This window comes from Corallococcus sp. bb12-1 (assembly GCF_026626765.1).
GTDB classification, from domain to species: domain Bacteria; phylum Myxococcota; class Myxococcia; order Myxococcales; family Myxococcaceae; genus Corallococcus; species Corallococcus terminator.
In genome coordinates this window covers 514,879-572,549 of sequence record NZ_JAPNJZ010000027.1, presented here as the reverse complement: position 1 = coordinate 572,549, position 57,671 = coordinate 514,879, and the positions used below count along the sequence as shown (strand labels likewise).

43 protein-coding genes (2 of these 43 only partly in view) are annotated in these 57,671 nt (G+C 69.7%); 27 read left to right on the top strand and 16 right to left on the bottom strand.

All coding sequences use genetic code 11. The annotated features are described in order from the left end of the window. The 6 genes from OV208_RS33415 to OV208_RS33390 all read left to right on the top strand — a co-directional run. Positions 1-380: the 3' portion of an RluA family pseudouridine synthase gene (locus OV208_RS33415; protein WP_267577974.1), read on the top strand. It extends 541 nt beyond the left edge of the window; only the last 380 of its 921 coding nucleotides appear in the window; its start codon lies beyond the left edge, outside the window; its stop codon occupies positions 378-380. A 257-nt stretch (positions 381-637) separates the two neighbouring features. Continuing rightward, positions 638-1,852, top strand: coding sequence for an MxcI protein (locus OV208_RS33410; RefSeq protein ID WP_267577973.1), 1,215 nt, complete (start codon positions 638-640; stop codon positions 1,850-1,852). Positions 1,853-1,966: 114 nt separating this feature from the next. Next, a complete protein-coding gene (locus tag OV208_RS33405; RefSeq protein ID WP_267577972.1) occupies positions 1,967-2,587 on the top strand; it encodes an MXAN_6652 family MXYO-CTERM-anchored protein in 621 nt (206 codons plus the stop codon). A gap of 465 nt (positions 2,588-3,052) precedes the next feature. After that, the gene (locus tag OV208_RS33400) at positions 3,053-3,922 is read left to right on the top strand and encodes a hypothetical protein (protein WP_267577971.1); all 870 of its coding nucleotides are present in this window, start codon (positions 3,053-3,055) and stop codon (positions 3,920-3,922) included. A 32-nt stretch (positions 3,923-3,954) separates the two neighbouring features. Next, positions 3,955-4,818: a hypothetical protein gene (locus tag OV208_RS33395; protein WP_267577970.1), complete on the top strand. Its 864-nt coding sequence runs from the start codon at positions 3,955-3,957 to the stop codon at positions 4,816-4,818. 39 nt (positions 4,819-4,857) lie between these two features. Beyond that, complete coding sequence (locus OV208_RS33390; RefSeq protein ID WP_267577969.1) at positions 4,858-6,051, top strand: Kelch repeat-containing protein; 1,194 nt, start codon at positions 4,858-4,860, stop codon at positions 6,049-6,051. A 23-nt stretch (positions 6,052-6,074) separates the two neighbouring features. Here the strand turns inward: OV208_RS33390 and OV208_RS33385 are convergent, their stop codons facing one another. After that, complete coding sequence (locus OV208_RS33385; RefSeq protein ID WP_267577968.1) at positions 6,075-7,844, bottom strand: right-handed parallel beta-helix repeat-containing protein; 1,770 nt, start codon at positions 7,842-7,844, stop codon at positions 6,075-6,077. A 120-nt stretch (positions 7,845-7,964) separates the two neighbouring features. Between OV208_RS33385 and OV208_RS33380 the strand changes: the two genes are divergently transcribed. The 3 genes from OV208_RS33380 (at position 7,965) to OV208_RS33370 (ending at position 11,147) form a co-directional block, all read left to right on the top strand. Next, complete coding sequence (locus OV208_RS33380; protein ID WP_267577967.1) at positions 7,965-8,654, top strand: hypothetical protein; 690 nt, start codon at positions 7,965-7,967, stop codon at positions 8,652-8,654. 45 nt (positions 8,655-8,699) lie between these two features. Next, positions 8,700-10,376, top strand: a complete 1,677-nt coding sequence (locus OV208_RS33375) for an amidase (protein ID WP_267577966.1) — start codon at positions 8,700-8,702, stop codon at positions 10,374-10,376. A gap of 147 nt (positions 10,377-10,523) precedes the next feature. Beyond that, positions 10,524-11,147 (top strand): hypothetical protein, encoded by a 624-nt coding sequence (locus tag OV208_RS33370; RefSeq protein ID WP_267577965.1) that lies wholly within the window; start codon positions 10,524-10,526, stop codon positions 11,145-11,147. Between the two features lie 53 nt (positions 11,148-11,200). On the opposite strand, the gene OV208_RS33365 is transcribed toward OV208_RS33370, so the two are convergent. Next, positions 11,201-16,138, bottom strand: a complete 4,938-nt coding sequence (locus tag OV208_RS33365) for a hypothetical protein (protein ID WP_267577964.1) — start codon at positions 16,136-16,138, stop codon at positions 11,201-11,203. A gap of 271 nt (positions 16,139-16,409) precedes the next feature. Beyond that, positions 16,410-17,333: a hypothetical protein gene (locus tag OV208_RS33360; RefSeq protein ID WP_267577963.1), complete on the bottom strand. Its 924-nt coding sequence runs from the start codon at positions 17,331-17,333 to the stop codon at positions 16,410-16,412. A gap of 179 nt (positions 17,334-17,512) precedes the next feature. On the opposite strand from OV208_RS33360, the gene OV208_RS33355 reads away from it, so the two are divergent. The 5 genes from OV208_RS33355 to OV208_RS33335 all read left to right on the top strand — a co-directional run bounded on the left by OV208_RS33355 (position 17,513) and on the right by OV208_RS33335 (position 23,653). Further along, entirely contained in the window at positions 17,513-18,364 is an 852-nt protein-coding gene (locus OV208_RS33355; protein ID WP_267577962.1) for an FAD-dependent oxidoreductase, read from the top strand. A 415-nt stretch (positions 18,365-18,779) separates the two neighbouring features. Beyond that, complete coding sequence (locus OV208_RS33350) at positions 18,780-20,489, top strand: chemotaxis protein CheA (protein WP_267577961.1); 1,710 nt, start codon at positions 18,780-18,782, stop codon at positions 20,487-20,489. 2 nt (positions 20,490-20,491) lie between these two features. Continuing rightward, the gene (locus OV208_RS33345) at positions 20,492-22,189 is read left to right on the top strand and encodes a methyl-accepting chemotaxis protein (protein WP_267577960.1); all 1,698 of its coding nucleotides are present in this window, start codon (positions 20,492-20,494) and stop codon (positions 22,187-22,189) included. Positions 22,190-22,203: 14 nt separating this feature from the next. Next, positions 22,204-22,755, top strand: coding sequence for a chemotaxis protein CheW (locus OV208_RS33340; protein ID WP_267577959.1), 552 nt, complete (start codon positions 22,204-22,206; stop codon positions 22,753-22,755). A gap of 4 nt (positions 22,756-22,759) precedes the next feature. Next, entirely contained in the window at positions 22,760-23,653 is an 894-nt protein-coding gene (locus OV208_RS33335) for a CheR family methyltransferase (RefSeq protein WP_267577958.1), read from the top strand. Positions 23,654-23,659: 6 nt separating this feature from the next. Here OV208_RS33335 and OV208_RS33330 read toward each other — a convergent pair whose 3' ends face one another. Then, the gene (locus OV208_RS33330; RefSeq protein ID WP_267577957.1) at positions 23,660-25,444 is read right to left on the bottom strand and encodes a hydroxysqualene dehydroxylase; all 1,785 of its coding nucleotides are present in this window, start codon (positions 25,442-25,444) and stop codon (positions 23,660-23,662) included. A gap of 205 nt (positions 25,445-25,649) precedes the next feature. Further along, a complete protein-coding gene (locus tag OV208_RS33325) occupies positions 25,650-27,053 on the bottom strand; it encodes a hypothetical protein (RefSeq protein WP_267577956.1) in 1,404 nt (467 codons plus the stop codon). Between the two features lie 298 nt (positions 27,054-27,351). Between OV208_RS33325 and OV208_RS33320 the strand changes: the two genes are divergently transcribed. Further along, positions 27,352-28,269: a hypothetical protein gene (locus OV208_RS33320; protein WP_267577955.1), complete on the top strand. Its 918-nt coding sequence runs from the start codon at positions 27,352-27,354 to the stop codon at positions 28,267-28,269. Here the strand turns inward: OV208_RS33320 and OV208_RS33315 are convergent. Then, a complete protein-coding gene (locus tag OV208_RS33315; protein WP_267577954.1) occupies positions 28,250-28,750 on the bottom strand; it encodes a ChaN family lipoprotein in 501 nt (166 codons plus the stop codon). The two genes, OV208_RS33320 and OV208_RS33315, sit on opposite strands and share 20 nt — an antisense overlap. On the opposite strand from OV208_RS33315, the gene OV208_RS33310 reads away from it, so the two are divergent. Next, a complete protein-coding gene (locus OV208_RS33310; RefSeq protein ID WP_267577953.1) occupies positions 28,740-28,925 on the top strand; it encodes a hypothetical protein in 186 nt (61 codons plus the stop codon). The two genes, OV208_RS33315 and OV208_RS33310, sit on opposite strands and share 11 nt — an antisense overlap. Positions 28,926-28,961: 36 nt before the next feature. Here OV208_RS33310 and OV208_RS33305 read toward each other — a convergent pair whose 3' ends face one another. The 5 genes from OV208_RS33305 to OV208_RS33285 all read right to left on the bottom strand — a co-directional run bounded on the left by OV208_RS33305 (position 28,962) and on the right by OV208_RS33285 (position 36,421). Further along, on the bottom strand, positions 28,962-30,926 hold the full coding sequence (locus tag OV208_RS33305; RefSeq protein ID WP_267577952.1) for a HEAT repeat domain-containing protein: 1,965 nt from the start codon (positions 30,924-30,926) through the stop codon (positions 28,962-28,964). Positions 30,927-31,039: 113 nt separating this feature from the next. Further along, positions 31,040-32,401, bottom strand: coding sequence for a hypothetical protein (locus tag OV208_RS33300; protein WP_267577951.1), 1,362 nt, complete (start codon positions 32,399-32,401; stop codon positions 31,040-31,042). Positions 32,402-32,659: 258 nt separating this feature from the next. Further along, positions 32,660-33,664 carry a ChaN family lipoprotein gene (locus OV208_RS33295; protein WP_267577950.1) on the bottom strand — a complete coding sequence of 335 codons (1,005 nt, stop codon included), beginning with the start codon at positions 33,662-33,664 and terminating at the stop codon, positions 32,660-32,662. A 149-nt stretch (positions 33,665-33,813) separates the two neighbouring features. Then, on the bottom strand, positions 33,814-34,311 hold the full coding sequence (locus OV208_RS33290; protein WP_267577949.1) for a hypothetical protein: 498 nt from the start codon (positions 34,309-34,311) through the stop codon (positions 33,814-33,816). Between the two features lie 82 nt (positions 34,312-34,393). Continuing rightward, complete coding sequence (locus OV208_RS33285; RefSeq protein WP_267577948.1) at positions 34,394-36,421, bottom strand: YgiQ family radical SAM protein; 2,028 nt, start codon at positions 36,419-36,421, stop codon at positions 34,394-34,396. Positions 36,422-36,774: 353 nt separating this feature from the next. On the opposite strand from OV208_RS33285, the gene OV208_RS33280 reads away from it, so the two are divergent. Both OV208_RS33280 and OV208_RS33275 read left to right on the top strand, forming a co-directional pair. Then, positions 36,775-37,908, top strand: a complete 1,134-nt coding sequence (locus OV208_RS33280) for a hypothetical protein (RefSeq protein ID WP_267577947.1) — start codon at positions 36,775-36,777, stop codon at positions 37,906-37,908. A 285-nt stretch (positions 37,909-38,193) separates the two neighbouring features. Continuing rightward, positions 38,194-41,982 carry an AAA family ATPase gene (locus OV208_RS33275; protein ID WP_420715069.1) on the top strand — a complete coding sequence of 1,263 codons (3,789 nt, stop codon included), beginning with the start codon at positions 38,194-38,196 and terminating at the stop codon, positions 41,980-41,982. A gap of 19 nt (positions 41,983-42,001) precedes the next feature. Here OV208_RS33275 and OV208_RS33270 read toward each other — a convergent pair whose 3' ends face one another. Further along, positions 42,002-42,367: a hypothetical protein gene (locus OV208_RS33270; protein WP_267577946.1), complete on the bottom strand. Its 366-nt coding sequence runs from the start codon at positions 42,365-42,367 to the stop codon at positions 42,002-42,004. Between the two features lie 243 nt (positions 42,368-42,610). Between OV208_RS33270 and OV208_RS33265 the strand changes: the two genes are divergently transcribed. Together OV208_RS33265 and OV208_RS33260 are read left to right on the top strand one after the other, a co-directional pair. Continuing rightward, complete coding sequence (locus OV208_RS33265) at positions 42,611-43,396, top strand: alpha/beta fold hydrolase (RefSeq protein WP_267577945.1); 786 nt, start codon at positions 42,611-42,613, stop codon at positions 43,394-43,396. 109 nt (positions 43,397-43,505) lie between these two features. Next, positions 43,506-44,378 (top strand): DUF459 domain-containing protein, encoded by an 873-nt coding sequence (locus OV208_RS33260; RefSeq protein ID WP_267577944.1) that lies wholly within the window; start codon positions 43,506-43,508, stop codon positions 44,376-44,378. A gap of 19 nt (positions 44,379-44,397) precedes the next feature. Here OV208_RS33260 and OV208_RS33255 read toward each other — a convergent pair whose 3' ends face one another. Together OV208_RS33255 and OV208_RS33250 are read right to left on the bottom strand one after the other, a co-directional pair. Continuing rightward, positions 44,398-45,255 (bottom strand): general secretion pathway protein GspE, encoded by an 858-nt coding sequence (locus OV208_RS33255; protein WP_267577943.1) that lies wholly within the window; start codon positions 45,253-45,255, stop codon positions 44,398-44,400. Positions 45,256-45,371: 116 nt separating this feature from the next. Beyond that, on the bottom strand, positions 45,372-45,740 hold the full coding sequence (locus OV208_RS33250) for a Spx/MgsR family RNA polymerase-binding regulatory protein (RefSeq protein ID WP_267577942.1): 369 nt from the start codon (positions 45,738-45,740) through the stop codon (positions 45,372-45,374). Between the two features lie 77 nt (positions 45,741-45,817). Here OV208_RS33250 and OV208_RS33245 point away from each other — a divergent pair, with 77 nt between their 5' ends. The 5 genes from OV208_RS33245 to OV208_RS33225 all read left to right on the top strand — a co-directional run bounded on the left by OV208_RS33245 (position 45,818) and on the right by OV208_RS33225 (position 52,145). Then, the gene (locus OV208_RS33245) at positions 45,818-47,224 is read left to right on the top strand and encodes a right-handed parallel beta-helix repeat-containing protein (RefSeq protein WP_267577941.1); all 1,407 of its coding nucleotides are present in this window, start codon (positions 45,818-45,820) and stop codon (positions 47,222-47,224) included. A gap of 144 nt (positions 47,225-47,368) precedes the next feature. After that, positions 47,369-48,406, top strand: a complete 1,038-nt coding sequence (locus OV208_RS33240; RefSeq protein WP_267577940.1) for a lysylphosphatidylglycerol synthase transmembrane domain-containing protein — start codon at positions 47,369-47,371, stop codon at positions 48,404-48,406. A 119-nt stretch (positions 48,407-48,525) separates the two neighbouring features. Further along, positions 48,526-48,936 carry an SET domain-containing protein gene (locus OV208_RS33235; RefSeq protein WP_267577939.1) on the top strand — a complete coding sequence of 137 codons (411 nt, stop codon included), beginning with the start codon at positions 48,526-48,528 and terminating at the stop codon, positions 48,934-48,936. 195 nt (positions 48,937-49,131) lie between these two features. Next, complete coding sequence (locus tag OV208_RS33230) at positions 49,132-50,748, top strand: DUF1592 domain-containing protein (RefSeq protein ID WP_267577938.1); 1,617 nt, start codon at positions 49,132-49,134, stop codon at positions 50,746-50,748. An 11-nt stretch (positions 50,749-50,759) separates the two neighbouring features. Beyond that, entirely contained in the window at positions 50,760-52,145 is a 1,386-nt protein-coding gene (locus OV208_RS33225; RefSeq protein WP_267577937.1) for a DUF1552 domain-containing protein, read from the top strand. Positions 52,146-52,269: 124 nt separating this feature from the next. Here OV208_RS33225 and OV208_RS33220 read toward each other — a convergent pair whose 3' ends face one another. After that, positions 52,270-53,556 (bottom strand): hypothetical protein, encoded by a 1,287-nt coding sequence (locus tag OV208_RS33220; protein WP_420715068.1) that lies wholly within the window; start codon positions 53,554-53,556, stop codon positions 52,270-52,272. 293 nt (positions 53,557-53,849) lie between these two features. Here OV208_RS33220 and OV208_RS33215 point away from each other — a divergent pair, with 293 nt between their 5' ends. Further along, positions 53,850-54,536, top strand: a complete 687-nt coding sequence (locus OV208_RS33215) for a hypothetical protein (RefSeq protein ID WP_267577935.1) — start codon at positions 53,850-53,852, stop codon at positions 54,534-54,536. Here OV208_RS33215 and OV208_RS33210 read toward each other — a convergent pair. After that, positions 54,527-56,665: an ATP-binding domain-containing protein gene (locus tag OV208_RS33210; RefSeq protein WP_267577934.1), complete on the bottom strand. Its 2,139-nt coding sequence runs from the start codon at positions 56,663-56,665 to the stop codon at positions 54,527-54,529. The two genes, OV208_RS33215 and OV208_RS33210, sit on opposite strands and share 10 nt — an antisense overlap. A 365-nt stretch (positions 56,666-57,030) precedes the next feature. On the opposite strand from OV208_RS33210, the gene OV208_RS33205 reads away from it, so the two are divergent. Continuing rightward, positions 57,031-57,671: the 5' portion of a hypothetical protein gene (locus tag OV208_RS33205; RefSeq protein ID WP_267577933.1), read on the top strand. The gene runs 184 nt beyond the window's last position; the window shows 641 of its 825 coding nt (coding positions 1-641); its start codon is at positions 57,031-57,033; its stop codon lies off the right edge, out of view.

Here is a 57,671-nt window from a genome sequence, read left to right as displayed (position 1 = left end):
GCCGGCTGGAGGGTCCGTATGCGCGCGACCCGAAGGACCCGCGCCGCTTCACCACCCGCGTGCCCTCCGCGCGCCGGGCGGCCCTGAGCTTCACCGTGCGCGAGCGGTTCCGGGACGGGGCCCTGCTGGACATCGACCTGGACACGGGCCGCACGCATCAGATCCGCGTGCAGCTGTCCGAAGCGGGCTTCCCCGTGCTGGGGGATGCCGTCTACGGCACGCAAGCCGCGCGCACGCACCCGGCCGCGCTCGCGGTGGGACGGCAGGCCCTGCACGCGTGGCGCCTGGAGGTGCCCACCTCCGCGACCGGAAGACTCATCCAGGTGGAGTCCCCGCTGCCCGACGACTTCCTGCGCGGGCTGGCGCTGCTGCGCGGTTGAGGGCGAAGCCTCCCCACCGGGGCGGGCTTGCTCAACCCCAGGACAGCCACCCGCCACGCGGGCTCCCGTCTCGTCCCGAAAATAAGATTTTTCTTATCATCCGGGCTGATCCGCCTATCTCTTGACATCTGGCATTGATGGATTTAGTACGTCCTGAAAATGAGAATGAGTATCATTTTCATTGTCGGATGTCTGTCTACAGACGTCCGGGCTGGATGACACGCCCTCCTTCCCCCGAAGCAGAAAGGCCATTTCCGATGAAGCATCCTGTTGCCTTCCCTTCCTTGCGACGCTCCGCCGCCATGCTGGCCCTGGCCCTGTTGACGGGTTGTGGTGACTCGGAGGAGCCGGGCACCGACGACAACGGGTCGCTGTATGCCATCACCACGCAGTTGCTCGTCGCGGACCCGGTGGAGAGCTACGTCGTCGTGACGACCCAGGCGGAGCAGACGGCTTCGCTGTCGTTGGACAACGCCATCAAGGTGTCGGGTCGGGCGCTGGGCGTGGGCATCCCCAAGTCCGGTTCGCTCTACGTGGTGAGTGATGAGAGCCCGGTGGTGACGCGCTACCGGCTCAACAGCGCCGGGAGCCTGGAGGCGGCGGGCACGGTGAGCTTCGCGAGCCAGGATGTGACGTCGCTCGGCGAGTACCAGGCCAACTTCCAGTTTGTCTCCGAGACGAAGGCGTACTTCTTCGACGGAGCGACTGCGCAGGTCGTCATCTGGAATCCCACGGCGATGACCGTGACGGGCACCATTCCGCTGAAGACGCTGGAAATCCCAGACACCGTGCTGGCCTTCTCGGGCGCGGTCGTGCACGTGGGCTCGCAGATCATCATGCCCGTGGGCTGGCGCCCGGTGTCGGGCGTGGGCATCACGAAGAAGGCGGGCGTGGTCTCCATCGACACGGCGACGGACACGGCCACCATCGCGACGGATGACCGGTGCGGCTACACGCACGACGCCGCGCTCGGCCTGGACGGCAAGGTGTACATCGCGACGGAGGCGTATGGCGCCGCGGTGTTCCGCGTGGTCGCGGACTCGCCGGAGCCGTGCCTGCTCAAGTTCGATCCCCAGACGCGTGCCTTTGATACGACCTTCTACCGTTCGCTCTCGGACCTGGTGGGCGGCGGCACCGCGGGCGCGCTCATCCCGGGAGCACCGGGAACGGCGTACGTGCGCGTGCTGGATGAGACCATCGCCCCGGTGGCCGAAGGCACGCATCCCCGCACGATGGCGAGCGGGACGGGTTGGCAGTGGTGGGAGCTGAAGCTGGACACGCTGACCGCGACGCGCAAGGCGGAGTTCGCCTCCACCTCCGGCAGCGTCTTCCTCTTCGAGTCAGAGAACCAGACGCTCTACACCGAGTTCGGCGCGGGCGCCGCGTCCACGACGTTCCGCGTGCTGGGTGAGGGTGGCAAGCCCACGGTGACCACGCAGGGGTTGTCCTTCTCCTTCGTCCAGCTGCGCTAGCACTGTCTCATTCACCGTAGCAATCCGGGCCCCCGGGCCCGATGGGCGAAAGCCTGTCGGGTTGGGGGCCCGGCGCGTAGGCCCCACCTGGTTTCACCTCCCCCTGGAGATTCGATGCGTCATCTGTTCCGTATCGCGGGCGTGTTCGCTGTTTCGTCGCTGTGGTCCACTTCGGCCTTCGCCACCAGCACGGGCATCACCGGCCAGTCCGGCAAGGACGGCGTGATGTGCAGCACGTGTCACAAGGGTGGGGAGGTTCCCACCGTGGTGTTGGAGGGCCCCACCACGCTGGAGCCGGGCGCCACCGGCCAGTACACCTTCATCATCCGGGGTGGAGCGGCGAAGACGGGTGGGGCGGACATCGCGGTGGACAGCGCGGGCGCGAAGCTCCAGGCCGGCACCGGGATGAAGCCGCTGGGTGCGGAGTTGGTCCATTCCGCGCCGCAGGCCTTCACGGGAACCGAGCTGCGCTTCAACTTCTCGCTCGTCGCGCCTTCGACGGATGTCACGCTCAAGCTCTTCGGGGCGGGCAACTCCTCCAACGCGGACCAGAAGAGTGACGGGGACCGGGCGGCGGCCACGACGCTGAGCGTGACGGTGGGCAAGGGCACGCCCGTCGTCGTGGATCCGAACCCGGAAGAGAACGAAAGCGGAGGCTGCTCGGCCGCGGGCAGCGCGCCCGTGTGGGGCTTGGCGCTGGCGGGGCTGGCCCTGCTGCGCCGCCGTCGGAGCTGAGGTTTCCCCATGCGGTGATGCTGTGAACGGTGCCGGCGTCGCCACCCTGACGACCGGCGCCGTGCTTGCGGTGGCGGAGGTTCAACCCGACACGGGCTCCAGCGCCGTGTCGAAGTTGGATGTTTGAATTCGAAGTCGAACAGGGGGGCCTCCTCAAACACAGTGCGGAGCCTGTCACGAGAGAAGCCGTGCCTCCCGGGCAACAAGAGCAACACTTCCTGTGGCCCCGCCAGCAACAGACGCCCGATGCCAGGGTGCACGCGCCAGCGTGTTTCAACCCCTTGCTTCCGAGTGCGGAGTGACTGCCACCGCCTCCAGTCGATTGCGCCCTTCCGCGCCGGAAACACGTTGGTACGGCTCGTGAAGTGAGCGGGACCACCCACGGGTCGCGGCGGTACTCGCGCGGCGTGGGAGGGGACGCCCCGGGGATGGGGCTTCCGACACTTCTGGAATGGAGGCAGGACCATGCAAAGCCGCAAATGGCGAGTCATCTCCCACGCAGGCGCCGCCGTCGTGACGCTCGGCCTGATGTCGGGCTCCGTGGCCGTGGGAGCCGATGCCCGGCCCGGTTCGGAGCAGGGCTCGGACATCCCGCCCAGCCGAGTCATCGCGGGCCGCAAGCTGCACCAGCCGCCGGAGTTGAGCGGGACGGGGACGGACGCTCGGAAGAGCGTGCAGGCGTTCGTCACCTGGGCCGGTCAATCCGTGGTGGAGGAGCAGAACGACGCGCGCAAGGTGCTGCGCACCGCTGCTGGGAACCCGGACGTCATCCAGGCGTTCACCGAGGAGATCCTGGAGTCGCACAAGTCCGGTGACTCCAGCCGCGCGCTGGTCGCGCTGGGCCTGCTCGGCGAGATGCGCACCTACGACGGCGCGAAGTTCCTCGCGGAGTTCGTGCGCATGCCGCTGCCCACGAAGGGCACCGTCATCGAAGGGGAACTCCAGGAAGAGGCCCAGCAGGCGCGCCTGCAGGCCAAGGCCGTCGCTGGCATCGCGTACCTGCGAGATGAGGAGTTCGACCGGGAGGTGCTCTACCAGGTGGGCGCGCACCCCTCCGTCATCGTCCGCGCGGAGGCCATCAGCGCCTTCCTGTGGAACCGGGGCGATTCGCTGGAGGCGCGCAAGACGGTGGAGCCGTTCGTCCGCCGCGAGGAGCTGCTGCTCCTGGAGCGCGTCCGGCGCGTCAGCGGCGAGAACGCGGAGACGTTCAACCGCAAGCTCAACGCCTACCTGAAGGCCCACCCGGAAGTGCAGGCGCCCAAGCCCGAGCCGAAGGAGCCCCGTCCGCCCGAGGAGAAGCCCTACACCTTCGACGTCACCCCTCCGAAGTTCTGACCTGACCTCACGACCGAGGAGCGAGAACGCCCATGAATTTCAAGCAAGGCATTGCCCTGATGTCGTCCCTTCTTGCCTTTGGCCTGGGAGCCGAGGCCGGTGCCGTCTGTGTCCAGACGGGTGCGAGCCAGGCGGACCGGGACCTCTGGAACACCCACGGCTGCTGGCAGGACTTCTTCCTGTGGCAGTACCAGGCCTATGGCCTGAAGTCCGGGGACTGGAGCAACCGTGGCTGGAGTGAAGCCTGCAACGTGTCGCTCGAATTCCCCAAGCACTGGAACGCGTCCTACCTGCTGACGTACGGCATGTTGGACAACTTCGCCCAGTCGTTCCACGGCACCGAGGACTACCGGGGCACGGCGGAGGCGCGCAGCAGCAACTTCCACGACAGCCTCTACCACGGCATCACCGACCGCACGGATGTCTTTGGCACCTTCACCCCCCGGTTCTGGCCGTGGGATACGGACAAGGTGGAGACCGCGTGCCCGCTCTACAACCCGAACGGCAGCAACTCCAACCCGGCCTCCCGCGCGGGTGACTACATGCACGAGGGCTGGCACGCCAACTTCGACAAGTACAACATCAACAATGGCAATACCGGTGGTCACCGGCCCGGGCCCCAGGGCTCCTGCACCATCAACGGCTGCGACTACTTCTACTTCCATGGCATCAGCAAGTATGCCTTTGGCGCCATGTGGGAGAACAACGGGACGGCCAGCCGCTTCCACTCGCCCAACCAGGTGCAGGTGGAGTTCCTCTGCGACGTGTCGGACCAGTCGCAGTGGTGGATTCCGTTGAGTGTGCGGCAGACGGCCGCGGCGGATGCCAACAGCCGCGCCGTGTCGCGCTTCATCAACGGCCCGGGGTATAGCTGCGGCAGCCCCCGTCCCTGGTAGACGCGAGGAACCCCGATGGCGCATTCGGAGCGTGAAGCCATGACGTCGTTTCGGATGCGCCTGTCCCCGGCCCTGTGTCTGCTCGCGCTGGTCTGCTGTTCCAGTCCCCAGCAGGGCGGGGCGGGGGAGCAGGGCACCTGGGAGTCCCTGAAGGCGGGGGCTGGCCCTGGCGCCGGCCTCCAACTGGCGACCGCCTTCGACGGGCAGGGGGTCCTGCTCTGGGGTGGGCTGGGGGGCTGTACCGTCAACGGGGTCTGCGGGGATGGGGCCCGGTTCGACGTGGCGGCCCGGAGTTGGAGCCCGCTGTCGTCGCTGAAGGCTCCCGCCGCGCGCACGTTGCACACGGCGGTGTGGACCGGCCAGCGGATGCTCGTCTGGGGCGGCGTGGGCTGTGGCGAGCGGCCCCAGCTTCCCTGCGGGGATGGGGCGGCCTACGCGCCGGACACGGACACCTGGAGCGCGCTTCCCACCCAGGGCGCGCCCTCCGCGCGCGGCTGGCACACGGCGGCGTGGACGGGGCAGGGGATGCTGGTGTGGGGCGGAGAGGAGCCCCAGCAGGCCCGCGTGCTGGGGGATGGGGCCCGGTATGACGTGGAGACCGGGACGTGGACGCCCCTGTCCGGCACCGGAGCACCTGTGGCACGTCGCTATCACTCCGCGGTGTGGACGGGGCAGGAGTGGCTTGTCTGGGGCGGCAGTGGCGGTGCGGCTGTAGATGTGGCGTTGCGGGATGGCGCGGCGTACTCGCCCGCGACGGACACCTGGCGGCCGCTGGCTTCGGCGGGGGCTCCCGAGGCCCGCTGGGCGCACACGGCGGTGTGGACCGGCACGGAGATGCTTGTCTTTGGCGGGCTGGGCTGCGGCGGCGACGGGCCGCGCTACTGCGAAGGCGGGGCCCGGTATGATCCCCGGCGTGATGCGTGGTCGCCCCTGTCGACGAAGGGGGCTCCCTCGCCCCGCACCGGGCATGTCGCGGTATGGACCGGGACGCGGATGCTCGTCTGGGGTGGCGCCGCCGCGAAGTGCGGCAACGGTGGCTCGGGCGCCTGCGCGGACGGCGCGGTGTATGACCCCGCCAGCGACACCTGGACGCCGCTGCGCACCGAGGGCGCGCCCTCCGCGCGGTCGGGGCACGCGGGCGTGTGGACGGGTCAATCCCTGTTCATCTGGGGCGGCCTGGGAGGCGCCGGGGCGGAGGTCGCCTTGTCGGATGGCGCCCTGCTGGTGCCCTGAGCGTGGCGCCGCCCATTTGATTCCTAACGCGGACCGTAGACAGGCAGGTCCGCGCCTGCCTCAAAGGCTCCCAGGTCCGGCGCCTGACCGGCGAAGCCCTCGTTGATGTTCGGCAGAGGCTGGCCCGCGTTCACCGCCGCCGAATCCGCGCGGATCCGCAGGTCGGGCTTCGCGTAGAGCGTCAGTGGCGCGGCGGGATACGCCACGGTGTTCGCGAACACCGTGAGGTCCACCTGCACGGCGTGCTGTTCGCTCGTGCCAGTGCGCAGGGTCTGGAGGTTGCTGAACGTGGTGGCGCCCAGGCGGCCCGTGACGGTGTCCGTTGTGGAGCCCACGCCGTCATGGTCGAGGCTGGAGCTTGCGACGTCCAGGTCGGGGACATGCAACACCCGTCCGGTGCCGCTGCTGTACCCGTTGAAGGTGCCTCCGGGTCCTCCCAGGAAGAGGTTGTTGCGCGCGTAGAGGTTCGCCACCGGGCGCCCGGCATAGATTCCGAACGCGTCGCCGTGCTTCACCACCGTGTTGTGCAGGAGCACGTCCCCGGTGCTGCCCCGGTAGAGTTTGAAGGCCACGTGCACCGCGTTGTAGATGGCGTTGCGGACGAAGTACGTGGGCCCGCCCAGCCCCGGCTGCGATGACACCGCGATGAAGTTGTTCGTCAGCCGGTTGCGGACGATGCGGCAGTTGTGGAAGCAGAAGTCCGCTTCGATGCCGTCATCCGCGTTGCCGGTCAGGTCATTGTTCAGGATGTCGATGCTGAACTGATCCACGGCTTCATCGTCCTCCAGGAGGGAGATGCCATCCCGGAACCCCGTCACGCGGTTGTGCAGGATGACGTGCCCCGGACCGTTGACCGCGATGCCCTCACCCAGGTTGTCCCCGCTGGCTCCGAGCGACGCCTCCACCCACTGCGTCAGGCCCGTCACCACATTGTCCGCGATGTATGCATTCTCCGCGCGGGTGAAGGTCACGATGCCGTCGCCGCCGTAGGTGCTGCTGGCGTTGATGGTGCAACGCTGGATGACCATGTGCTTCGAGCCGTTGAACCGGATGCGCCCGTTGACGGTGAGCCCCTCCAGGTGGACGTAGGCCTGGGCGAAGAGGTTGATGGCACCATTGATCACCACCCCGGCGGTCCCCCTCAGGACGATGGGCTTTCCTTCGGTGCCGCTGCGGGACCAATCAAAGCCAACATAGGTCCCCGCGCCCAGTTGGAGGATGTCCCCGGGCTGCGCGCTCGCGGCGACGCTGGCGAACGTGGCGGGCGTCACCGCCTTGATGGGAGCGCTTGCCATGGGGACGGGCAACGGACGCGTGGTGGCGTTCGTGGTGCGCGTGGTCGTCCCGCCGTCGGGGTCCGTGAGCGTCAGCTCCAACTCGTAGGTCGTTCCCGGCTGGAGGTCGAACACGCTGCCGGAATGACGGTTCGTCCAACTGAAGCCCTCGTTGCTGCCCGCGGCCACGCGGCGCAGCGGGAGAGCCTCGCGCCAGACGTTGGTGCCCCCGACCCGATAGCGGACCGTCACCACGCCATTGGCGTTGGCATCCCCGCTGAACGCCCACTCCACGGTCAGGTGGTGCAGCGTCGGGAAGGGCAGGCTCGTCGCGCCGGCCACCGTGGCATCGGGTCCGCCGCCTCCTCCCGCGTCGCCGCCTCCTCCCGCGTCGCTGCTTCCGCCATCGGTGACGTTGCCTCCATCCACCGGGTCCACGTCGTCCGGGGGATCGTCAGAGCAGGCCGCCGACGTCAGCAATCCAAGAACACAGGCCCAACGCGAGAATGAAGAGGTCATGGGGGTTTCCTTCAGCCAACCTTGGTCCGGCGCGGTACATGAGGGCAACGACCTGGGCGATTGTCCATGAACTCCCCAGATGGCTGACCGCGAGCTGTGATTTCGTGTTGAATGCGCCTCGTGCCCCCAAACCGACTCGACGCCCTGGGTGAAGCGACGACCCTCCTGGAGGTCCGAACACGCCTGGGGTCGCATCCGCGTGCGTCGGAACTCGATGTCTTCGAGCAGTCCCCCGGTGCCGTGCGGCTCCTCGACGCGGGCCTCGACGCTCCGGAAGGACTCGAAACAGGGGACGGTCCCTACGTCGTCCTCATTGAGGGCCCGCTCAGGACGACAGGCCACCTGCACCTGTGGACGGACGACTATCTGCCCGGCCTCGTGGTCGTCCGGGGCGACCTGGAAGCGCGGACCCTCTCGTTCGGTAACGGGGCGCGGGTCTTCGTCGAAGGCTCGGTGCGCGTCGAAGGGGAGCTCTTCGGCCAGTATGGGGACCGCAACGCCACCCTCGTGGCCTCGGGCGAAATCCGGGCGAGGGCGACCTTCCTGGCGACGACCGCCGGGATGTACGCCGAGGGCGGTGTCCAATCCCTGGTCTATGCACCGCTGGGCATTTGGGAATCACTCGCGCCAGACATCGAGAACGAAGGGGTCGGGGATGGAGTCCACAGCTTCAACCCGTCGGTGCTGGATGCCTATGGTGACCTTGACTTCCGCCGGGCCATCGTGGCCGCGCGTGAAGGGCGGCCCCTGTTCCTGCCCGGCGTCGAAGAGCGCTTTCCATCCCGACTGACACACCGCGCGACCCGGTAGCGCTCATCCCGTCCTGGCCCGTCCGTCTCGCGGTAGGCTGCGCCCATGTCCTATCAACGCCCCCCGGTGAAGGCCCCGCGTCTGTCAGGCGTGGCCCTCAAGGCCTTCGTCAACACCCTGGAGCGCGGCGGCGTCGGGCCCGCGCTGGTGGAGAAGTTGTTGCGGGACAGTGGCATCGACGCCTGGCGTGAGCTGTCCGCCGGAGATGCTCCGCCCATCCAATATCCGCTGCCTCCCGGTGCCCCGCCCACGGAATCGCAGACGTCGGAAGAACAGGCCGCGCGCGCTGTCGCCGCGTCCTCCCTGGAGCCGAAGCGGGAGACGGTCGCGGCCTTCGTGCGGGCCTACCGTGACGGCGGGACGGACCCTGTCACCGTCGTTCGAAAGCTCCACGAGGCCATCGAGCGCCTGGACGGCGGCGCGGACCGCCTGGGCCTCTTCATCGCGCGCAAGCCGGACGAGGTGCTGCGGGCCGCGGAGGCTGCGGCGGAGCGGCTGCGCGCGGGCCGGCCCTTGAGCGTGCTCGACGGCGTGCCCGTCGTCCTGAAGGACGAGGTGGACCTGGCCGGCTTCCCCACGACGCTGGGCACGACGTTCCGCAACGAGGTGGTGCCCGCCGACTCGACGGTGGCCGCGCGCCTGAAGGCCGCGGGTGCCCTCATCCTGGGCAAGGCCAACATGAATGAGATTGGCATCAACCCCATCGGGTTGAACCCTCACCACGGCGCCGCGCGCAACCCATGGAACCGGGGCCACATCACTGGCGGAAGCTCCAGCGCCTCGGGCGCCGTCGTGGCGGCGGGCCTGTGTCCGCTGAGCATTGGCGCCGACGGCGGCGGCTCCATCCGGATCCCCGCCGCGCTCTGCGGCATCGTCGGCCTCAAGGCCACGTGGGGCCGCATCCCGGAGACGGGCGTGCCCCCGCTGTGCTGGAACGTGGCGCACGTCGGGCCCATGGGCCTCACCGTCGACGACGTGGCGGCGATGTATGCGATTCTCTCCGGGCCGGACGGGCAGGACGTCGTCGCGCGGCAGCAACCCGCGCACCACCTGTCGGGCTACGAGGACGGCGCGCTGAAGGGCATCCGCCTGGGGCTCTGCACGCCCTACTTCGAGGATGCCGACCCGGACGTGGTGGCCCGGTGCCGGGAGTCGGTGCGGGCGCTCACCGACGCGGGGGCCACGGTGGTGGAGATTCCACCGCCCGACCTCAACACGATCCTCTGGACGCACAGCTGCATCATCCTGAGTGAGATGACGGAAGCGATGCTTCCCCAGTTGAAGGCGCGCGCGTCGGTGTTCGGCCTCGACTCGCGCACCAACCTGGCGCTCGGGCGTCGCTTCCGGGCCACCGACTTCGTCCATGCGCTGCGGCACCGGCACCGGATGACCCGCGAGCTGCTGTCCCTCATGGCGGGCGTGGATGTCATCATCACCCCGACGACGGCCACCACCGCTCCTGCGATTCCGGAATCCACGCTTCCCGACGGCGAGTCGAACCTGCCGGTGGTGGACGCGCTCATGCGCTTCATCCGCCTGGCGAACCTCACGGGTTGCCCCGCCCTGTCGGTGCCGGCGGGCTTCGACCGCGCGGGCCTTCCGGTGGGCGTGCACCTCATGGGGCGGCCGTTTGAAGAGCACCTGCTGTTGCGCCTGGGGCGCGTGGTGGAGCGCGCGGCGGAGCGACGCACGCCCGCGGTCCATGTGCGCGTCCTGAGCTGACGGCGCGGGCCCTCCCTGAACGTCGGGCCCTCCACACCCTGGGCTGGGCGTGGTGTCGCGGCCGAGCGGAAGCGCCCGCGCGGGGACCGCATTTGTTACCCTCGTCTTCGTCCCGCCAGGGTGGCGCGGACAGGAGGTGACACCGGGATGGATTCAACCGACGCGCGCATGGAGCGGCTGGAAGCCCGCATCCGGCGGTTGCAGGGACTCTCCTTCTCCGCGCTCGCCCTGGCCGTCCTCGGCCTGGGCGCCGCGGCCCTCCGAAGCCCGGCGCCCCAGGCCGGAGAAGTCGTCGCTTCCCGGTGGGTGCTCCAGGATGCGCAGGGCCGCACCCGCGCCACGCTGGACACCGACAAGGATGGCGCCGCGTCCCTGGTCCTTCGCGACAGCGCGGGCCGGCCCCGGGCGCTGCTGGGCGTGGGCTCGGATGACTCGCCCCGCCTCCGCTTCTCCACGGCGCAGGGTGAGTCGCTGGCCGAACTCATGGTGTTCTCGGACGAGGCCCCCCGCCTGTCATTGTCCAAGCCCGGCGGCGTGGACCTGTTCTCCGTGGGGCTCCAGGTGGATGGTTCGTCGCGGCTGGAGCTGGCGGATGAGCATGGGCGGCCCCGCGCCATCCTGGGCGCGGACGAGCACGGCATGCCCGGCTTGCGGCTGGTGGATCGCCGGGGGCAGACACGGGCGTCCCTGCGCGTGGGCAGCTCGGACGTGGGGAGCCTGGTGCTGGAAGGCAGCGACGGCGAGGTGTTCCGCGCCCCAGTCGTGCAGTGAGCTGGAGCTGAGCGGCGGGTGCCTGCCCTGTTTCGCACCCGCCCGCCTCGTCCTCAATCCCAGCCACGAAGCTGGACGCGCACGCGCCGCAGCAGGAACTCCCATTCCTGGCGCTTGATGGTCGCCATCACCCGGCCGCCCACGATGGTGAGCCCGGTGAGCGTCATCACCAGGAAGCCGATGCGGTGGTCACGCAGCCCCGCGTCGAGCAGGTTGGCCACCACGTCCAGCGTGAGGAACAGCGTGCCCAGCGCCAGATAGGCGCGGATCTGCAGGGCCATTCCCAGCGCCACGCCCAGCAGGCACACGGCGCCGAAGACGAGCGCATACGTCCCATCCTCCGACTCGCCCATCCGCATCGCCAGCTTCGCCGCCGCCGGCACGTACAGCAGCAGTCCCCCGAGGATGCGCACCGCGTTGCGGGCCGCCTGGGGCAGGCTGGACGTGAAGAGCTGTCCCATCATCAGGAACAGCAGGCCGAGCGGGGCCAGGTACACCTCCAGGCCCTCCAGGCCGAAGGCGAGCGCGGCGATGAGCAGCGCCAGATTGCAGGCGGCCGCCGCGAACGCGCCGAACATCCGGCTGCGCTCCACCGCGCCGAGCGCCGCGTACAGCAGGCCGGAGCCGCCCGCGAGCAGGGCCACCTCGCCCGTCGCGTCCCCGGGCAGCACCAGCGCCATGCCAATGGGCAGCAGCGCCGCGAACCGCCGCGTCGCGCGCTCCACGGGGTGCACGCCCGCCCTGCGCGCCAGCACCGTCACGCCCACCAGCACGAAGCCCAGGCACAGCGCGAAGAGCGCATCGTGTTCGGCTCGCAGGCCCTGCGCGTACAGGCCGCGCACCAGCGCGTAGACGCCCACCACCGACACCTGCACGAAGTACACGTGGCGTCCCGTGTGCTCGCGCCACGCGCAGTGCAGGGACACTCCGACCGCCAGCCCGATGGCCGCGAGCGCCAGGGGCAGCGCCTCCTCCGGCGCCCGGCCCTTCACGGCGACGATGGCGAGCAGCACCCCGGTCGCCACGAGCCAGAGGTCGCGCCCCCAGCCCATTCCGCTCGCGACGTCGCCCCTGCGCCGCGCCGTGGCGCGCTGAGCGATGTGCAGCGCGAGGGCACTGCCCGCGGCGGCCAGGGCCAGCGCCGCTCCGGAGACCGTGAAGAGGCTCCGGTAGCCCGGCACCCGACCGGATCCGCTCGCCTCCATCACGAGGCCGGTCATCAGCGCGCAGAGGACCGCGCTGCCCATCAGCACCGTCGCGGCGCTGGCGACGAAGCCCGCGAGCGCGCCCCGCCATTGGAACGCCGCCACCATCGCCGTCACGGCGATGAGCGCGAGCGTCACGGCGTAGGCCGGGGAGCCCATCCACGTCCCACCCAGGCCCAGGAGCATCCGCCACAGGAGGCCGGGGACGGCCAGCGTCGGCCACGTCTCTCCCGTCACGGCCAGCGCGTACGCCGTCGCCGCCAGGAGGTAGGGCAGCGCGGACAACTGCGTGCGCAGCCGCGTCTGGCTTGCGTCAACGCCCCTCCGCCGCGCGACCCACGGACCGAGCGTCACCACCGCGAGCCCCAGCAGCGCGAGCGTGGGACCGGGCCACGCCTCGAAGAAGGAGGCCCGGTGGGCCTGGGCATGGACGAGCAGGAGGAGGCCGAGGCCCAGGACGACGCGCCCTGCCTTGCGGGCACCGCCGCTGAACAGCACGGCCCCCGTGGCGAAGGCGAGCCCCGCGGACGGGAGGCCGGGCTGGAAGAACGCCGCCGCCGCCACGAGCGCCACGGCCGTGAGGGACCATTGGCGCAGGACCTGGAGGAAGGGCTCGGGGAGGTCCTGGGCGGTGGGCCAGAGGAGGCGACGCACGAAGGCGCGCGCCGCGCCCATGCCCGCCACCGCGATGGCGGCCCCGGCGTAGACGAGCCCGGCGGCGGCGATGCCCGCGAACGCGCGCTGCCAGGAGAAGAAGAGCGTGTCCCCGGGGGCAAGCCAGGTCGCGGGCTGGAGCCAGTCCAACTCATAGGGCCCCATGAGCTGCACGGGATGGGCGAGCACCCATTGTCCGTCGGGCGGTCGCAGCGCCATCAGCGGCGAGCCGAGCAGGCCCTTCTGCGCGGCCCAGAGCGCGGCGCCGGGCAGCCCCAACAGGAGGCCCAGGTGGGCCAGGGGCCGTGAACGGAAGGACGCCGCGAGCAACAGCCACAGCAACGCCGGGCCCAGCACCAGCAGCGGAGGCACCACGCCGAGCGCGAAGGACGGATCCGGCATCCCCACCACCAGGGCGGAGCGCATCAGGACGATGGCCAGCGCGGCCACGCCCACGTGGGGCACCGCATGGTAGAGCGGCCCGTGCCGGGGGTTCTCCAGGCGCCGTCCGAGCCACGGACCGAAGCGCCGCGTCGCCAGCGCGAGCAGCCACAGGGCGATGCCGATGAGCGGTATGCGCCAGGCACTCACGTCGGGCGAAAGCGGGCGGCCCGCGCGGTTGATGACCGCGGTGAGCGCGATGAAGGCTCCGCCCGTGGCGAGCGTCACCACCGAGCCGCGCAAGGCCAGCGCCACGAAGCCGCGCGACACGAACGCCAGGAGCGCGACGGCCGTGAGCAGCCCTCCCGCGAGCAGGAAATCGGGTCGCTCGGCGCTGACGGGCGCGGGGATCCAGTTCAGGAGGGTGAGGGTCGCGAAGGCGACCTGCACGAGCGCCGCCGCCGCGAAGCCATCCGTGAAGAGCGGCCATCCCCGCGCTCGAAACGGCAGGGGGATGACGTCCACCAGCCGGCGGCCCTTCGGCACCGGGCCTTCACCCGCGACCGGGCCGCGCCCGCGCAGGGCCGCGAGGAGCGCGAAGCCGCATGCCAGCGCCGAGGCCACGAGGGCGGCGCGTGGCGAGGTGAAGTCGGAGACCGTGCCCAGGCCCTGCGTCACCGTGACCGCGAGCCCCATGGCCGCGATGAAGGACACCAGCCGGCTGCCCTCCCTGCGCACGCGCAGCAGCAACACCGCCGTGGCCAGCGCCGTGGGCGCGCAGGCGAGCAGCGTACCGGCCGGGCCCACGAACGCCGCGAGTGCCTCCGGCAGGGCAGGGGTGACGCCCAGGGCCAGCACCACCCCCAGCGCGGCCGCTCCCAGCGAGACATCCTCCAGGGGCTTGAGCGAATCGCTCCGGCCGGTGCTCCGCGCCCACGCGTCCTGCGCGAGGCCCGCGAGGCTGTAGAGCCCCGCCGCGAGCGCGAAGACGGCGAGGTTCGCCGTGTTCGACGCGAGCCACGGCGTCCCCTCGACGAGCGCGACCCCTCCGAAGAGCGCGGCCACGCCCCCCAGATAGTGGAGCCCTCGCCATCTCCAGCCTCCCGCGACATGTGCCGCGACCGCGATGAGCAGGCCCGTCAGCGCCTTCGGCCAGGGGTTGCTCGGCCCGCTGTCCCACGACAGCACCGCGACGGCGGGCATCGTCGCCAGGGCCACGACGACGCCCCAGGCGAGCAGCCGGATGCGCAGGCCACTGGCCACGGTGGTGCGCGCCACGAGCAACAGCGCCGAGGCCACGGCCGCGACCCCGAAGCACCACCATGTGGACTCCAGGGGGGCCTGCGTGCGCGCGAGCAGGGCCCCCGCGAGCATCGAGGCCATGACGCCCGGGTGCACCAGCGCCCGGCGTCGCGGCTCCAGCATGAAGAAGAGCAGCGCGGCCAGCACGGGCGCGCTCGCGGACGCGACCTCCACCAGGCCGTCGTCCCCTGGCATGACTGAGAATGCGCCCAGCGCCCCCGCGAGCGCGCCACTGGCCACCACCGCGTGCGCCAGCGTTTCGAGCACCGGGCCCGCGCGCGGATGGGCCTCCCGGACCGACTCCGTAGAGGCGGCCATCGCCACCACGGCCGCGAGCGCCACCGCCCAGAGCGTGAGGCCCGCGAACAGGGGGCTGCCCGGCTCCAGCGCATCGAACCCGGAGGGCGCGCTCGCCACCGCGAAGACCGCCAGACAGAGCGCGCCGTACAGCGCGGCACCCGCGTTGACGAACGGCGCCTTGCCTGTCGCCGCCCGCGCGCGCCACGCCGTGGCCCCGAGCGCCACCACGCCCGCGCAAGCGCACAGCGCCCGCGGCCACGGGGCCTCGTCCCACCCCATCAACGGAAGCCCCGCGAGGAGCGACGGGAACAGCGCCACCGCGAGCGACGCGGCGGACGCGCCATGCAACAGCCGTCCCGCGATCCTCAACGGAATGATACCGACGGCCGCGACCCCGAGCGCGACGGGGACGCCCACCACTGGCGCCAGGGCCACCAGCGACGACAGCGCGACGAACACCACCGGAAGCAACGCGAGACCGATGCCCGCCAGGACGCGCCCGGCCGACAGCGAGCGCCGCGACAGGAACGCTCCCAGCCCGATGAAGGCCGCGTGGTAGCCGAAGAGCGCGCCCGTGACGATGAGCTGCCGGGGCACGCCTCCGAGCGCCCGCCACGCCTCGCGGACCCCCATGAGCGAGCCGCCCAGCACCAGCACCGCGCCGAGAAACCACCAGATGTACTCGTGGAGGCGGGGAGCGCCCTCGCCCTCATCGAGCGCGACCATGGCCTCCAGCCCGTTCCCCAGCGAGCCCAGATGCCCCTGGGAGAACAGCGCCCGTCCCGACCCCAGCGCCGAGCCCAGGTCGTCCTCGCTGGAGTCCCGGGAGCCCACCGACGCACGCCTCCGCGCCTCCTGCTCCCGCTCCGCCTTCGCCGCCGAGTCCAGGGAGTGCGCGAGCGCAGCCACCCAACCCGGACGCCATCCCCCCGCGCGCCGGAACGACGTGGCGACATCCTCCGCCCAGGCCTCCGCGCGAACCGACGAGTCGACAGGGGGGGCCACTGGCGGCGCAGGCATCGGCTCGGACACCGACGTGGCTGCTTCCGGTGGCGCGTCCAGCGAGGCGTCGAGCCGCTGCGCCGTGACGGAGTCGAGCAACCCGTCGAACCGCCAGCGCTCGATGCGCCGACGCAACAGGATCCGCACGAAGTCTTCAAGAGGCTGCCCGGTGGCGGGCACGAGCGTGGCGCCACACTCAGGACACGGAGCTCCGGATTCAGTGGCGCGGAGTTCCGCACAGGCTGGGCAGATCATGGAGCGCCAGCATAGCGAGGGGCCCCCCACTTGGGATGGGCCCCTTGGTGACACTGTCACTGGCGATCGGGGCTCGCCAAGGCTGGCGCCGCCATCAACCCTGTGAGGGGGAGGGCCCCCGGTGTCGGCCTGTCTGACGCGCCGCGTCGATGGTGTCGGGCTTTCAGTCGCAGTAGTACGTCGGGGCCAGCGCGAGGACGTGCTGCTCCGCCACGGGGGACAGCGCGCGCAGGCGTGAGAGGAAGAGGGGCGCCTTCATCCCCATTCCGATGAACCCCCAGACATACGAACGCTCCTGGGACGCGTTCAGCTCCTGGCGTTCGGCGTCCGTGAACGTGCGTCCCACCGCCTTCTCCAGCGTCTGGAGATCCAACGCGAGCTGGGCGACCAGGGTCCCCCGCAGGGCCTGGAGCAGCTCGGAGTACTCGGCCAGGGCCGCCTCCAGGGTCTCCGGCTGCTGGGCGAGGATCTTCTGCGCCTCCAGGAAGTCGAGCCGGGTGTGCTGCGCCTCCTCCAGCCAGTGGTGCTTGAGCAGGTTGCAGAACAGCGGATCCAACGTCTCCGTCTTGTTGCTGCGGACCGTCTCCAGGTAGTGCTGCTGGGTCATCAGCTCCAGGTGCAGGTTGAAGATCAGCACCCCCAGGTGCGACTTCGCCATGATGGCTCGGGCCACCTCGACCTGGTTGTCGAGCAGCGCCGGGGCGACCTTGAACCCCCGGGCGAACACGCCGGTGTAGCGCGAGAAGAGCTGCTGGTGCTTGAGCTCCTCCTCGGTGAAGCGCAGGAGCGCGCGCATGTGGATCGCGTTCCCGTGGAGCTCCAGGCCGGCGCGCTGCGACGCCAGGGCCACGGCGTACTCCTCCAGGAACAGGAACAGGTGGGCATAGCTGTTGGAGCGGATCTGGTTGAGCAGCAGCCGCTCCTCGGCGTTCAAGAAGCCGATGGCCTCCGTCCCGGTCAGCGCATCGGAGAGGAATCTCCGGCTGAAATCGAGCTCGGTGTCCCGGGGCAACAACTCATCCAGACGCCAGGACACCTTCTCGGAACTCTGGATGCAGGACTGGTACTCCAGGGTTTGATTTTGCATTCGCGAATCAAACGGCCGTTGCCCGCTGCCCGTCAATCATTGGCGGGATGAAAGGCGTTGCGCAGGGAGTCAGCCGCCCTGGGGTCGCAGCGCCCCCACCCTCCGGATGCGCTGTGCCCCCTGCGCCGCGAGGGACTTCTTTTCCCCTGACGGACAATCCGCCAGGGAGCCGCCGACGGATGGAGAAACACTGCGACGTCATCCTCCTGGAGGCCTGCGACCGCGTGGGCGGCCGGGGGGCGACTGTGCGGGACCGGACGGATGACGTGCCCCTGGAGCTGGTCGCGGAGTTCGTCCACGGCAGTCCTCCCACCCTGCTGCGGGACTTCTCCGAACAGCACGACGGCGTGACGGTCTATCTGGAGCCGGGCGAGGCCGCGATCCGCGAGACGGCGACGCTGGAGGTCACCGTCCTGAACCTCCTGGACAACGACAGGGCGCTGGCGATCGGATTACGGCGAGTACGTCAAAAGCCTCTCCTGAGCCCAAATGCGATGGACACCGCCGCCGTGGCCGCGTTGATCCGTGAGACAGGCGCGGAGATCGTCATCAACGTGGCATCGCCCTTCGTGAACGGGGCGGTGCTCGAATGGAAACGCCTTCACCAATGCGCGGCCCGGGGCGTGACGGTGCTCCTCGGCGTGGGCTTCGACCCCGGCGTCGTGAATGTCTATGTCAGACTTGTCGAGGATGAATATCTCGATACGGTCGAGGGCTGGCGGTGGAACGCGATGTTCGAGGTCGCAAGCGAATGGGACCTGCCCGTCGTGGGAAGACAGAATGCCTACCTGTCAGGCCATGACGAGGTGCATTCCCTGTCCATGCACCATCCCGCGGCGGACGTGCGCTTCTGGATGGGTTTCAGTGACCATTTACAACGTCTCCGACCACCAGGAGGCCTGCGCGTCCATGGGCAGCCAGGGGATTTCCTACACCGCGGGCATCCCCCCGGTCGCCGCCGCCACGACTCGGTTTGCCTACACGGGTACGGGAGGGGGCGGAGGGTTGCCCCTTCACTCCGTGAAACATGATTATTCAGGTAAAACAGATTGAGGGCGGCGGGGAGTCTTCAGCGCCCTGACCTGTACAGTCTGGTTTGCAGCGAGGACCGCCCTACCTGTTGATTCTGGTTGTGCGTGAAAAGTTGGGTGGCATTGTTTCTGGGGCACATTGTTGGTACTGTTGGTTTCTGGATTCATTCCTCTTCCGTGGTGGTCGGCCCACCCCATGGCAATGGCTCACATTGTGAGGACGGGGGGTTCGTGTGTCTGTACTCCCGAAGGGTTGTGGTCCCCACCCATTGTCGCGCTGAGTTCCCATGGCTTCCGCTCGAAAGCGGCTGACCCGGAAGTTCCCCCCAGACAACCCCGTAGGTGAACCGGCTCCGCCTCGTGCGGGAGCGGTGCGCTGACGATGGGCCCGGGGGATATGACGTCGGATGCAACCGTGGAGTGGGAAAAGGTGCTGGGCATCTTTTCGGACGAGGCCGAGGGCCTGGTCGCCTCCATGGAGGAGAACCTCATCGCGCTGGAGGTGGCTCCCGCGGACTCGCTGCTCCAGGCCATCCTGCGAGGAGCGCACACGCTGAAGGGCGCCGCTGGCTCGCTCGGCTTCCAGGCGGTGACGGATTACACGCACGGAGTGGAGGACCTCCTCCAGGCGCTGATCGACCGGCGCGTCGCGGTGGACGAGGAGCGGGTGTCGCTCCTGCTGGGCGCCGTGGACCACCTGCGGGACTTGAGCCGGGCGTCGCTCGCCGGCGTGGATTCGCTGGGCGCGGTCCACCTGGCCCACCTGGCCCGGCTGAAACAGGGCGCCGGCCTTCACCCTGCTCCGGAAGGGGCCGCCGCCCCGGTCCCGGCCAGCCTTCCGCGCATCCCGGAGACCCCGGGAGGCAAGCGGGGGCGCTCGCGGATGGACCTGGAGCGCCTGGACCGCATCGTCACGCTCACCGCGGAGCTGTCCGTCGCACGGGGCCGGATGACGCAATTCCTGACCCGCGCGGAGGACTCGGGCGCGAGCTGGGATGATGCGCTGTCATTGCAGCGGGAGATGGATCCGCTCTTCGAGGAGCTCCAGGAAGAGGTGATGAAGGTCCGGATGGTCCCCGTGGGGCCGCTGTTCCGCCAGCACCTGCGCACCGTGCGCGACCTCGCTCGCTCCCAGAGCAAGCAGGCGCTGTTGGAATTGGAGGGCGAGGACGCCACCCTGGACACCGCGGTGCTGGACGCGCTGCGCGACCCGCTGCTCCACCTGCTGCGCAACGCGCTGGACCACGGCATCGAGTCCCCCGACGAACGCCGGGCCGCGGGCAAGGATCCCCGGGGCCACCTGCGGCTGCGGGCCTTCCATGACGCGGGCAGCGTCGTCGTGGAGCTGTCCGACGACGGCCGGGGCATCCAGCGCGAACGGGTGCGCGAGCGCGCCCGGGAGAAGGGGCTGGTGGCTGCCCCGGAGCGCCTGCGCGACGACGAGCTCTTGCGCCTCATCTTCGAGCCCGGCTTCTCCACCGCCGCGACGGTGACGGAGCTGTCTGGCCGTGGCGTGGGCATGGACGTGGTGCGCCGGGACATCGAAGCGCTGCGCGGCTCCGTGTCCATCCAGAGCCAGGAGGGCCGGGGCACCACCCTGACCCTGCGCCTGCCCCTCACGCTCGCCGTCATCCAAGGCTTCGCCATGGGCGTGGGCGACCAGGTGTACGTCGTCCCCATCGAGGGCGTGCAGGAGTGCATGGAGGTCCCCGCCGAGGAGCGCACCTCCGATGCGTCCGGCGTCCTGTCGCTGCGCGGCCAGCCGCTGCCATACCTGCGGCTGCGTCAGGTCTTCGACCTGGGCGGTAGCTCGTCGACCCGGGAGAACGTCGTCGTGCTGAAGCACCCGGATGGCATGGTCGGCCTGGCGGTGGATGAACTCCAGGGGGAGGGCCAGCGGGTCATCCGACCCCTGGGCAAGCTCTTCCAGGGCATCCCCGGCATCTCCGGCTCCACCATCCTGGGCGACGGGCGCGTGGGCCTGCTCCTGGACACACCCTCGCTGGTGCGCAGGGCCATCCACCGCGCCAGCGAACACCCTGAAGCCTCCCATTCCCCGCAGGACCTCCTTCCCCCTACCGACGCGCCTCGTGCGCCGTCTCGGCCGTCCCCCCTTCCGGAGTAACCATGTTCAACAACCTGAGCATCACGGCGAAGCTGGTGTTCGCCTTCAGCGCGATGGTCGCCATCATCATCGGCATCGTGGGGATGACCTACTCGACGCTGGTCAGGGTCGCCGCCTCCGCCACCGGCGACACCGAAAGTCAGCACATGATGATCGCCGTGCGCACGTTGGAGGGGGACATGGCCGACCTGGCGATGGGCCAGCGTGGCTTCCTCATCACCGGCGACGACAAGTTCCTGGAGCCCTACAACCAGGCGCGCCTGAGCGTGTCCCAGAACCTGGACCGCATCCGTGAACTCACGCAGCGCGACCGCCGCCAGCAGGATCGCCAGCAGGAGATCCGCGAACTGATGCAGCAGTGGGTGACCCAGCACCTGGAGCCCCTCATCGCGCAGCGCCGGGACGTCAGCGCGGGCCGCGGGGAGATGGCGCAGGTCATCTCGGTGGAGCAGGCCGCGCGCGGAAAGGAGACGTCCGACCGCGTCCGGATGTTGCTCTCGAAGCTGGCGGACGACGAGGAGGTCCTCCTCAAGGAGCGCACCACCCGGACCGCCGACATGGCGCAGGACCTGTACGACGTCATCATCATGGGGGGCGTCCTGGGGGTGGCGCTCGCGGGGCTGCTGTCCTTCCTGCTCACCCGCAGCATCGTGCAGCCGCTCACGGAGGCCGTGAAGGTGACGACGCAGGTCACCGCTGGCGACCTCACGGCGAACATCACCGCCCGGGGGACCGACGAGACGGGCCGGATGATGAGCGGCATGCGGGACATGATCCAGCGGCTGTCGGGTGTCATCAGCGAGGTGCGGGGCGCGGCGGGTTCGCTGTCCTCCGCGTCGCTCCAGGTGGCCTCCGCGGCGCAGGGCCTGTCGCAGGGCACCAGCTCCCAGGCCGCCTCCGTGGAGGAGACCACCGCCAGCCTGGAGCAGCTCAACGTCAGCATCCGCCAGAACTCGGAGAACAGCCGGGAGATGGAGCAGACGGCCCTGAAGGGCGCCCGGGACGCGGAGGAGAGTGGCCGCGCGGTGAAGGAGACCGTGGAGGCGATGAACGCCATCGCGGAGCGCATCTCCATCGTGGAGGAGATCGCCTACCAGACGAACCTGCTCGCGCTGAACGCCGCCGTGGAGGCCGCGCGCGCCGGGGAGCACGGCCGGGGCTTCTCCGTCGTCGCCACCGAAGTGCGCAAGCTGGCCGAGCGCAGCCAGAAGGCCGCGAAGGAGATTGGCGGGCTGGCCACCTCCAGCGTGAAGGTCGCCGAGCGCAGCGGCCAGTTGCTGTCCGACCTGGTGCCCGCCATCCGCCGCACGTCGGAGCTGGTGCAGCAGGTGACCAACGCCTCGCGTGAGCAGTCCATTGGCGTGTCGCAGATGAACCGCGCCATGACGCAGGTGGATCAGGTGACCCAGCGCAACGCCTCCGCCGCGGAGGAGCTGTCCTCCACCGCGGAAGAGATGGCCACCCAGGCGGAGTCCCTCCTGCAGATGATGACGTTCTTCCGGCTGGTGGAGGGCTTCGGCTTCAACGTGCCCTCCAACCCGACGCGGCCCATGGCCCACCGGATGCCGGCCTCGCCCGCGCGCGGACTGCAGGCGGCGGCGCAGGGAACGTTCGGCGCGTCGTCGCCCCAGGTCTCGGCCCTGTCCCGGCTCCAGAACGGCGCGGAGTCCCCGGCCCATCAGGACTTCCAGCGGTTCTAGGGAGACAGCCCACCATGAACCATCTCATCGAACCGGGCAGCGGCGGCCGGTCCAGCTACCTGAGCTTCATGCTCGCGGGCGAGGAATACGCCGTGGGCCTCCTGCGGGTGCGGGAGATCATCGAATACCGCCCTGTCACCCGCGTGCCGGGCATGCCCGTCGCCGTGCAGGGCGTCATCAACCTGCGCGGCAGCGTGGTGCCCGTCGTGGACCTGGCCGTGAAGTTCGGCCTGTCGCCCCGGCCCATCACCCGCTGGTCCTGCTTCGTCATCGTGGAGGTGGCGCTCGACGGTCAGCAGACGGTGCTGGGCTTGCTCTGCGACACGGTGCGCGAGGTGCTGGAATTGGGGCCCGACGACATCGAGCCCCCACCGGCCTTCGGCACCCGCGTGCGGCTGGAGTTCCTGCGGGGCATGGGCCGTCATGGCGACGCGTTCATCCTGCTCTTGGACCTGGACCGGTTGCTGTCATTGGAGGAACTGCTGCGGCTGACGACCGCCGCCGACGAGGCCCCGGCCTCCGTGCTCTCCACCGCGCCCCAGCCGGAATCACCGGGCCACGGGTGAGGGGATGAACGGGCATGAGCCATGGGCGCAGGCGCTGCCGCCTTCGCTGTCGCACTCGGAGCTGATGCTGTTCCAGCACCTGGTGGAGGCGGAGACGGGCATGCACCTGTCCATGGCGAAGAACGCGCTGGTGGCGAACCGGCTGTCCCGGCGGTTGCGGGAGCTGGGCCTGGATTCGTTCGCCGCGTACTACACGTACGTCACCTCGCGGGGGAACGAAGCGGAGAAGGTGCGGATGCTCGACAGCCTCTGCACCCACGAGACGTCCTTCTTCCGCGAGTCCCGCCACTTCGACCTGCTGCGCGACCACGTCTTCCCGGAGTGGAGCGCGCAGGGTACGCAGGGCCGGCGTCCCCGGAGCCTCCGCGTCTGGAGCGCCGGGTGCTCCACCGGCGAGGAGCCGTACTCGCTGGCGATGGCGTTGCTGGAGTCGTTCCCCCAGGACTCCGGCTGGCATCTGGAGATTGTCGCCACGGACCTGTCCACCTGGGCCGTGCGGCGCGCGGAGGAGGGGCTCTGGAACCTGGAGCGCTCCCGGACCATCCCGCCGCTCTTGCTGCGCAAGTACATGCTGCGCGGCGTGCGCAGTCAGGAAGGGCTGATGATGGCGGGCCCGGAAGTGCGGCAGTTGCTGCGCTTCGCCCGCGCGAACCTGCATGACCCGGCCACGTGGCCTGTCGGGAAGTTCGACATCATCTTCTGCCGCAACGTGCTCATCTACTTCGGCGCGGAGGCCCGCGTGCGGGTCATCCAGGGGCTGCTCCAGCGCCTGCCGGAGACGGGGTACTTCTTCCTCGGACACGCGGAGAGCCTCATCGGCATCACCGCGGCGGCCCGCTCCGTGAGCGCCAATGTCTACACGCCCCGCCCGGGCCCCGCGGAGCTGTCCCGCGAATGAGCAGGCTCAGCGCCCCCCGATGCGCTTCAGGAGGCTGTCGACCACCGAGGTGACCCGGAACTGGTCCATCCAGTCATCGAGTTCGCTCAAGCCCGTGAATGCGGAGAACCTTCGCAGCGTGTCGGCGGCCTGGAAGCCGGTTTGGAGGCCGAGCAGTTCGAACAGGTGCGGCCGGCCCCGCTGATACAGCGCCGCGTCCAGGCGCTTCCAGGGCTCCAGCTCCGCGGGCTCCATGAGCGGCCAGATGTCCGCGCGGGACGCCCGGGAGCCCACCCGGTCCAGGATGGCATTGGCGGCCCGGCGGCCCCCTTCACACGCGCCTTCCATGGTGGCCAGGTCCGTGTGGGTGCGCACGTAGTCCCCCGCGAGGCACAGGTTGGGAATCGCGCTGGCCGCTTCGGGGCGCACCTCCCAGGAGCGCGGCGGGTGGACGAGCAGCCGCGACGGGTTGGTCGGCGGCAGGCCGGCGCTGTAATCCAGGTCGGCGTCCAGATGGAACGAGTGCAGCAGTTCGTCCGTCAGGACCTGCTCCACGACATCTCCGCCGTTGAGCGCCGCCTTGAGCTGTCCCCAGACCTCGGTCTTGATCTCCTCGGGGGTGCAGTCCTTGGCGCGCTTCGGCACGAAGGTGCCCGGCGTGTCCCAGTCCGAGATGTCGATGGAGAGCAGCCCGCCGACCTGCCCGTCTCCGAACTGGGTGCGGAACAGTCCCAGCTCGCGCCAGAACTGCGGCTGCGAGATGGACGTCAGTGCCCAGGGGGAGTCCGGGTAGAAGGTGTGGCCACGGACCAGGGGCACGTCTTCGTAGAGGAAGAACTGGATCCCCACCATCCACGCCACCAGTTCCTCCACGTTCGACTGGCGCAGGCGCGCCAGCGCGGGGTCCAGCGCGGCGAGCTCCGGGGTGATGAGCGCGTGGGCCGCCTCGACGGGCACCGCGAGCACGTAGTGGTCGGCGGTGCGCGGCCCGCCCTGGTCGAAGCGGGCCCGGGAGATGCGTCCTTCGGACACGTCGAACCCGGTGAAGCGCACGCCCGCGTGGAACTGGACGCCCAGGCCGCGCAGGTGGGTGACCCAGGGGTCCAGCCACATCTGGCTCGTGGGCCCGCCCATCGTCCGGTCGTTGTTCACCCCGCTCGACGCGAAGTCGAGGATCAACTGCATGGAGATGGTGCCAATGGTTCGCGCCGAGCCTCGGCGTGGATCCATCGCGACCATCGTGCGTGGCACCGCGCGCAGCTGGCGCTGGAACTTCGGGGAGTAGCGGTCGCCCTGCGTGTAGTCCCACCACGACAGCCTGTCGTACTGTCCCAGCCGGCGCTCGTCGCTGGATGAGAGGAATTGGAGCATCTTGAGGCCGAACAGGCTGCCGTCGGACGGTTCGAAGTCGAGCTTCTGGAAGAACAGCTCCAGCGCCTCCAGGACGTCATAGGGCTTGTCGAGCCGCCGTCGCGAGAAGCGAAACCACGTGTCTTCATCAATCAGGGCGATGGCGCTCTCGGTGGTCGCCTTGAGGTGCTGGTCGACGGTCCGGCCCGGCGCGCCAGCGGCGGGAGTCCGCTGCATCTGATCAATCACGTGGCGGTAGAAGCGGGGGTAGAAGCGGAAGCCGTGCTCGCCAGGCAGCGCGCGTCGGTTCTCCGTGCCGGTGCCGGGCACCGGCTGGGAGCGGGCCTTGCCGCCCCAGGTCGCCCGTGAATCGAAGACATGGACCTTGAAGCCACGTTCGACCAGTTCGTGCGCGGCCGTGAGGCCTGCGATACCGCCACCTACGACGATGACATCCGGCATGCAGCACCCCTGTTCCCGCGGTTGGTGCCAACGATGAAGTCGCCCACCATCTTCGCGACGCGTTCGCGGCACCTCCATGCGGCCACGCCGCCACTGTCTCGCGGCATGCGGATGGCCTCCTGGACAGGACAGAAGGTGGCCCCCCGGGGCGATGGACGTGCCGCGGGAGCGGGTGCGAGCGCATCCGCTCCCACGGGCGCGGGGGCTACTTCACGCAGTGCAGTGCGGGGCCGGTGGGGTGTGCATCCCATTGGCCCACGCTGAGGTTCGCGATGGAGGAGTTGTTGGATGTGATGGCCTCCAGGCAGCTCACCGGCCACAGCCGTCCGTCATCCAGCCGGAAGGCGGCGGGGCGTCCGGGTGCGCCGTAGACGGGCGCTCCCGAGGCCATGGAGGCCCCGTAGGGGATGCGGTGGAACACGTCCGATGAGACGGCGATGGCGTTGCGCGACAGGTTCTGCGCGGGCGCGGCCAGCGCGAACTGGAGCCGCACCCCGCCGCGCGCCAGCGTGAGCGGCAGTCCCGTGGCCTGGAGGAGATAGCCCTCGTACACGCGGCCGTGCGGCACCTGGTCGCAGGTGCGCCCCGTGAGCAGGTCCACGCCGCCGTGGGCCAGGTTCCAGGTGTCGGGCCCACCGGGGCCCACCGAGCGGAGGATGTCCACCGGCACCGTGCCGCAGGTGGAGGAGGCCAGGGCGTGCTTGTCCGGGCGGGACACGATGGCCGGGCCTTCGGTCCACGTGCCGCTGATGTCGAACTGGTCCACCTGCTGGCTCAGCGCGCTGTTGAAGAGGAAGACGCGGGTGGCGCTGGAGGTGGGGCCGTCCACCGCGATGGCGAAGGTGTCATTGGCATCCATGTACTGCCAGTCCACGGAGAACGCGGCGAGCAGCGAGTGGTGCGTGTGGTTCGCCGCCGTCCTGGGCGCGAAGCCGGTGGCGGTGAGCTCCTCGACGCCCGTCTGGAAGGTGGGGTCCGACGAGCGCAGCACGAACTGGCCGCCGCCGTTGCCGTCCACGGCGTACCCGGTGGAGTCGGTGAAGATGAGGTGGAACTTCCCGTTGACGTGCGTGACGCTCGGCTGACCCGCGCCGTACTTGTTGGGCAGGGGGCGGTAGTCCCGCGCGGGCACGATGATGGGATTGCCGCCGTTGAGGCGCGTCCAGTTGAGGCCGTCCGGGCTGGAGGCCACGCCAATCATCGTGGTGCCGGTGCCGTCGCCGTAGCCGCCGTAATACATGTAGTACGTGGCGTCGACGCGGATGACGGACGGATCGCACACGTGGATGCCGTCGAACTGCGCGGCGTTGCCCGTGGGACGGAACACGGTGTTGTAGCTGTTGGCCACCGTGGAGCCCCGCGCATGCCACGGGCCGCTCAGTGAGTTCGCTTCGGCGTAGAGGATGTAGTCGCCCGCGATGCCGCCGCACCACCACATGCGGTAGACGCCGTCCTTCATCACGCTGGGCACGTAGTCATACGAGGTGCGCGAATACACCGGCGTGTTGCCACCGCGATAACCGGTGACGGTCGCCGCCCGGGCCACGGGTGACAGCAGTCCGCTCGTCACTACCGCCAGGGCGAGTAGCAACGTTGCACGTCTGGACACAGGGAGTCCTTTCCTTGGGCGAGGCAGGGCGCCTTCGCTGGAAAGGAGATCTATCAGGTAATGCTTGAATTTGTATGGAGGCGAGGGATGGAGTGGCCTATCAGGCGAATTCTTCCACTCCATCCATGGCAACCACCTGGAAAGGGGGGGGACGGGCGCCTGCAATCGAGCCTCTCGGGGGGCTTTTCCACCCGTCGCAAGCGCTCATGTGCGACCGCGTCGTGCCCCCTGGGCCCTCTTGTTTCACGGTTGGAGTATGTTCGTGGACTCAAAGCTGTAAACCGATGGGGGATGCCGGGTGAGCAAGGTCCAGCCAGTGGTGATTTGCGCCAGTCTCAATGCGAAGTGGGATCCGAAGGAACTCGCGAAGGCCCTGGAGAAAGCCGTCGGGGATGTCGACAAGGATGCCTTGCCGGTGGTGCTCGGTCCGGAGTTCCTGTTCGCCAGTTTCAACGATCAAACCCGGAAGATTGTCCCGGCGGCCTATAACGACCCACGGCTTGAACTGCTCGGTTGGCTCAAGAAGCTGTCAGGCAACGCGCTGGTCGTGCCGGGGACCATCGTGGAGAAGCGGCTTGCGCAGCACTACAACTACGCGCCCGTGTTCTGGCAGGACGACCTCCTCCTGGAGATCCATAAGGGGACGAAGGGCGGCAACACCGAAGAGGCGTGGGACAAGGCGGGTCTGGGGATGGGGGCGGAGCACCCTGACACGTTCCTGCTCAGCTACTTCGAATCCTCAGAGACCCGGTTTGGTGTCGAGATCTGCAACGACATCGGGAACATGGGTCAGTTCCTCTCGAAGAAGAGCCTGGGGGTCTGGCCCGAGGTCTATCTCATGCCCTCGTTCGGGATGGCTACGGATCACATCTACTATTGTGGTCCCAAGGTGTCGGGATACATGTCGGTCACCAGCAAGGGGCAGGTCGAATATCTGGGGAAGAAGTATGTGATTGACTTGGAGGAGGTCAAGGGGACCAACATGGATGCCTTCGCGCTGCACCGCATCAAGCCCGGGCTGGTGGTGCAGAGTGATGGGCCTCGCTGCAGGGTCGCCTGCAAGCATCCCCTGAGCCTGCGGTTCACGCTCGTCCCCCCGCTGGGGTCGATCCCCATCAAGTCAGCGGGGCTCATGCCGTTGGACAAGGAGTTCGCTACCGCCGTGCACCTCTTCCCTTCATTCGACCTGAACCCCCTCAAGCCCTTCTGGGCATGAGCTGCCCCTGGCGGGGGCGCAAACGCTCTTCGAGAGCTATCGTCCTGGCGGCGTCTTGCGCTCGGACCGCCTTTGCTTCGGCTTCGGGGATGGGGGCGTCCAACTGCAACCGGGTGCGCAGCTCCGTGGGCAGGGCCTCCGGGCCCTTCATCACCAGCTCGCGCACCTGGGCGCGGGGCAGGTTGGCAGCGACGATGGGCAGTTGCGCTTCGAGGCCCGCGTTGAACACCGGGGCGTACAGGCTGAAGGCGGGCCAGCCGCTGTTGGCCCAGTCCAAGGCCTGTGCCAGCGCTTCGGCGTCACCCGGGTTCTTTTTCAGTGACGCGGCCACCGTGGACCATTGGGTGACATCCAGCATCTCGAACGCGAGCGCCGGCCTCCGGCCCGCGTACGTCGTTGCTCGCACCAGCTCCGCCTGGAGTCGGTGGTGGTCCGGATGATCGTGCCGCTCTCCCAGGAGGACGTACTGCGTGGAGACCACCGCCTGGCCGAAGGTGGGCTCCGCGACGGGCGTCACCTTCGTGGACCCGCTGCTTACCCGGAACGCGATGGGCGCCTACGTCTCGAAGCGGTTCCCGGCCCGGGGCGCGGTGATGCAGTGCCGCGCGCTGACGGCCGCTGACGTCGGACCCTCCAGCACCTACGCCTGCGACTGAGGGCCCCCAGGCTCCCGGCCTCCTCCTGCCCGCGCATCAGGGCTGGACGGGGTCCGGGGGCGTGCGGGTGGGCGGCGCGAGGAAGGCCAGCGCGGTGTGGCGGATCTCCCCGTTGGTGTCGTTGATGCCGGACCAGGTGAGCAGCTCCCGGGCCATGGGCACCTGCACGACGTTGGAGCCCAGCAGCCGCACGGCATCCATGCGGACCGCGTCCACCGAGTCCGTGCGCAGCACCTGCCCCAGTGACATCAGCAGGGGCCCGAGCGACCGGAAGCTCGCGGCGAAGATGGCCGAGCGTCGCACGTCGGGCGAGGTGTCCTTCACCAGCGACTCCGCGATGAGCTGATCCGCGAGCTGCGAGGGCAGCAGGCGCATCGCCTCCAGTGCGCTCTGCCGGATGAGCGGGAGCGGGTCGCGCAGACACTCCTGCAGGAAGGGCAGGATGCGCACGTCGGCGGTGTTGGACAGGGAGCTGATCCACAGGGCACGGGCCTGCGGCGTGGGCGCGGCGCGGGCCGCTTCCTGGAGTTCGCGCAGCAGGGCTTCGCCTTGAGACGCGGCCGGTCCGTCCATGTTGCGCGCCACGTTGCCCAGGGCCAGGGTCGCGGTGTTGCGCAGGTCCTCGTCCGCGCCGCGCGTCAGCTCGCGCAGGGCCTGGGTTCCCTCCGGCGTGGGGGACTCGGCCATGCCCAGCATGGCCGTCGCGTTGACCCGGGTGGTCGTGGGCGTCTGCGCATCCGTGGCCACCGACGCGAGCGCCTGCACCGCCTGCGGCGTGCTGGCGGACGACAAGGCCCCGAGCACGGGGCTGTAGGTGTCCCGGTCCTTCTCCTGCCTGAGCATGGACGGCACCTGGGCCGCGCTCTCCGGTTCCAACTGGAAGAGGGCGCGCATCCGGTTCATGAGCCGGGCCGTCTCCGGGCCACCGGACTTGCCGTCGCGGGGGACCGCGCGCAGCTCCTTGAGCAGGTCCGAAAGCTTCGCGCCGCCCACCAGCTTGCGCAGCTCCTCCTTCGGATCCGCGCGGGCGAAGACCTGGGTGGCGAGCGACGAGCGGACGAGCTGGGCCCGGCGCGCATCCAGCGCGCCGATGAGCATGGGGACGCTTCTCACCGACGTGCGCTTCAGGACGAGGCGTCCCTCACCCTGGACCGGGGGCATCCCCGAGTCCGCGGCCGTGGCCATGCGCTCGCTGCCGTCGATGTCCTGGGGCCAGCCCTCCGCGCCCAGCGCCACGGTCGTCTCCGACGAGACGGTGATGCGCAGGGAGGCGCCCAGGGGCTGGAGGCCCTGGGGCGAGGCGAGCCGCAGGTAGCGCTCCTTCTGCTTCGAATACGCACGCTCACCGGGCCCGGCGCGGTAGCGCGCGACGTACTGGCCCGTGGTGTCCAGTTCCTGCGTTTCCCATGTGGCCGGGGAGGGGGAGGGGGACACGAACTGCGTGGCGGACACCAGCGAGCGCAGGAGGTTCTGCTCCACCGGTCCCAGCTCGCGCTCGAAGTGCACGGAGAGCGCGGCGCCCTGTCGGTTGAGCGTCACGTAGAACGGGGCCTGGAGCGCGGCCAGCATCCTGGGGCGCGAGTCCGCGTCCAGCGCGTCCTGGCCGTCCGCCTCGAACAGGAACCGTGAGGGCATCACCTGGAACTGGACGTCCGCCTGCTCCGGACGGAGGCCCACCACCGTCTGGGTGAGGGTGCCTTCCAGCAGGAAGTGGAACGTGGCGTCGTCCTTCGACTCGGGCGCGCCCATCCGCAGGCGCTGCTCCAGCGACAGCGTGGACGCAAGCTGCAGGCCCGTCTCGAACGAGCGCGGCCGGGCCCCGGTCGCGGCCTGCGCCGCGGAGGGAAGGGGCGCGGAGGGAGGGGCCAGTGCGGCTGGCTCGGAAGGCGTCAGGGGCGCCCCGGACGCTGCGTGTCCGCGGTCCCGGAGGGCGAAGAAGGCCCCCGACCCGAGAAGGAGACCCAGCACTGCCACGGCCACGGGCCATCTGCGGTGATTCACGACGACACCTCGATACGGGAGAGACCGGGGGAAGACCGGGAGGCGGCGGCTCCGACATGGAGCCGCCCCCTCCCGGGACATTCAGTCAGCCTTCAGCGGACAGCACGGAGGGCCTAGTAGACCTCGCACTGCTCGATGGGCATCAGGCTCTCCGCGTCGTGGAGCCCACCCTGCTGGAAGCAGCCACCGCCACCGCCACCGCCGCCCCAGCCACCGCCACCGCCACCGCCGCCGCCGCCGCCACCGCCGGTGTCACCACCGCCGGTGCCCGTGGTGTCATTCACGTACGCCGCCAGCGGGCTGGCCGGAGGCGACAGCGTGCCCGCGCCGTCCTGCGGAGCTCCGTTGGAGCAGATGAAGGCGAACGGCACTCTGCCATTGGCGCTGAAGAGCACCCAGCTGTTGTCGGTGCCATGGAAGCTGCCATTCCACTTGGCGATGGTGAGCGACACCGTCTTCTTGAAGATGAAGAGCTTCACCTTCACGAAGGCCTCCAGCTTGCCCGCCAGCGTCTTCAGGTTGAAGCTGGAGCGCAGGTCCCAGTCCAGGCTGCCGCACGCGCTGGCGACCAACTGCGCGGAGGCAGGCAGCTTCGCCTCCACGAGGGTGAGGGTGCCGCGCACGCCGGCGCTCACGACCCAGATGTCCGCCGCCGCGGAGGCTTCCGCGTAGACGCCGCCTTCGGCGGCCGCCGCGAGCTTCACGGAGGTCGTCGTGGTGAGCGCCTTCACCGTGATGCCCGCCTTGCCATACGCCCGGGCCGTCACCTTCACGGGGATGAAGAAGATGGTGTAGCGGATGTCCGGCGCCTTGAAGAACTCCATGTCGTAGAGCGGCTTCTCATAGAGCTTGTGCTCGGTGGCACCGGCGCTCTCGACGTTCTTCTCCCAGAGCTTGTAGCCGACGACATACAGCGCCGTGCTCGCGGTCGACTTGTCGCCCTGCTTGCCCGTGGCCTTGGCGGTAGCGCGGATGACGTCGAACTTGAGGGAGTTGAACAGCTTCGCCCAGACCTTGCCTTCAGCGGAGGCCTCCAGCGTGTGGTCCACGCGGTTGCCCTTCAGCGACGCGTCCAGGGAGTACCCCGAACCGAACAGTCCGCTGCCGAAGCTGTCGTCCTTGTGGAACGTCTTCACGAACGGCTGGGTGGACGGGTCGGTGCCAGAGGGACCGACCTGGATGCCACCCGGCTCGGTGGTGGTGGACGCCTGGCCGTGGTCGCCCTCGTCCCCGACGATCAACGGATCCGGGTCCGCCGGGTCCGTCACCGCATAGCAATAGCCGATGCAGTTGGTCGTCGTCTCATAGACCAGCTCGTTGTAGGCCTGTTCCACGAACACGGGATCGCCGTAGAACGTGGTTCCATCGTCCAGCAGCACGCGGTCTTCCAGCATCTGGTGCGCTTCCACGGGGGTGGAGGTGCCCAGGCAGACCAATGCGCCCAGCGCGGCTGTCTTCAAAGACAGTCGTAGCATGAGTGCCTACTCTTTCTCGTCAACACGGGGTTTGGGGGAATGAACCAGCAAGGAGAGAAATGGCCCCTTCCCGGGCCGTCTCACCCCTCCTGATTTACCACCTCACCAGATGTTTCCTTGTTGTGTCAAATTCTCACCGGGAGTGAATAAAATATTCCTCATTGAGTGTCTTGATTCACGCCCGGTGTTACGTTCCATCCCGTTGGGAGACATGAAACATCCTGGACCGGACATGGGCCGTGGTTTTGCGAGCCAGGCCTATTGTGTCGGCGGGGCCTTGCGCTCCCGCAGTTGTTTGCACGGGTCGTCTTCCGGCATCGCGGGCGTGAACCAGACGTAGTCATAGGGCAGGGATGGAGCGTCCACGGACGCCGCGTAGTCCTGGGGCTTCAGGGCCTCCGGTGACACCTCCAGGATTGCCACGCTCAACACCTTCGCGTCCGGGTCCCGTCGCCGCAGGTGCGCGGGCACCGCCCGGTCCTTGCGCACGTGGCCGTTGCCAGTGATGAGCAGCGCGCCGTTGCCCACGGACAGGCCCAGCAGTTGGTCCGCCATCATCGCGTCGCGGGCCCGCTGTGCGAGCGCCATGGGCTCCAGCATCTCCTGGGGCAGGTGTCCGCAGTGGGAGCGGTCCAGCTCCTCGCGGACCGCCTTTGCTTCGGCTTCGGGGATGGGGGCGTCCAACTGCAACCGGGTGCGCAGCTCCGTAGGCAGGACCTCCGGGCCCTTCATCACCAGCTCGCGCACCTGCGTCCGGGGCAGGTTGGCGGCGACGATGGGCAGTTGCGCTTCGAGGCCCGCGTTGAACACCGGGGCGTAGAGACTGAAGGCGGGCCAGCCGCTGTTGGCCCAGTCCAGGGCCTGTGCCAGCGCTTCGGCGTCACCCGGGTTCTTCTTCAGGGACGCGGCCACCGTGGACCATTGGGTGACATCCAGCATCTCGAACGCGAGCGCCGGCCTCCGGCCCGCGTACGTCGTTGCTCGTACCAGCTCCGCCTGGAGTCGGTGGTGGTCCGGATGATCATGCCGCTCTCCCAGGAGGACGTACTGCGTGGAGACCACCGCCTTGCGCAGGGCCTCCTCGTCCACGAACCTTCCGCCCGCCACATCCCAGATGCGGCCCACCAGCGGGTGGTCCAGGTGCTGCGTGGCGGTCCAGGGGATGGAGGGGGCAGGAGGTGCGTCGTTCTTCACGGGGACCTGTTTGCTGGCACAGCCTGCGAACATCAGGAGGGCGGCGAGGAGGGAAGGAGTGCGCGTCATCCTTCCATCCAAGCCGGGATGCGCCGCGATTGCCTGTCCGAAACGCACAGTTGCCCTGGGAGTGACTCCCTGAAAACGACAGGGCCCGCGCTCCAGACAGAAGGAGGCGGGCCCGCGTGCTGCGATTGGCTGTCTGGGGGCGGCAGGGGCTACTTGGAGTCCACCACCAGCACCATCCACCGGTCGGTGCCGTGGTCGATGCGCACGTTGGAGGCGCCGGCCTCCTGGAGCTGCTGCACGATGCGCTCCAGGAACTGGAGGTGCTCCTGCGGCGCGTCCACGAACACGTTGCGCACGCCCGGGCCCTTGGCCTTGGGCTTCTTCGCTGGCGCCGCACCGTTGAGCAGCTCCGGCGTGGCCGCGGACTTCAGGAGCGCGCCAGCGTCCTCCACCGTCACCTCGGGCCGCTCGTCCTGGGCCTCGACCTCGGGCTCGGGCTCCTTGGGCGCGGGCGTGCTGGGGCTGGAAGACAGGTCCTTCTTCGCCTGCTCGCGCAGCTCGTTGAAGGTGCGCAGGTTGATGGTCGCGCCGAACCGGTCCTTGAAGCTCTCCAGGGCGTCCTGGCGGCTCAGGTCGGGCTGGGTGCGGAAGAGGTCGAGCAGGAACGCGTGGCGCTCCTGCGACTGCTCCTGGGAGGTCCTGGGCATGGGTGTGTGGCTCCGACGGTGTTGGGTGCTTGAAAGGCGGCGCACCCTATACCCGAGCCACTCCCCGAGCGAAAGCCGAGGGCTACTGCCGTCCGCGCGGGCCCGGACGCGGCGTGCGTCCTCCGCTGCGCCCCGACGGGCGCGGCTGCACCGGGCGGGGCCACGCATTCGTCGCGAGCCCCTGCTCCTCCCCGGCGCCATCCCCCGTGCGGCGCAGGCGCGCGGCCTCCGCTGCGGACTCCGGGGGCACCAGGGCATTGGGACCCCGGCCGATGAGGTCCGCGCGGCCGGCGAGCCGCAGCGCTTCGCGCGCCAGCGGCCAGTGCTCCGGGTTCCAGTAGAGCAGCAGCGCCTTCTGCAGCCGCTTCTCGCGCAGGCCCTTCGCCGTGTACACGGGCTCCATCTTCAGCGGGTCCAGGCCCGTGTAGTACATGGCCGTCGCCACCGACATGGGCGTGGGGATGAAGTCCTGCACCTGCCGGGGCCGCTTGCCCTTCTCCTTCAGCCACTGGGCCAGCATCACCATGTCCTCCAGCGTGGACCCGGGGTGCCCGCTGATGAAGTAGGCGATGTCGTACTGCTCCTTGCCCGCGTCCTCGCTCGCGCACGCGAACATGTGCTGGAAGCGCTCGAAGCTCTCGATGCCCGGCTTCTTCATCTTCTCCAGCACGCGCGGCGACACGTGCTCGGGCGCCACCGACAGTTGGCCGCCCACGTGGTGTGCCGCCAGCTCCTTCACGTACTCCGGCGAAAGCTCCGCCAGGTCGTACCGCACGCCGCTCGCGATGAAGACGTGCTTGATGCCTTCCTCCTTGCGCACCTGCCGCATCAGGTCGATGAGCGGCCCGTGGTCCGTCTGGAGGTTCTCGCAGACGCCCGGGTGCACGCACGACAGCTTGCGGCACTTGCTTTCGATGTCCTCGCTCTTGCACTTGAGCTTGTACATGTTGGCCGTGGGGCCCCCCAGGTCGGTGATGGTGCCCCGGAAGTCCCCCATGCGCCGCACGGCGCGCACTTCGCGCAGCACGCTCTGCGCGGAGCGGCTCTGGATGACGCGGCCCTCGTGTTCGGTGATGGAGCAGAAGGTGCAGCCGCCGAAGCAGCCGCGCATCAGCACCACCGAGTGCTTCACCGTCTCGTAGGCGGGGATGGGCTCGGAGTACATCGGGTGCGGCACGCGGTTGAGCTTCAGGTCGTACAGCTCATCCATCGCCACCGTGGCGGTGTCGCCGGGCTTCACGCCGGCGCCGTCCTCCAGCGGCCGGGCGGGCGGGTTCATGTAGATGGCCCGGTTGCCGTGGCGCTGCGCGATGGCGCGCGCGTTGCCGGGGTTGGTCTCCATCTGGAAGTCGCGGCTCATCACCGCGAAGGCGCGCGTGTCCGCCACCACCTCCTCATAGGAGGGCAGCACCACCACCTTCTCGCGGTCCGCGGCCCGCTTCGCCGGGTCCGCTTCCAGGAGCTTCATCGCCGCGTCGTTGATGAGGCGCGCGGTGCCCCGGATGTCCTTCAGGTCCTCGATGCGCTCGCCCCGGTTCAGCCGGTCCGCGATCTCCCAGATGGGCCGCTCGCCCATGCCGAACACCAGCAGGTCCGCCTTGGCGTCGAAGAGGATGGAGCGGCGCACCTTCTCGCTCCAGTAGTCGAAGTGCGCGATGCGGCGCAGGCTGGCCTCGATGCCGCCCAGCACCACGGGCGCGTCCGGGAAGGCCTCGCGGCAGCGCTGCGCGTAGACGATGGACGCGCGGTCCGGCCGGCAGTTGGTGCGCCCGCCCGGGCTGTACTGGTCCTCCGAGCGGTTCTTCTTCTGGGCCGTCAGCCGGTTGAGCATCGAGTCCAGGTTGCCCGCCGCCACCCCGAAGAAGAGCCGGGGCTTGCCCAGCGCCTTGAAGGGCTCCGCCGAGTGCCAGTCCGGCTGCGGGATGATGCCCACCTTGAAGCCCCGCCCCTCCAGGAAGCGCGCGATGAGCACCGGGCCGAACGCCGGGTGGTCCACGTAGGCGTCGCCGCTCACGATGATGATGTCGCACTGCTCCCACCCCCGTGCCTGCATGTCGGCGCGGGTGACGGGAAGGAACGGGTGGGCGTAGCGAGGGGTGACAGAGGCCATGGGGTCCTCCCCAACGAAGCGGGGCGGGGCCACCCAACCCCATCGGGCAGGGCTCTGTCCACTGTCGCGCCCGCCTGCCTCCCTGCTCCCCAGGCCCCCCCTGGGGGGTAGGTGCACCCGGAGTGACACCCAACGCCAGACATTCCGTGCAGGAATTCTCAATTCCTCGCAAAGACAGGTCATGGGTCATTTGGGCTCCAAGTGGGTGTCTGGGTACTTCATCCTTCAGTACAGTCTTTCGGGTATTGCTAGAAAATTACATCTGTGGCAAAGAATGTTCACGGGCCCTGGCTGTCAATGTCTGGCGTCAGGTCCGTACCCACCCGCAGGCTTCGCACCCTCTGGAGACAGACATGTCACTCCTTCGTCCGCTTTCACTTTTCGCCGCCCTCGTGACGCTCGGTGGCTGTGGTACCGAGTCCTTTGATGAGAGCCCGGTCGTGCGTCAGTCAGAGGCCGCGCTGACGGGCATCGACCTGAGCGTCTCCGAGCTGGGCGTGACGTGCGAGGGTCAGGTCCTGACGGTGACGGGGGCCATCCGCAACGAGGCGCCCACGGGCATCGACCCGTCGATCGCGGGCATCTACGCCGGGGACCCGACCCAGGGCGGCACGCTGCTGACGACGGTGAACGTGCCCTGGCTGGTGGGCAAGGAGCGCTATCCCTTCCAGGCGGTGGTGGAGGTGCCGGAGGGGACGCAGAAGCTGTTCGTGGTCGCGGACAACTTCGGCTTCTTCCCGGAGGACGACGAGCTGAACAACACCGCGTCGGTGACGCTGGCGGTCGGTGGTGGCTGCGTGGTGAACCAGCCGCCGGTGGCGCTCTGCAAGAACGTGACGGTGTCGGCGTGCGCCGCCCAGGCGTCCATCAACAACGGTTCGTACGACGTGGACCTCTTCCCGCAGGCGCTGAGCTTCTCGCAGAGCCCGGCCGGTCCCTACTCGCTGGGCACGACGCCGGTGACGCTGACGGTGTCGGACGGGATGGAGTCGAGCACGTGTTCGGCGACGGTGACGGTGACGAACCCGTCCGCGCCGGTGGCCGGGGCGAGCAAGGACCTGGTGCTGCCGTTCTCCGCCGCGGCGGAGTACAAGCAGGTGACGCTGGCGGACTGCGCGCAGCCGGCGACGGACAGCTGCGGCGGGGCGTTGAATCTGCAGCAGTCGGGCTCCATCGTCCGCATCGTGTCGGACGAGACGGAGGACGCGCTGTCCGGCCTGCGGCTGCTGGCGTGCAAGGACATCAAGCTGAGCGCGGACCGCAAGTCGGCGCAGCTGCGCGCGGAGTCCGGTCTGCTGGGCAACGGCCGCGTGTACACGATGGTCTATGAGGTGAAGGACGCGTTCGGCAACGCGACCACCAGCAGCTGCAAGGTGAAGGTGCCCAGCCTCCAGGGCATCCTCTCCGTGGGCCTGGGGCCGGTGTACTGCCAGGGCACGGCCTGCCCCGCGGGCACGGGCAGCGGGCTGCTCTGCTCGCTGCTGTAGTCCCAGCACGCACCGTCTGGCGGCCCGGGAGGCGCGGAGGTTCGCGCGGCCCGGGCCGTCGTGCGTGAAGGGGAGGGCAGCTTCACCGTCGGTGCAGGCGTGCGAGGGAGCCACGGCGTGCGTTGACGCAGATCGGAGCCTCCCCTAGCTTGGCCGGCTTCCCGGCGCCGCCGCTTCCGAGGGTGAGGAAGGGCCGTGTCGCGAACACCCCTCATGATGCGCAGGACGGAAGAGGATTCGGGTCAAGGGGAGGCGCCGCGGGACGAGCGTGCGCCGGATGGCCTCATGCCCGTGCTCCGCGTGGAGTACGACACGGACGTCGAGGCCGGTGGTCACGTGGCCCCCGTGCTCCGGGTGCGTCCGGCGTGGCCGCCGCCGGAGGACGGGGAGGGTTCCCTGGCGGGTGTCGCTCGCGACGTGAATCGCGGGCGCGAGGACTCCGCGCCTGACCTCGTTCGTGACGGAGTGGTGCCGAAGGCCGCGGGTTCGAGCTTCGCTCGCGGCACCGGGGCGGACTTCGTACGTGATGACGGGGCGCCGAAGCTCCCTGCTCCGAACCTTGCTCGTGAGCTTGCCTCGCGGGATGCCGAGGTGAGCCTCGGGCGTGACGATGCAGCCCCGAAGCCTCCCGCTCCGAGCCTCGCTCGCGAGGCCGCCACCCGGCCCGCCACGCTCGACCTGCTCCGCACCGCTGCCCTGCGGCTCTCCGCGCCGAAGCCCGCGCGGGAGGACGCCTCGAGGGCCACGGCCCGCGCCGCCTCCGCGCCAGAGTTCGTGCGCGTGGACGACGCCGCCGACGTCCGACCTCCCGAAGAAGTCCCGGCCCGGGACGTCTCCACCACCGGTGACGTCACCCCCGCCGAGCGCCAGGCCATGCAGGCCGCCGTGTCCTCCGGCCGCCGCAGGGAGCAGTGGGTCGCGCCCACCTATCTCCCCGAGGAGCTGCGCGACGCGCTCGTGGCGGAGCGCAGCCAGTACCGCGCGCAGCGGCTCCAGGAGGCCCGCGAGGTGGGGCTGGCCGGGCCTGGTGTGCTGGGACTCGTGCCGGTGCCCGCCGCGGATCCGGACTGGTCCGGTGGCTCGCTGCTCGGCTTCGTGGGCGAGGAGCTGGTGTTCGCCGGTGACATCGTCCACCTGGACTTCGAATCCGGCCGCGTCTTCGCGTCCTCGGACTCGGGAGAGGACCTGGACCGCCGTGTCCTCTCCTGCGAGCGCTGGTGCTACCGGCCCTACGACTTCGCCGAAGCCCTGTGCGCCGCGGCCTCCGCCTACGAGGAGCGTGTCCCAGCCCTCACCACCGCGCTGGCCCGGGCCCGTGGTGAATCCGCCGCGCCCCCGCCTTCCCCCCGCGACGCGGAGCTCATCCCCGTGGACCGGCTCTGGCGCCAGCCGTGGGGCTGTGTCTGGGGCCCTCCCGGCACCGGCAAGACGACCGCCGTCGCGGACCTCATCGCTCGGGCCCTGCGCACGTACCCGAACGAGCGCATCCTCGCGGTGGCGCCCACCAACCGCGCCGCGGACGAACTGGTGTTGCGCGTCAGCGCCCTCCTGGAGCGTGACCCCATCCCGCTGCGCCCGCTGGCCCGCAGCATCTTCCGGGGCGGCACCGGCGCGAGCGAGGCCCTGGCGAAGCTGCCCACCGTGGCCCTGGAGCAGAACAAGACGAGCAAGCTGCTCAACACCATCCAGGAGCGCGAACGCGAACTCACCCTGGAGCGCTCCCGGGGCGGCGCAGCGCCGGAGCTCGCCAAGATGCAGGCGGAGTTGCGCACGCTGCGCGGCCGCGTGAAGGACCCCACGCTGAAGGAGGCGGAGAAGGGCGACAGCCCCCTCATGGTGCTCACCGTGCACCGTGCGCTCCGGCTGGTGTCGGAGCTGGAAGGGGAGGAGACCTTCCAGCGGCTCGTCGTGGACGAGGCCGGCATGGTGACGCGCGCGGCGACCGCGCTGCTCGCCCCGTTGGCGAAGCAGGTGACGCTCGCGGGAGACCCCAAGCAGATTGGCCCCGTGAGCCGCGCGGCGGAAGGCGCGGGCGGCGGCGCGCAGACATGGCTGCGCGCCAGCGCCCTGTCCCACCTGGAGGACGCGGTGAAGGACGCGGAGCGGCCGGACGTGCTGCTCTTGCGCACCCAGCACCGCATGCACCCGGACATCGCCCGCGTGGTGAGCCACTTCTGCTACGGCGGCGCGCTGGAGGACGGCGACCTCGTGAAGGACCGGGCCCAACGGCCCGCGCCCGTGCCCGCCTTCCCTGCGCGCGCGATGTGGCTGGTGTTGGACGGCCTGAGCCGCGACAACCGCCGCCTCACGCACGGCCGCGGTGAGACGGGCTCCGGCTACCAGCGAGAACTGTCCGCCGAGCTGGCCGTCACCCTGGCCCGTCAGGCCGTGCGCCTGGGCCTCACCGTGCTGTGCGTGACGCCCTACCGCGCGCAGGCGGCCCTGCTGCGCAAGCTGGGCAACGCGGCGGGCCTGCGCCACGACATGTTCAGCGCCTCCACCATCCACCGTCAGCAGGGCACGCAGTACGACGTGGTGATGGTGGACACCGTGGCCGGTGGCCGTCCCTTCCCGCCGCACACGCTGGTGCCCATCCTCAACGTGGCCGCCAGCCGCGCGAAGGACTACCTGCTGGTGCTCGCCTCGCGCGCGGAGGCCGGCGCCTCGCCTGTACCCCGGCGCTTCCTGTCGCTCCTGCCCCCCGTGCGCGTGCACCCGGGCACACCGCCCCGGCTGGAGCTCATCGCCTCGCAGCCCCGTCCGCCTCCGCCCCCTCCGCCCCCGCTGGTGCCGGTGGGCCTGGGCGGCGAAATCGAGGGCAGCCGCGACGTGGGAGCGCTCTTCACCCAGGAGCAGGTGTCCCTCTTCGAGCGCCGCTTCGACGACGGCCACCACCTGGTGCGCGGCGTGGCCGGCAGCGGCAAGACGTATGTGCTGGCGCACTGGGCCGCGCGCTACCTGCTGGAGAACCCGCGCGCGCGGGTGCTGGTGTCCTTCTACAACCGCTCGCTCGCGCCGCTCGTGGACAAGCTCCTCGTCGAAGCGCTCACCGTGCGCGCGGGCGCGGAGAAGGTGCGGGTGCTCAAGGCCCAGGTGACGGTGAAGCACGTGGGCGCGCTCCGGCGCCTGGAGCCCCACGCCTTCGACGCCGTCTTCGTGGACGAGGCGCAGGACATGGATGCGAAAGCGCTGGCGTCCCTGCACGCACTGGTGCGCCCGAGCGTGGGGGAGGACGGCCGCGAGTCCCGCTGCTTCCAGTTGTTCATGGACGACTCGCAGAACGTCTACGGCCAGGCGCCCATCGACACGCTGAAGGAGCAGCTCCCCGAAGGGCTGTCCTTCCGGGGCCGCACCCGTGTGCTCAAGGAGACCTTCCGCGCCACGCGCGACATCCTGGATGTGGCCTTCAACGTGGTGCTGGATCCGTTGCGGCAGCACCGCGTCACCGACCCCGGCATGCGCGAATACATGAAGGCCGGAGAGCTGGCCCGCGAACGGCTCCTCTGGCTGCCGGAGGAGACGCTGGAGGGGCTCTACCGCGTGCAGTCCACCGAGCGCGGCGGCGTGCTGCCCCAGGTGAAGGCCTTCGCCTCCAGCAACAGCGAGGCGCGCTGGGTGGCGAAGGAGGTGGAGCGGCTGGTGCGCGAGGAGCACGTCCACCCCGGCGACATCCTGGTGGTGGCGCCCGTGATGCCCGCGTCGTTCACGGACGCGCTGCGCAAGGCGGGCGTGCCCGCGGAAGCCTACGGAGGCAAGGGCGGGCGGGACGTGGCGGACTTCCGGGTGAGCGGTGTGGACCACGTGCGCGCCACCACGGTGTTCTCCTGCAAGGGCCACGAGTGCCCCGTCGTCTTCTTCGCGGGCCTGGAGGCGCTGGACTCCATCGAGGCGTGGATGGCGGGTGCCCGCCAGCGCACCGAGCGCGAACACGAACGGATCCGCCGCGCGATGTTCTACGTGGGGGCCACCCGCGCCATGAAGCGCCAGTACCTCACCGGCGTGCGCGGAGGCCGCTTCCTTCAGGTGGCCGCGTCCTACGTGGAGACGCTGTCCGGCCACCGTCCGGCGCCCTGAAGCAGGGCGCCCGACAGCACTACATCCGCCAGCCCGTCACGCCCGCGCGCTTGCCGAACGCCGGCTGTCCGTACACCTCACGGAAGCGGGCGCGCAGCATGTCGAACGTCTGCTGCAGGTCCGGCGTCGCCGGCTTCGCGTCCGGCAGCTGGCCTCCCATCCGCGCGAAGCAGCGACCCATGGCACCGTCCAGCCACTGCGTCACCGTGGCGGTGTCCTGGTCCTGCAACCGCTCGAACACGGACAGGGCGCGCTCCAACGTCTCGCCCACCAGCTCCGTGGAATCGATGGTGCTGCCCCCGCACAGCTTCGCGGCCCGGACTTCCAGGGCCGGACGATGCGTGCGAACGAACTCCCCGAAGGCATGCAGATTCACGATCACCATTCTTAGACCTTCGCCCCCTCAATGTCAGAACGTCCGACAACAAAATCCTTGGCTCGCGGCTTTTATGCGTCGCGTGATGAAAAATGGTGGTGACGCTGACCCAGGGGTCACACGGAGTCTCAGGAGGCAAGACGGCGGGGGCACTTCCCTCTGGCTGGGGGGCCTGCGACCCTTCATGTGGGGTGGGCGGGCAGAGCCTGGGCGTCAGCGCTGTTCTCGGGCGCGCCTGGACAGGAGACGCGAATGCGCCGCGCGGTGGAACTGACGGACATCGGTGGAGGATGTGAGGAAGGGCCGCGCGTGCTGCTGCTGCCGGGACTGGGCGCCCGGGGCGCGGGCTTCCGGGCCCTGGCCGAGCGGCTGGCGGACGTGTCCCGTCCCGTCCTGGTCGAGTACCCGGAGGGCGAGCATGCTGCGTGCGGCGCGCGGGCGTTGGCGGAGCAGGTGCTCCGGGTGGCGGGGCCGGTGGACGCGGTGGTGGCCAGCTCCTTTGGCGGCATGGTGGCGGCGCACCTGGCCCTGGGCGGGGCGACGCGGGGCGTGGCGTTCCTGGGCTCGTTCACACGCACCGCGCATGTGGGGCCGCGTGGGCGGCTCATCGCGATGATGGGACCCATCGCGGTGTTGGGGCGTCCGGGACGCGTCGCGGCGTCGCTGGCGGCGTGGCGGCCGGTGCCCATCGCGGAGGTGGCGGACGTGGTGCCCACCACCTCGGTGGAGCGCCTGACGACGCTGCGACGCGCCTTCGCCATCCACTCCGAACCTCCGCCGGCGGATCTGCGGGCCTCGAAGGTGTCGTGCTTGTGCATCCAGGGGGACCGCGACGTGCTGGTGCCTCCCTCCACGTTGGGTCGGCTGGTGGCATCGTTGCCGGACGGAACGCCCCGGCACCTGCTGCGCGGCGCGGGCCACGTGCCCTACTTCTCGCACCCGGAGGAGTGCGCGCGGCTGCTCGGGCCGTGGCTCCAGACGCTCGTGCCCATGGGGCTCGGGGCGGCGGCGGGCGCGGGCGTGGGCTCCGCGGCCTGATGTCCTGCGGGGCTGTCGAAGCCTTGACGCGCGGGGCCGGGCCGGCGGATCCATCCTCCTCGCGGGGGGGTGTACTGACGCGCGCCCGGGAAGTAGTTTGCGACCGCCGATGTCGACCTGTTCTCTTCGCGCGCTCCTCCTCCTGGCGTCCCTGTCCACGGCGGCCCACGCCGCTTCGGAAGCTGTTCCCGGGCTGACAGCCTCGCCGGTGTTGCCTGCCGCCCCGACCCAGGAGGTGGCCCCCGCGCCGGCTCCCGGGCCTCGGCGCACGGTGCTGCTGCTGGGGGACAGCCTCATCGCCACGGGCTTCGGGGAGTACCTCCAGACGCAGCTCGCCGCGCACCCGCGCATCCGCTGCGAGCGCCGGGCGAAGTCGTCCACGGGGCTGTCCCGCCCGGACTTCTTCGACTGGCTGGAGGTGGGGCAGCAGGAGGTGCAGTTGCACCAGCCGGACGTCGTGGTGGTCATCCTGGGCGGCAACGACGGGCAGGCCCTGCACACCAAGGTGGGCCAGGCCACCGTCGCGTGGGGCAAGCCGGACTGGGAAGAGGGCTACCGGCAGCGCGTGCAGGAGTTCACCACCGCCATCTCCGCGCCGGGCCGGAAGATCATCTGGCTGGAGCTGCCTGCCACGGGACGTCCCCGCTTCGAACAGAAGCTCACGTTGATCCGTGGCCTCCAGCGCGAAGTCATCGCCGCCCGCGAGGACTCCGTGCACCTGGACACGCGCCCCTTCTTCACGGATGCGCGCGGCAAGGCGCTGCACAAGGCCGCCGTGGAGGGCTTCCGCAAGCCCATGCGCCTGCGCATGACGGACGGCGTGCACTTCACCGTGGCGGGGGGACGCTACTTCGCGAACAAGGTGTACCCGGAGGTGCTGGGCGTGCTGGGGCTGGAGCCCGAGCAGAAGCACACCGCAGTGCCTCCCGCAGCGCCCGCGAAGGGCCGGCAGGCCCGCGCCGCCGCGTCACCGTCGCGCTAGCGCCAGGGGTGCTTCCGCTTCAGGAGTGACCAGACCAGGAGGACTCGCTGCCCGGGGTCAGGCGCAGCTTGCGGACGGCGCGCAGCAGCAGCTCCTCGTCGCGCGGGTTGGCGAGGAAGCCCCGCGCGCCCAGCTTCCGCGCCCGGTCGAAGCCCTCGTCGTCCGACGTGCCGTGCACGATGAGCGAGCCTTCGATGTGCACTTCGCCCGCGAGCAGTCCCTCCATGGCCTGGAGGGGCGCGAGCACCACGTCGTTGTCGCGCGTGTGCAGCACCTCCAGCGGGGTGGCGACGCGCGACGTGATGCCGCTGCGGGCCAGCGTGCGCGAAATCAGCACCGCGGTGACGGGCGGCCAGCCGTAGAGCAGCAACGGCGGGCTGGGCACGACCGGACGGCTCGGTTCCGGCGCGGCGCTCCCCGTGTCGCGGATGCCATAGAGGGCGCTGAGGGCGCGGGACAACGCGCTGTCGGAGGCCAGGTGCGGCTCCACGCGCGCCTTGCCGGACACGGCGCGCACGTCGTCCACCGCGTCCAGGGACAGCGGCGCGGGCACGGCCAGGTGCAGGACTTCGCGGTCCTCGCGCTGCTCCAGCCCTAGCGGCACGACGCCGTACTGCCGGGCGATGCGCGCGGGCACCAGCGAGACGAGGGAGCGGTCGAGCGGGTGCCGGTCCAGGTCCACCGCGTCCACGTCGAACTGGACGGCGAGCCCGCGCAGGACATCCGCCTCCGTGCACACGCCTTCGCTCACCAGGGCGCGTCCCAGGGGGACCCGGACCTCGTGATGGTGCACGAGTCCCAGCCGGAGCTGGCCTTTGTCGACCACTCCGAGTTCCAGGAGGATTTCCCCCAACGGGCGTCTGGTGCCGAGTTCCATGCCCTCTCAACGTGGCAACCGGGCCCGCACGCGACGACGGTCAGCCGTGCGCTCGTCCGCCTGCCCGCCTTCAAGTCGCGTGAAGGCGGGGGTACGACGGGAGCAGGACCGCCCTGCTACCCGCGCGCGGGGAAGAGGGCTTCGTAGGACTCGGGCTTGAAGCCGACGGACACCGAGGTGGGGGTGACGAGCACGGGTCGCTTCACGAGCTTGCCGTCGGCGGCGAGCCACTCCACCAGCTCCGTGTCGGAGGCCGCGTCGACCTTCTCCTTGCCCAGCGCGCGGTAGCTCTGGCCGCTGGTGTTGAGCCACTTGCGGACGGACAGGCCGCTCAGGGCGATCCACAGGAGGAGTTCAGACACCGTGGGTGGCTGTTCGACGATGGGGCGCGTTCGGAAGGAGACGCCGCGCGCCTCCAGCCACTTCTGGGCCTTCTTGCAGGTGTCACACCCGGAGTACGCGAGCACGAGGACGTCATCGGACATGCGCGGCTTCTAGCAGAGCCGAAGCGTGTGGGACGCGCGTGCTAGCACCTCATGATTCAACACCGGGAAGAGTGCACATGAACCGCTCACGAAGCCGCTCCATCATCCTGCCCGTCCTCTGCGCGCTGCTCTGCGGGGTGGGGTGCGCGGGCGGTGAAGCCGAAATGGAAGCGGAGCTGCCTTCCGGGGTCGTGCCCGACAGCGGGGTGACGGGGCGCGACGATTCGGGAATCCCTGAGCGCGACGCGGGACCCTCCGAGGACCGGGACGCGGGCACGTCCGGTGACACCGATGCGGGCGCGGCGGACGCGGGAACCACCGATGCAGGCAGGGGCGACGCGGGTTCGCCTGAAAGCACGGATGCGGGAGGCCTCACCGATGGCGGCGCGCCGATTCCCGCCGACGGCGGCACGCAGGTCACCGGAACGATGCCCGCGCGCCTGACGCTGGCCGGCTCTCCGTACCGTGTCGTGGGCAACGCCCAGTATGTCGTCACCATCCCCGCGGGCCAGACGACGACGGTGGAGCCGGGCGTCGTCATCGACTTCAAGGGCAACCCGGACGTGACGAAGGCGGACGTGCGGGGGGGCGCGCAGGACGTGATGAACCACCAGAACGGCCGCGTGGAGCTGCGCGTGTACGGCCGCATCCTGGTGCAGGGCACCGCGCAGGCGCCGGTGACGCTCACCTCCACGAATCCCTACGGCTGGTGGGGCATGAACTTCTTCGGGGAGGCATCGAAGGGGACCGGGCATCCGTCCTTCGTGCACATGGTCTTCGAGAAGGTGCGCAAGAACGAATACAACGGCGACCGGGACCGCACGCGCGGCGCGCTCTGGGCGCACTACCCGGGGCCCGTCACCATCCAGCACTCGCTCTTCCGCGACAACGAAGCCTCCGGTAAGTGCGGCGCGCTGGACCTGATGTTCACCGACGGCTCGGTGGTGACGGACACCGTCTTCGAGAACAACCGCACGCTCGACATCGACCGCTTCGCCACCGGGAACGGGGCCACCTCCGGCGGCGGCGCGATGTGCGTTACCCACGGGCGCAACTCCGTCGTGCGCGGCAACACCTTCCGGAACAACACGCTGTCGGCCTTCCGGGGCAGCCAGTCCAACGCGCTCGTGGCGCGCACCTACGAGGTGTGGCCCAACGGCGCGAACCACTACGACCTGGGCGGCGGCGGGGCGCTGCACTACTTCCAGCCCGACAACGACCTCATCGAGAACAACCTCTTCGAGAACAACGCCGCCGTGGGCGGGCCCGGCGCGGCCCTCTACCTGGAGGACGTGCCCAACGCGGGCATCACCCTCAAGGGCAACCAGTTCCTCCGCAACCAGGCCGGCGCGGGGGGCGTCATCGTCTGCAATCGCGGTGGAGGCTCTGGCATCGAGCTGGTGCTGGGCGCGGGCAACACCTTCAGCAACAACACCGTCAAGGGCGCCGCGGCCCCACAGGTGTCCGGCGACTGCGCGCGCTAGCCGCGCGCCCGAAGCCCTGCCAGCCGACCCGGGCCCTGGACTTCCGCCCGGGGGGCCGGCGGACTGCCATGCCCCTTGACCTGCCCCGGCGTACGCCGACGCGCATCCTTCCGGAAACCCCGTCGCGCCGGAGGCAGCGAACGCATGGAGGACACCCGCTCGGAGCCCGTCCCCTCCCTGGAGGAGCCGCTGGATGTACCCGCGACGCGGCGGCGGGGCTGGTGGATTCCGGGCGCGCTGATGCTCGTCGCGCTGCTCGCCTTCATCTTCTCCCGGCACGCGGAGGAGAAGCAGTTCCTGGACCTCTTGCGGCAGGCCCGGCCCGCCTGGCTGCTGGTGGCCGCCCTGTGCCAGTTGGGCACGTACCTGTGCGTGGCGGGCATCTGGTGGATGGTCCTGCGCCGCTACCGGTTGCGCGCCTCGCTCTGGTCGCTGTCGCGGCTGTCGCTGATGAAGCTGGCGTTCGATCAGGTCATCCCCACCGGCGGCGTGGGCGGCTCGCTCCTTGTCGGACGCGGGCTTCGCCGGCATGGCGCGACCCCCGGCACCGCCGCGGGCGCGGTGCTGCTGACGGTGCTGTGCTTCTACGTCGCGCAGGCGCTGGGCGTGGGCGTGAGCCTCTTCTTCCTCTGGCGCAGGGCGGAACTGAACCCGTGGATCCAGTGGCTCGTCACCGGCTTCGGCGTGCTGGCGGTGGCCATCCCGGTCTGCATCCTCTGGGCGACGCGGCACCGCGAGTGGAAGCCGGGCCGCTTCGCGAAGCGCATCCCCGCGCTGGGCACGATGCTCAAGGCCATCGCGGAGGTGCCCCCCGGCATGTTGCTGGACCCCGGCCTGCTCGCGCGCGGCGTGGTCCTGCAACTGGGCGTCTACGTGCTGGATGCGGCCACGCTGGGCGCCATGCTGCGCGCGCTGGGCCAGGAGGCATCGTCAAGCACCGTGTTCGTCAGCTTCATGGTGGCCTCCATGGCGGAGACCGTGTCCATCATCCCGGGCGGGGTGGGCACCTACGAGGCCGCGTCGGTGGGCATGCTCAACCTCTTCGGCATCCCCGTGGAGGCCGCGCTCGCGGGCACGCTGCTCTTGCGCGGCTTCACCCTGTGGCTGCCGCTGCTGCCCGGGCTTTATCTGCTGCGCCACACCTTCAGCCGTGGCCCCACGCCCGGTCAGCAGCCGGGCTGACGTCGCTGATTCCCCGGCCTTCCCGGAAGTCGCTGCCCCCATCGCTGCCCGCTTCCCGTCGCCACCCGGGTGCGCGATGGTTCGCGTCCGTGGACACCGGAAGCGGAGACGCAGCGGAGATGAACCAGGGCTCGGCGTTGTTCCTTCATTCCGGGGTGAAGGTCCGGCCCTGCGAGTGGGGGATGGGCGTCTTCACCGATGCCTTCATCCCCGCAGGCGACCTCATCGAGGAGTGCCACTACCTCAAGGTCCCCCAGCGGCAGTTCCGGGGCGAACCGCTGGACGACTACGTCTTCGAGATCCGCTGGCATCGCCACGAGGAGCCCCGCGAGGGCGACTGGGTCGCGCTCGTGATGGGCTACGGGATGATCTACAACCACGCCACCGAACCGAACGCGTCCTTCAGCCGCGCCGTGGACCGCGATGTGTTCCGTTATCACGCACTGCGGGACATCCACCCCGGTGAGCAGATCTTCATCAGCTACGGCGAGAACTGGTGGACCGCGAGAGGCGAGGAAGTCCCTCCCTGAGTCGCGTCCGCACCGTGTGCGTACCTGACAGGTGCGTCCCCACCTCGAATCCCGTGGGGTGGTGAGATTCCTCTCAGGAATGGCGAAACGGGCGGAAATGAAATCCCCGCTGAAAGCGTCGGCGGCAAACAGTAGGATGAAGGCCGCCTGCGCGCCGGTCTTCAGGCCGTGCGGGTGCGAGGAATGCCAGACACCATGCCACTGCGTCGTTTCTACCTGTCCTCCGCTCTCGTGTTGTCCGCCTCCGCCTGCACCGGCAACATCGGTGGTCAGGATGAGTCGCCCGAGAGCGCGGCGGCTCCCGCACGCGTGCGCCGGCTGACGCGCGAGGAGTTCAACAAGTCCGCGACCTTCGTGCTGGGCACCCCTGTCGACATCGCCCAGGGCTTCGCGGCCGAGGACACCATCCTCGGCTTCTCCACCCACGAGCGTCTCCAGGTCACGTCGCTCCTGGCGGATCAGATCGACACCGCCGCGCTCACGCTGGCGGAAGAGGGCAAGTCGCAACTCAGTGACTTCTACACCTGCCCCAAGACGGTCACCGCGGATGACTGCGCGAAGTCCTTCATCCAGCGGGTGGGCCAGCGCGCCTTCCGCCGGCCGGTGACGGCGGAGGAGGAGGCGGACCTGCTCGCGCTCTTCAACGCGGGCAAGCAGGGCGGCAACATGAGCACGGGCGCGGAGCTGGTGCTCCAGGCGCTCTTCTCCTCCGCGTCGTTCCTGTACCGCACGGAGCTGGGCCCCGACACCGCCCGTAAGGGCCAGGTCGTGGAGCTGACCGCCTACGAGGTCGCCTCCGAACTGTCCTTCATGGTGACCGGCGGTCCCCCGGACGCCACGTTGCTCGCCGCCGCCCAGGCCGGGACGCTGTCCTCGCCCGACGAGCGCGAGAAGCACGCGCGCCGCCTGCTCCAGACGCCCGAAGCGCGCCTGAAGCTGCGCCAGTTCTTCATTGAATGGCTGGGCATCAACGGCCTGAACAAGGTCAACAAGAACAACCAAGTGTACCCGGACTACAGCGTGGAGTTCCGCGACTCCATGGTGCGCGAGCGCAACGCCTTCATCGACTCCATCGTGAAGGACCACGCGGGCTCCGTGGAGGAGCTGCTCACCGCGAACTACTCCTACGTGGATGAGACGCTGGCGAACTTCTACGGCGGGTTGGACCGCACCAACGTGGACGACGAGGGCATGGGCCGCGTCACGCTGCCGCCGGAGCGACTGGGCATCATCACCCAGGCGGGCGTGATGTCCACCTACGCCCACTTCGACTCGTCCTCGCCCATCAAGCGCGGCAAGTTCGTGCTCACGCGCCTCTTGTGCCGCACGGTGCCCGCTCCGCCCGCGAACGTGTCCACCATCCCTCCGGCGGTGTCGGAGAACGCCACAACCCGCGAGCTGTTCGCGGCGCACACCAGCAACCCGGCCTGCGCCAGTTGCCACAAGACCATCGACCCCATGGGCTTCGGCATGGAGGACTTCGACGGCCTGGGCCAGCACCGCACCGAGGAGAACGGCCGCACCGTGGACGCCTCCGGTGGCATCGTCGCCCCGGACGGAACGATGACCCAGCCCTTCACGGGCGGCGGGCAGTTGGGGCGCTACCTGGCGCAGAGCGACGAGCTGGCCAACTGCGTGCCCCTGCAACTGGTGCGCTACGCGATGGGACGTGACGAACACGCCTCCGACACGCAGCTGCTCGACGCCATGCGCACGGGCACCTATCGCCAGGACCATCTGAAAGTCACCGAGGCGCTCGTCGGCCTCGTGCGCTCGGCTTCCTTCACGCAGCGGCGTCTGCCCACCCGTTGAGCCAGAACCCCATGCCCCGCGACCTTTCCCGACGCAGCATCCTGAAGCTCCTGTCCGGCACGGCCATGGCAGCGCCCTTCGCGCACCTGCTCACCAGCTCCGTGGCCGAAGCGGCCGACGCCGCCCCCTTGCGCTTCATCGCCCTGTTCACCCCCCACGGCGTCCTGCCCGAGTACTGGACGCCCAAGGGCGGTGAGACGGACTTCAACATCGACTTCGAGAACTCCGTCCTCCAGCCCCTGCAGCGCCACCGCTCCAAGCTGCTGGTGCTGGACGGCCTGGACTACCGCGTCCTCTACGAGCACGGCCGCACCGGCCACGAAGGCGGCCCCGTCACCTTCCTCACCGGCAGCGAGGTGGTGGTGGACAGCGGCGACGAGCTTCCCGGCGGTCCGTCCCTGGATCAGGTGATTGGCAACGCGGTGGGCGGCTCCACCCAGTTCCGCTCCCTGCAACTGCATGCCTTCGAGCAGTTCGGCGCCCAGCACGTCTACAACAGCATCAGCTTCACGGAGAACGGCTCGCGCGTGCCGTTCGAACTGAACCCCGCCAACGTCTACAAGCGGCTCTTCGGCAGCATGGGCGGCTCCAGCGCGGAGGCGCAGGCCATCCTCACCAAGCGCAAGAGCCTGATGGACTACCTCATCAAGGACACCACCCGGCTGAAGAAGCGGCTGGCGACCGCGGAGGGCCAGAAGCTGGACACGCACCTGGCGGCGCTGCGCGACATTGAACGGCGGCTCACCAACGTGGGCGCGCTGGGGTGCGTGAAGCCGGATGCGCCGCCGGACGAGCTGAGCGACCTGGGCAACCTGGACAACATGCCCGGCCTCACCCAACTGCACATGGACCTCATCGCCCGTGCGTTCGCGTGTGATTTGACGCGCGTGGTGACGATGACCATCCCCGGGCCGTCCATGCCGTGGATTGACATCCCGGAGGACATCCACAACGACATCGCGCACCGCACCGACACCCAGTCGCAGCCGGAGCGCACGGAGATCCGCCTGCGCATGGTGCGCGTGCAGCAGTGGTACTCCGAACAGCTGGCGCTCCTGATGGACTCGCTCGCGTCCATCCCGGAGGGCAGCGGCACCGTGCTCGACAACACCGTCATCCTCTGGGGCAACGAGCTGGGGGACGCGGCCGGCCACATGAACGTGTCCATCCCCACGGTGCTGGCGGGCGGGGCGGGCGGGAAGTTCCGCATGGGCCGCCACCTGTCCCTGCGCCCCAACAACCGCGACCCCCTGGGCAACTGGCAGGGCCCGGGCAACCCGCTGCCGGGCGCGGTGGAGCACAACAAGCTGCTCACCTCCATCGCCCAGGCCTTCGGCGTCAACGTGGACCGCTTCGGCCACCAGGACTACACCGGCACGCTGCCCGGCCTCACCTGAGGCCTTGAAGCTCGGAGCGCGCCTTCCAGGGCCCCTGGAAGCGGTGCCTTGAAAAGACAACGGGAGCGGGCCTGGATGCTGGCCCGCTCCCGCTTTCATTTCCGGAACACGTGAAGCGGTGGGACTACCCGCCGAGCGCGCCGTTGATGAGGGGGGCGAGGATGCTCATGCCCGCGTCCTCGTTGTTGTAGTTGTTGGCCGGCTCGTAGATGCGCACGCGCTGGTTGCCGTTGATGAAGCGGCTCAGGAACACGTCCATCGACACGAACTCGCTGTGGCAGGCGTAGGACTGCCAGGGGCTGGAGGCGTACTCGTACCAGTACTTCTTCTCCATCTTCTGGCAGGCGTGCGCGCCCACGAACGTGATGATGGTGCTGCAGTGGCTGGCGTTGATGGCGCGCTGGTGCGGGATGAAGTAGCTGAAGTTGTTGTACTTGTTCAGCTCCGCGACCAGGGCGTCCTGGTCCTGCTTCCAGTAGGCGTGGATGGACGCCTGGTCATTGGGCGTCTTGAAGCGCTCGTAGGAGTAGCGCGAGTAGTTGAAGTCCAGCGTGTAGCCCGTGTACGCGAGCTGGTCGTTCGGGAACTCGGTGGCCACCATGCGGTTGATGGTGCCCATGTCGTTGATGTTGAAGCTGGACGGCAGCAGGCCGAACACCGAGTCCAGGTTCCACGAAGAGCGGATCTTGTCGTGCAGGGGGCGCGACAGGGAGTTGCCGTTGGGCGCCATGAAGATGGGGCCGGAGTCGTTGAGCAGGTAGCCGCGCGCCGGGTTGATGGCCTTGCGGATGAAGTAGTAGCCGGCCGACGTGGACGTGCCGCCCGCGCTGTAGCCCGTCACCAGCAGCTTCTGCACGCTGGGGAAGTTCTGCTTGGCGTAGTTCGCCGCGGCGATGGTGTTGGTGTAGCCGGAGTGGTTCCACACGAGGGGCGCCTGGCCGCCGGTGGTGTCCGTGTACGTCTTCGTGTTGTTGCCGATGTGCACGTCGCCCGTGCAGTACGGCAGGTAGACGATGTTCCAGTCCTTCGTGGCGATGTCCTTGCGGTCACGGAAGGGCAGGCCCGGGTCCGCCCCGTTGACGATGGGGGACACGTACTTGGCCGTGAACTGCGTCATGTAGTCGTCGGGGATGCCGTTGGGGTTCGCCGCCCCCAGGATGCCCGTGCGGCCGCTACAGGAATCGTAGTCCCAGCACGCACCGCCTCCCTCCATCATGAACAGCAGGTTGGGCGACGACGTGCGGTGCACGAAGAACTTGTACTGCGAGCCATTGCCACACTTGGTGCCGGGCAGCGTCACCTTCTGCCAGTTGTAGGTGTTTCCGCCGTCCACCAACACGTCGACGATGCCTTCCACCAGCACCTCGGCGCGAGCGGAGCTCACGGGGGCGGCGAGGGCCAGAAGGCTCATCCAGAGAAAACTTCTCATGCGGCTTTCCTCCAAGGGGGGATTGGGTTGCGGCCGCGAATGATACGCTTTGTTTATCAGTCGGAACCATGGAAGCTGCGCATGAGCTGAAAATAGTGAACTTCATGGAGAGCGCAGGTTTCCAGTGGGAATGATAGGTTTTGCCAGCCTGCGTCAGGGATTGTGTGGGTTTTGATGCGTCGCGGCAAATCTTAAATGTATCATTTGCGCATTGCGTCGCCGTGTCTGCGTGAATGGGTTGCGGTGGGCGGCGAACGCGCGGTATGGCCTTGGGCATGAGCACGCGCGCGCGGTGGAAGCTGCCCCTGGGCACGGCGGGAGTCCTGGCCCTGGCGGGGGTGGGCTGGCTGACCTTCGGAGTCTCCCCGGCCGACAATGCCCAGGCGCCTGTTGCCACGCCGGCCGGGATGACGCCGGCGACGTCCCCTCCGCCTGTCTTCAACGCGGGGCCGGCGGTGCCGCGCTCGTCAGACGGTGGGCTGGACCTGGTGGGCGCGGCGGCGGCCCAGGTGCAGGCCCAGGCGCCCCAGGAGGAGCCCTCCGGGCCCTACCCGGTGGATCTGGAGGCGCTGCGCGCGAAGCTGCCGGACAACCTGTATTGGGAGACGGGTGTGCCCACGAAGGAGCCGGCGGAGCTGCGCCGGCGCGCGGAGGTGGAGGCGAAGTGGAACACCCTCTTCGGCCGCGTGCAGTCCAATGAGGCCACGGTGGAGGAGGTGCAGCGGCACTTCGAGCACCGCCGCAAGGTGTCCGAGGACGCCATCTCCTTCGCCACCACGATGCTTTCGGACTACGGCGACAAGCTGCCGTCGCAGGACCAGGGCCTCTTGGAGCTGAGTGTGCGCATGCACCGCACGCGGCTGGCGGAGCTTCCCCGGCAGCAGGAGGAAGCGCTCGCGCGCCGCGAGGCCCATGCGCAGCGGCAGCGCGAGTGGCGGGAGAGCGGCGGCCGTCAGCCCTGAAGCGGCTCCACCGCCCCGGGGAAGGTCCGGATGAGCGGGGAGCGCACGGCGGCGGAGGCCACCCACAGCTGGTGGGAGGAGCGGGTGACGGCGACGTGCAGGCGGCGGCGGGCTTCGTCGTCCGCGGGGTAGGCGCGGGCCGTCACGTCCGGCAGGACGACGTAGTCGAACTCCAGCCCCTTCACGTTGTCCACGTCCGTCACGTCCACGCCGGGCTCGAAGGAGAAGTCTCCCTCCAGCACCAGCCGCGCCCAGGGCATCTCCGCGATGACGCGGTGGAAGGATTGGGCGGCTTCCCGGCTGCTGGCGATGACGCCCACCGACGCGTGCGGCTCTCGCAGCACCAGGTCTCGAAGGGCGTCTCCCAGGAACAGCCAGGCCTGGGCCTCGTCGGGGAAGTGGTGGAAGCCCACGGGGGCACCCTCGCGGCCCGCCTTCGCGGGTGAAACCGGGGCCTGGGTGCCCAGCACGTGCTGCGCCAGCTCCACCACCGGGCGCGGGCAGCGGTAGGACACCTGGAGCCGGCAGGTGGCGGCGTCGCGGATGCCCAGCTCCTCCAGCGCGGCGTCCCAGCCGGCGAAGCCCGCGGTCGTCTGTTGCATCTCGTCGCCCGCGAGCGTGCAGCTGCGGCTGTCGCCCAACAACTGCCCCACCACGAAGAGCTCGAAGAGGGAGAAGTCCTCCGCCTCGTCCAGCACCACGTGCGCCAGCCGCTCCGCGCCCAGCGCGCCCTTCTGGGCCTTGAGGAACATCAGGATGGGCAGGTCGTCGAAGTCCAGCGTGCCCGCGAGCGCGTCCGGCGTGTCGGCTTCAATCGCCTTGCCGTCCATGGTGGCCAGCCGCTCCTCGTCGTAGTCCCGGTACTGGCGCTCCAGCGGCGTGGCCGTCTGGAGCTTGGCGTGCTCCACCGTCTCGGCCACCACCGTGCGGGGCAGCTCGCCCCGGGCTTCCGCCACCACGGACTCCAGGAAGGCGCGGTCCATGAACGCGTCCGCCAGCCGGATGCGCAGCCGCTCCAGCGTGAGGGGCTGCTGGGCCTTGGCCTTGGGCAGGCTCACGCGCTCCGCCAGCCGGCGGCGCAGCACGGGGTGGCGCTTGAGCCGTGAGACGAGCGCGGGCGTCTCCGGGGCCAGCTTGAGGCCCGGCACGCTGAAGGCGGAGCGCGCGGTGCTGAGCGACCAGGACTCCAGCGTCTCCACGGACACCTTGCCCAGGCCCAGGGGCGCGAGCAGCCGGCGCGTCAGCCGGGCCAGGCCCTCCTCGGGGACGACGACCTTGGTGCGCGCCTGCGGGAACTTCTTCGCGTCGTCGAAGGCGACCTTCGCCAGCCGGTGCAGGGCCACGGTCGTCTTGCCGCTGCCCGCGCTGCCCAGCACCAGCAGGGGCTGCTCCGGCCCGGTGCTGACGGCCGCGTACTGCTCCGCGTCCAGGAGCGCCGTCACGCCGAAGGCGTCCTCGACGTGGGTGGTGCCCCGGCCCACGCCCAGGGCTCCCGGGCGGGCGGCGGTGCCGGTGCCGCCGGAGAGCACGGAGGTCGCGTCGCGCCCTCGCGCGTGCCACCGGCCGTGCGCGTCGCGCTGGAGCAGGTGGGGCCCGGTGCTGATGCGGGTGAGGACGCCCTTCTCGATGATGACCAGCCGGCGCGCTTCCACTTCGCCTTCGGAGAGCCGTTCGCCGAAGTACTCCTCGTAGGAGTCGCCCTCCTCGTAGTTGTAGAAGACGCGGGCGACGGGGGCGAACCGCCAGTCGATGACGCGCACGCCGGCGGCGAGGTTGGCGAAGCTGGTGCGGCCGAGCAGGTAGTCACGCTCCCCTGTGGGGCCCTCGAGCCGCAGGTGGGCGAAGTAGGGGGCGTTGCTGTCCGGCAGGGGCACGACTTCCTGCCGCTCCAGCATGGCGCGCACTTCGTTCATCTGGGTGAAGACGTGCGGCAGGTCCGCCGCGTGCGCGGTGGTGGCGTCGTCGCGCAGCACCTGCAACTGCGCCATCAGCCCCTGGGTGTCCAGGGTCCGCTCCGCGGCCTGTCGGCGTGCTTCGGCGAGGGCCTCCTGGACGCGCGACAGCAGGGCTTCTTCCTCGGCGATGAGCGCGAGCGCCTCCGACGACAGCTCCTGCTCCGGGCCGGCCATGTTCCTTTCCTTTCGCGCCGCGCGAGGTGTCCGGCGTCGCGCCGGTTCCTTGTCGCTGCGTGCTGCGCGGCGCGTGCAAGTTGGCGTCTGGTTCAGCCCGGGTCAACCCGTTGGTTTTTCGGGCCGTCTTGCTAAGGTGAGGATCGTGGTCGAAGCGCCCGGTCCGGCCCTCCCACGTTGCTTTTGTTCCCCTTCGCCTTCCGCCGTGGCGGGTTGCCTCCCCGGGGGACGAGGCGGGTGTCCTCGACTGGTCGCTCCGGGTGACCGTCTGTCGGGTGGCGGCGCGCACCGGGGGCTGGTGGCTTCTAACGGAGCGCGGGGCTTGCTTGCGTCCGCATCCATCCCGAACACGGAGGAAGCACCGGATGAGCACGATGAACTCGCCGTTCCGCTGGACGCTGTCACTCGCCGTCGCGTTGGGGGTCGTCACGTCGGCGCAGGCACAGGACTCCGAGCCCCTGACGGAAACGGAGACGGAGACGCGCACGACGACCGTGACGACGGAGCAGGTGAAGCACGAGGGGCGCATCGGACCGGAGTTCGCGGTGAGCGGGAACGTGGGCTTTGGCGCGGGGTATGTCTACAAGGACGGCATGAGCCCCGCGGGCACGGTGGAGAGCCTGAAGATCACCGACTCCGCGAAGGTGTCCATTCCCGTCATCGTGGAGGTGGGCTTCCGCGCGACGCCGAAATTCTATCTGGGCGTGTGGGGCAGTTGGGAGAAGGTCTTCACCAAGGAGAATCCAGTGTCGTGCCCGACGGGCTTCGACTGCTCGACCTATCAGTGGCGCGTCGGGCCGGAGATCCGCTACCACCTGTCGCCGATGGGCCACTTCGACCCCTGGATTGGCCTGGGCGTGGGTCTGGAGTTCCTCAAGAGCCACGTGCAGGGCACCACGCAGGTCCCGGTGGCGCCGGGCGTCGTCCTTCCCGCGGAGGTGGACACGCGCGTCACCGACAGGGGCCCGACCTTCGCGCGCATCGCGTTGGGCGGCGACATCCGCCT

Bases quoted from the DNA above. Each gene is read 5' to 3' on its own strand.
- OV208_RS33410 (WP_267577973.1), top strand. From the start codon at position 638: ATGAAGCATCCTGTTGCCTTCCCTTCCTTGCGACGCTCCGCCGCCATG.
- OV208_RS33405 (WP_267577972.1), top strand. From the start codon at position 1,967: ATGCGTCATCTGTTCCGTATCGCGGGCGTGTTCGCTGTTTCGTCGCTG.
- OV208_RS33400 (WP_267577971.1), top strand. From the start codon at position 3,053: ATGCAAAGCCGCAAATGGCGAGTCATCTCCCACGCAGGCGCCGCCGTC.
- OV208_RS33395 (WP_267577970.1), top strand. From the start codon at position 3,955: ATGAATTTCAAGCAAGGCATTGCCCTGATGTCGTCCCTTCTTGCCTTT.
- OV208_RS33390 (WP_267577969.1), top strand. From the start codon at position 4,858: ATGACGTCGTTTCGGATGCGCCTGTCCCCGGCCCTGTGTCTGCTCGCG.
- OV208_RS33385 (WP_267577968.1), bottom strand. From the start codon at position 7,844: ATGACCTCTTCATTCTCGCGTTGGGCCTGTGTTCTTGGATTGCTGACG.
- OV208_RS33375 (WP_267577966.1), top strand. From the start codon at position 8,700: ATGTCCTATCAACGCCCCCCGGTGAAGGCCCCGCGTCTGTCAGGCGTG.
- OV208_RS33370 (WP_267577965.1), top strand. From the start codon at position 10,524: ATGGATTCAACCGACGCGCGCATGGAGCGGCTGGAAGCCCGCATCCGG.
- OV208_RS33360 (WP_267577963.1), bottom strand. From the start codon at position 17,333: ATGCAAAATCAAACCCTGGAGTACCAGTCCTGCATCCAGAGTTCCGAG.
- OV208_RS33355 (WP_267577962.1), top strand. From the start codon at position 17,513: ATGGAGAAACACTGCGACGTCATCCTCCTGGAGGCCTGCGACCGCGTG.
- OV208_RS33345 (WP_267577960.1), top strand. From the start codon at position 20,492: ATGTTCAACAACCTGAGCATCACGGCGAAGCTGGTGTTCGCCTTCAGC.
- OV208_RS33340 (WP_267577959.1), top strand. From the start codon at position 22,204: ATGAACCATCTCATCGAACCGGGCAGCGGCGGCCGGTCCAGCTACCTG.
- OV208_RS33335 (WP_267577958.1), top strand. From the start codon at position 22,760: ATGAACGGGCATGAGCCATGGGCGCAGGCGCTGCCGCCTTCGCTGTCG.
- OV208_RS33330 (WP_267577957.1), bottom strand. From the start codon at position 25,444: ATGCCGGATGTCATCGTCGTAGGTGGCGGTATCGCAGGCCTCACGGCC.
- OV208_RS33300 (WP_267577951.1), bottom strand. From the start codon at position 32,401: ATGCTACGACTGTCTTTGAAGACAGCCGCGCTGGGCGCATTGGTCTGC.
- OV208_RS33295 (WP_267577950.1), bottom strand. From the start codon at position 33,664: ATGACGCGCACTCCTTCCCTCCTCGCCGCCCTCCTGATGTTCGCAGGC.
- OV208_RS33290 (WP_267577949.1), bottom strand. From the start codon at position 34,311: ATGCCCAGGACCTCCCAGGAGCAGTCGCAGGAGCGCCACGCGTTCCTG.
- OV208_RS33285 (WP_267577948.1), bottom strand. From the start codon at position 36,421: ATGGCCTCTGTCACCCCTCGCTACGCCCACCCGTTCCTTCCCGTCACC.
- OV208_RS33280 (WP_267577947.1), top strand. From the start codon at position 36,775: ATGTCACTCCTTCGTCCGCTTTCACTTTTCGCCGCCCTCGTGACGCTC.
- OV208_RS33275 (WP_420715069.1), top strand. From the start codon at position 38,194: ATGCCCGTGCTCCGCGTGGAGTACGACACGGACGTCGAGGCCGGTGGT.
- OV208_RS33270 (WP_267577946.1), bottom strand. From the start codon at position 42,367: ATGGTGATCGTGAATCTGCATGCCTTCGGGGAGTTCGTTCGCACGCAT.
- OV208_RS33265 (WP_267577945.1), top strand. From the start codon at position 42,611: ATGCGCCGCGCGGTGGAACTGACGGACATCGGTGGAGGATGTGAGGAA.
- OV208_RS33260 (WP_267577944.1), top strand. From the start codon at position 43,506: ATGTCGACCTGTTCTCTTCGCGCGCTCCTCCTCCTGGCGTCCCTGTCC.
- OV208_RS33255 (WP_267577943.1), bottom strand. From the start codon at position 45,255: ATGGAACTCGGCACCAGACGCCCGTTGGGGGAAATCCTCCTGGAACTC.
- OV208_RS33250 (WP_267577942.1), bottom strand. From the start codon at position 45,740: ATGTCCGATGACGTCCTCGTGCTCGCGTACTCCGGGTGTGACACCTGC.
- OV208_RS33245 (WP_267577941.1), top strand. From the start codon at position 45,818: ATGAACCGCTCACGAAGCCGCTCCATCATCCTGCCCGTCCTCTGCGCG.
- OV208_RS33240 (WP_267577940.1), top strand. From the start codon at position 47,369: ATGGAGGACACCCGCTCGGAGCCCGTCCCCTCCCTGGAGGAGCCGCTG.
- OV208_RS33235 (WP_267577939.1), top strand. From the start codon at position 48,526: ATGAACCAGGGCTCGGCGTTGTTCCTTCATTCCGGGGTGAAGGTCCGG.
- OV208_RS33230 (WP_267577938.1), top strand. From the start codon at position 49,132: ATGCCACTGCGTCGTTTCTACCTGTCCTCCGCTCTCGTGTTGTCCGCC.
- OV208_RS33225 (WP_267577937.1), top strand. From the start codon at position 50,760: ATGCCCCGCGACCTTTCCCGACGCAGCATCCTGAAGCTCCTGTCCGGC.
- OV208_RS33220 (WP_420715068.1), bottom strand. From the start codon at position 53,556: ATGAGCCTTCTGGCCCTCGCCGCCCCCGTGAGCTCCGCTCGCGCCGAG.
- OV208_RS33215 (WP_267577935.1), top strand. From the start codon at position 53,850: ATGAGCACGCGCGCGCGGTGGAAGCTGCCCCTGGGCACGGCGGGAGTC.
- OV208_RS33210 (WP_267577934.1), bottom strand. From the start codon at position 56,665: ATGGCCGGCCCGGAGCAGGAGCTGTCGTCGGAGGCGCTCGCGCTCATC.